The sequence below is a fragment of the Chryseobacterium aahli genome (assembly GCF_022699665.1).
Taxonomy (GTDB): Bacteria; Bacteroidota; Bacteroidia; order Flavobacteriales; family Weeksellaceae; genus Chryseobacterium; species Chryseobacterium aahli.
On the sequence record NZ_JALDNB010000015.1, the window covers coordinates 1 to 56962 of the forward strand.

A 56962-nucleotide genomic window follows, 5' to 3' on the forward strand; every position below is an offset into this window, starting at 1 on the left:
ACCTGTTCCCATTCCGAACACAGAAGTTAAGCCCACCAGCGCCGATGGTACTGCGAAAGCGGGAGAGTAGGTCGCCGCCAGTTTTTTTAAAATCCTCAATCATTTACTTGATTGAGGATTTTTTTTGTCCTAAACTTTTTAAACTCTTGAAAAGAACAAATCAAAATCAAGGTTAAAGGTTTGATTTTAGAGATTAAAGAAGGCTTACCTTCAATATTAAAGATTTGAGATGTGCGTTGAGAGATCCGGGGTTCGTGCTTCTAGTTCATGAAGGTTTAAAATTAATTCAAAATAATCAAAAGAAGAGAATGTAAACAGTTGCTCCGTAGGGGCAATATCTGTGTAGAAAAAGCTAATAAGATAAGAAATGCGCTCTGTAGGAATGCTATCTATTACCCATTTGTAAATGTTGCAATTTTATAGTCGCTTGTCCGGAACTTCAACTTTTCGTGAGCTTTTGTTCATATTCTCCTATTGACAGGTCCGCCGCTCTGAGACTTTTGGAAACAACTACACGTCTTGGAAAGTTATATATTGTAATTGTTTTAAGATGATTCATAAGCTTCATTTTAATATGAATACAAGATAATTTTTATTCATATTAAAATACCCACACAAATGTAATTTTGAATATTTATCATTCATCAAAAGCAAGCTTTGAAAATAAAAAAAATCATTGTTTTTTTGACAGATAATCAAAGAATGTAGTCACCCCTAGCCCAGATCGCAACGGCATCCTTTTTTGTTATCCGGTAAAAGCACGGGCACAAAAAAGATATAGTGCAGAGCTGGATGAAGCTCCTGGAAAATTTAATTTGACAGATCGTTAATAATTTAACATAAATGTTGATTTGTTCTTTTCGTGAATATTATGAAACCGTTGATACACGCTTACTTTTAGAATCTAACAATTCAAAGTGAACCTTGATATTGGCAATATTTTTCCAAGTTGCATATTTGAATAGTATAAATCCGATTAACATTCCTATGGTGTTCAAAAATACATCATCAATATCTGCAACGCCTCTTCCGGATATATATTGAATGGATTCAATAATACTTATTGCTATAAGAAAAAATAATGTGATGGGAACAAAACGATTGAATTTTTTAATACATAATCCTAACCATCCAAATGGACTGAAGAGAAATATATTACCAAATATATTGACAATAAAAGCTTGATTATCAATATTGTTGTCATTGAAAAAATGCTGAATGGTAATAAATGGCTGATGCTGGATATACGAAATTTCTGAAGGTTCTCTACCAGAAGCATAAAACATCATATATAATAAAACGACGGTGTATAAGGCAATAAATACTGCAAAATATCTTTTCATAGGTTTCCTTTTGGGATTAGTAATTAAAAAGAGGTTGAAGTGCTTATTAGTTTTTGTATTCTTTAATAACAAAAATCTTACCCTTATGTTATGTCGTTAAGACAGTTTATAATTCTTTAGGACTATTTAACATAATAAAAAAGCCCCACTTCTAAAGTGAGGCAAAATATCGTACAATTGAGTATTGATCAGACTTGTATAACTCCTAAATTGAATTTTTCAGTAATAGGAGAATGATCAGCGGCTTCAATTCCCATAGAAATCCATTTTCTGGTATCGATAGGGTTGATGATTGCATCTGTCCATAATCGTGAAGCAGCATAGGTAGATTCTGTCTGTTTCTGATATTTTTTAGAAATGGAATCAAGAATTTCTTTGTGAGCTTCTTCAGTGATTTCTTTTCCTTGTTTTTTCAAAGTTGATTCCTGAATCTGAGCTAAAACTTTGGCAGCCTGAGAACCACCCATTACAGCTAAATCTGCCCAAGGCCAAGCTACAATTAATCTTGGGTCGTAAGCTTTTCCGCACATTGCGTAATTACCGGCGCCGTAAGAGTTTCCTGTGATGATGGTAAATTTAGGAACTACAGAATTGGCCACGGCATTCACCATTTTTGCACCGTCTTTAATGATTCCGCCATGTTCTGATTTTGAACCAACCATGAAACCTGTTACATCTTGTAAGAAGATTAATGGAATTTTTCTTTGGTTACAGTTAGCGATAAAACGTGTTGCTTTATCGGCAGAGTCTGAATAAATTACTCCTCCAAACTGCATTTCTCCTTTACCATTTTTAACAAGCTTTCTTTGATTAGCGACGATTCCTACCGACCATCCGTCAACTCTTGCTGTAGCACAAATGATAGTTTGTCCGTAATCTGCCTTATATTCTTCAAACTCAGAATTGTCTACAAGACATTTGATAATTTCTAAAGTATCATATTGGTCGGCACGGGAAACCGGCATGATTCCGAAAATGTTATCTATATTTTCTTTTGGTGGAAAACTTTCAATTCTGTCAAAGCCAGCTTTTTCGTAGCTTCCAATAGATTTCATGATATTCTTTATTCTGTTCAAAGCATCCTGATCATCTTTAGCTTTATAATCTGTTACTCCCGAGATTGAACAGTGAGTTGTTGCACCACCCAAAGTCTCATTGTCAATACTTTCACCGATAGCTGCTTTCACCAAATAACTTCCGGCAAGGAAAATAGAACCTGTCTTATCAACAATCATGGCTTCATCGCTCATAATAGGCAGGTAAGCTCCTCCCGCAACACAACTTCCCATCACAGCAGAAATCTGAATGATTCCCATGGCGCTCATTTTCGCATTATTTCTAAAAATCCTGCCGAAATGTTCTTTATCTGGGAAGATTTCATCCTGCATTGGAAGATAAACACCTGCAGAGTCAACAAGATAAATAATTGGAAGTTTATTTTCCATTGCGATTTCCTGTGCTCTTAGGTTTTTCTTTCCGGTGATTGGAAACCACGCACCTGCTTTTACAGAAGCGTCATTGGCAACAACCAGACATTGTTTTCCTGAAACATAGCCCATTACTACCACAACTCCGCCACTTGGACAGCCGCCGTGCTCTTCATACATTTCGTAACCTGCAAAAGCGCCAATTTCAATGGAATCTGAATCTTTGTCGAGAAGATAATCTATTCTTTCTCTCGCCGTCATTTTCCCTTCATCACGAAGCTTTTGAAGTCTTTTTTCTCCACCGCCTTTTTTTATTTCAGAAAGTAAACGATTTATTTCAGATAATTTTAATTTGTTTTGATCTTCTCGTTTGTTGAATTCAATATCCATGAAATTTCTATTTTAATGTGCCTAAGATACTACTTTTATAAAAAATAATATATTACAAATTTTTATGATTCAACGCATTGAAAATCATAAAATTATGAAATATTTAACACAGTTAAGTTTTTTTATGTTTGTTTTTTTTATAATTTTACATAAGAGGAAAGGAGCTGATTACTCCGTTATAAATCCTCTGTTCCTAGTTTATTTTTTTAATAGTTTATTATTTGAAGGCCCTGAAAGTTGAACAGACTTTCAGGGTTTTTTATGTATTATGAAGAAAATTTCACTTTTTTTAATTTCACTCAATATTTTTTTATTCTTATAGGATAATATTTCTGTGTTTTACTAAAACCTATTCGTAAATTTGCTTGTTAAAAGTTTGATATCAATAGACATGCAAAAATTAGCTCTTTTCAGATTGCACTTGATTGTTTTTTTGTGGGGATTTACTGCAATTTTGGGAAAACTGATTACTGCCAATGCACACATTTTGGTTTTCTACAGAATGCTGTTTGCTGCGATATTTCTGTTTGTTTTCATCAGAGTTTTTAAAAAAGAAAGTATTAAAGTTTCCAAAAAACTTTTTTTACAGCTTTCTGCTATAGGATTTTTCATGGCGCTGCATTGGTTATGTTTTTTTTATTCTATTAAAGTTTCGAATGTTTCAATTGCTTTGAGCTGCCTTTCTTTGTCTACATTGTTTGCAGCCATTTTAGAACCTCTCGTTTTTAAAAGGAAAGTAGATGTTTCAGAAGTGGTCATGGGAGTTGTGATTGTTGCGTGTATTCTTCTTATTTTTAAAACAGAGTTTCAGTATAAAGAAGGTATTTTCTTTGGTATTCTTTGTGCAGTTTTTGGGACTATCTTTTCTGTTTTCAATGGAAAACTATTTGGTAAAACCAGTCCGGGCAATATTATTTTTTATGAAATCTTCAGCGGTTGGCTTATTTTGACTGTATTTTATTTATTATCTGGTGAAATATTTTCAATGAATGAAATAAATTACCGAGATTTGGCGTTAATATGCTTGTTGGCAAGTGTTTTCACGGCTTTTCCTATGCTTGAATCGGTAAAGCTAATGAAATATATTTCGCCTTTCACATTAATTTTAACAGTAAATTTAGAACCAGTCTACGGAATTATACTAGCTTTTTTTATCTTTGGGGAATCAGAACACATGAGCCCAGTATTTTATGTGGCTTCACTCGTTATGATTTTGGCGATTGTAGCGAATGCTCTGATCAAAACCAGGAAACAAAAAACAATTAACTAAGCATCAAATTGCATGATGAAAAAATATCTTTTATTACTATTTCCCCTTGTATTTGGGTTTTCTCAATCTCAGATCATCAGAAAATATTCCAATGAATTTTTAAATATTGGTGCCGGAGCGAGAGGTCTTGCAATGGGTGGTGCTGTGATTTCCAATCAGGATGACGTCTATTCACCAATGTGGAACCCGGCAGGTTTGAATGGGATTACAAAAGACTGGCAGGGAGCAGCAATGCACGCAGAATATTTTGAATCTATTGCGAAATATGATTATCTGGCTTACGCAAAAGTTTTAGAAGAAGGTGTTTTCGGAGTTTCAATTGTAAGATTGGGAGTTGATAACATTTTAAATACTACTCAGTTGATCGATACTGAAGGGAATATTGATTACGATAAAATTACCAAATTTTCACAATCAGATTATGCTGGAATTATTTCTTATGCATTTAATCCTGGTGGAAATCCAAAATTGGATGTCGGTGTCAATGCCAAAATTGTTTACCGAAATGTAGGTAAATTTGCAAGCGGCTATGGTTTCGGTTTTGATGTCGGAGCAATTTATAAAGCTGATAATGGCTGGAAATTCGGGGGAGTTCTTCGTGATGCAACCACAACTGTAAACTTTTGGTCTGTGAATCAAAAGGAATTATCAACAATTGTAAATGGTGAAGAATTTAACCCTGCACCTACTGATAAAATGGAATTAACGATGCCTAAGCTGAATGCCGGTGCAAGTAAATTATTCAATATCAACAGCAGCTTATATGTTTTACCGGAAGCAGGAATCAATGTAGATTTTGCTAAAACGGCGGCACTTCTTTCAACAGATTTTGCAAGTATCACACCGTATGCAGGTGCAGAAATTGGTTATCAGAAAATGATTTTTGTGAGATTGGGGGTCAATAGATTTCAATCTATTACAGATATTGAAGATTTAAGCAGAAAGGTTTCTTTCCAGCCAAGTGCAGGTTTAGGAATCAGATATAGAGGCTTAACTCTTGATTATGCAATTAGCAATTCAGGAATCGGAGGGTCTAATTTCTTCTCAAACTTTTTCTCTCTGAAATTGGATATGGGTGAATTTAGAAATGATTAAAAAATTCAGAATTATTTTAAATTAATTACAATGAAGAAACTTTCAACAATTATAGCAGCTCTTTGCATTACGTTTTCGTATGCCCAAAAGGTTTCCGATTATAAATATATTGCCCTTCCAGAGAAATTTAGCGGATTTAAGAACGATCAATACAAATTGGATGTGTTGCTTTCTAAAACACTTAAACAAAAACAATATGTAGTTGTTTCAGGAAACAGAAGTCAATGGACAGCGGAAGCAAATTCAAATCCATGCAGCGTTTTGAATGCAGATGTAATCAATGATAGTGGTTTTTTACGAAATAAAGTTGTTTTAGAATTCAAAGATTGTAACGGTAAAGTGGTTGCAAGTCAAAAAGCCAGCACGTCGATTAAAGAGTTTGAAGAAGGTTTTCAAGATGCTTTAAAGCAAGCTTTGGTGAGCGTTCCTGTCTCAAGCCCGAAGGAAATTTCTAATCAGGTAGAAGCAGTTGTACAGGAAGTACAAACTTCTGAACCTGTAAGAGAAGTTCCTCGTCAAAATGTGGACAATTCCTCAACTCAATCAGGAAAATATACGAACGGTAAAGTAAGTTTACAGAAAGTTCAGATTGACGACAGTCAGTTTATTTTAGTTGAAAATAACAGCTCAGTTCCTTTTGCGACATTCAAATCGACGAGTAAGAAAGATACTTTTAAAGTAAAATTAAATTCAGGAGAACCAACCATCGGTTATTACGAAAACGGAAATATCGTGATTGAAATGCCGAAGGGCAACGATGATTATTCGAAGGAAGTTTTCACTTTAAAATAAATTAAAAAAGCCTTATCTGTCATCCAGATAAGGCTTCCTTAAAATAAACCATAAAAAACTAAAACTATGGTAATAGAACAGTGTCTATTACATGTATAACTCCATTAGATTGATTCACATCAGCAATGGTTACTTTTGCTTTGTTACCTTTTGCGTCGGTTACATATAAGTCATTTCCTTTTGTCCAGAACGTTAGTTCTTCTCCTGCAACTGTCTTCATCATTGCTTTTCCATTTCCTGCTTTTACTGCTGCCCATACTTGCTTAGAGCTGTATTTTCCGGGAAGAACGTGGTAGGTCAAAATTTTGGTTAGCATTTCTTTGTTCTCTGGCTTTACTAAATTTTCAACAGTTCCTGCTGGTAATTTTGCGAAAGCTGCATCTGTAGGTGCAAATACTGTGAAAGGTCCTGCGCTTTGTAAAGTTTCTACCAAGCCAGCTGCTTTTACTGCTGCAACTAATGTTTTGTGATCTTTAGAATTTACTGCATTTTCTACAATATTTTTAGAAGGATACATTGGCGCTCCGCCAACCATTACCGTCTTTTCTTTCATTTTCTGTGCGGCTACATTTCCACTTAATGCGAATGATAATGCAACCATTCCTAACGCTACGAATTTTGATCTTGTATTCATTTTTTTGATTTTTTAAATTATTATTATTATTTGAGTTGTGAGTTTCTTTCTCTGTTATTGGTATCTACGACAGTATGCTGATTTTAGTTTTAAATATTTTAAAAATTTATTTTATTTTACTGTAAATCAGTTGATTAAATTTATTTCTTTGTTTTTTGATTAGGAACAAACTCCAGAGAAACCGAATTCATACAGAATCTTTTTCCTGTTGGTTTTGGCCCGTCATCAAAAATATGTCCCAGATGAGAATCGCATCTTCCGCATAATACTTCGGTACGCTCCATATTATGAGAATTGTCTTTTTTATATTTTACTCCATCTTTTCTCAGGGGTTCATAAAAAGAAGGCCATCCGCAAGTCGTTGCAAATTTTGAAGTTGAAAGAAATAAAGCATTTCCGCAAACTGAGCAGTAGTACGTTCCTTTTACATCAAATTCATAATATTTTCCGGTAAATGCCATTTCTGTTGCACCTTCTCTTGCGACTTGGTACAGTTCGGGTTTCAAAATTTTCTTCCATTCTGTGTTGCTTACTTTTAGAGGAGTTGTATTTGTTTTTGAGTAATAAGGATTTTTTGTTTTAAAATTTTCTGATTGAGCTGAATAAATTCCAAACATCAACATAATCAGTAATGTGGAAAATATTTTAGTAATTGCATTTTTCATTTTAATTGTAATAATTGTTTATGATTATATATACGAGATAAATTTTTTAAAAGATTTTCAGGCCTACACGATTTATTTTATTATATTTGGTAGGTAAAATATTTCATATTAAAACAACCTATTCGGAAGACGAACTTATAGCTTTGCTCAGAGAAAAGAGCGAATCTGGTTTCCACCACTTATATGACCACTATTCTGGGGCATTATATGGTGTGATTCTCCGAATTGTGCAGTCTAAAGAATATACTGAAGAAATTATTCAGGATGTTTTTATGAAAATCTGGAATTCGATTCATCAATATGATGCTGCCAAAGGACGTTTCTATACCTGGATGATTAATATTGCAAGAAACACAGCAATCGATTATTTAAAATCTAAAAGCTTTCAGAACGAATTAAAAAACCAATCACTTCCTGATTTCGTATATAATAATGCGGAACTTTCAACCACCAATAATTCAGATTTTATTGGGTTTAGTAATGTGCTTGGAACTTTAGATTCTGATAAACAGGAGCTTATAGATTTAGCATACTATCAAGGTTACACGCAGAGTGAGATATCAGAAAAACTGAATATGCCTTTAGGTACTGTAAAAACGAAGATGCGTAATGCATTGATGAAATTAAAAGATTTATTAAAAGATTATCAATAACATTGAATAGTAAAGAATACATATCATCCGGAATTCTAGAATCATACATTCTAGGTCATGCTTCTCCCGAGGAAGCAGGTATTTTGGAATGTGTAATGAAGAACAATAATGAAGTAAGAGAGGCTTTTGAAGAAGCACAAAAAACTTTTGAGATGCTTGCCACTGCGCAGGCAGTGACCCCACCAAGTGATTTGAAATCTAAAATTTGGGCTAAAATTCAACAAGAACAAAACGTTGAATTAGAAAAACCTGTCATTCCTATCCAAAACAACGTTCAAAAAGTTGAGGAGGAAAAAGAAGTTCAGGAAATTAAAAATACAAAAAGCAGTAGTTGGAAAAATTTTGCAATTGCAGCAGCAGTTCTATTTTTAATCAGCACTGGTATTAATTTATACTGGATGAATAGTCAGTCGAAAATCAACGACCAACTTGTAAAAGTAGAAAGTGAACGCAAAACTAATCAATTGGCGATGCAGAATATGCAGCAAAAATTAGATGTTTTTGCAAATCCGAATATGAAAAAAGTAGTATTGGCTGGTGTAGAAAAACACCCTGAGGCTAAAGCAACAGTACTATGGGATAGTAATTCCAAAGATATTTATCTATCTGCAAATTCTCTGCCAAAAGCTCCGGAAGGTATGCAGTATCAATTGTGGGCAATTGCAGACGGTAAGCCGGTAAATGCCGGAATGTATTCTGAAGATAAAGACAGCAGAATAGCAATTTCTAATATCACCAATGCGCAAGCCTTTGCAATCACTCTTGAGAAAAAAGGTGGAAGTGAAGTTCCTACCATGGAAAATATGTATGTGATGGGTGGAGTTTAAGAAAAATTGATTAAAATATTATAAAAAATCAGCTCAAATTTTTGAGCTGATTTTGTTTTTTATGGATTATTGAAAAAATCATGTACTATTTTCCCTTTACTTTTTCCTAAAATTTCCTCCAGAATCTCAAGATTTGCTTCTTTTATTCGTTTAACAGATTTCAATTTAGATAAAAGCATTTCAATAGTCTTCTCGCCAACACCTGGAATTTCTTCCAATTCCGATTTTATGGTTGAATTGGTTCTTCTTGTTCTATGGTGTTTTACTCCGAAACGGTGGGCTTCATCACGTACTCTTTGTAAAACTTTCAACGTTTCAGATTTCTTATCGAGATACAAAGGAATAGGATCTTCGGGGAAGAAAATTTCTTCTAATCTTTTTGCAATGCCGACTATGGTTATTTTTCCGTAGAGTCCAAGTAATTTTAAACTTTTTATGGCAGAAGAAAGCTGTCCTTTTCCACCATCGATCAAAATCAATTGTGGTAAAGATTCACCTTCGTCAAGCATTCTTTTGTAACGACGGAAAATCACTTCTTCCATGGTTTTAAAATCATCTGGGCCCGTAACGGTTTTAGGATGAAAGATTCTGTAATCTGCTTTGCTAGGTTTTCCGTCTTTAAATACTACACATGCCGAAACCGGGTTGGTTCCTTGGATATTTGAGTTATCAAAACCTTCAATATGGCGTGGCTCTACGGGCATTCTCAAGAGTTTCTGCATTTCTGCCATGATTCTATTTGAATGTCTTTCGGGATCTACAATTTGTACCTGTTTTAGCTTTTCGATTCTGTATTCCTTTGCATTTTTTTCCGAAAGTTCCACGATACGTTTTTTATCGCCCATTTTAGGGACAATTAGTTTCACGTTAGGAATTTCCACCGTCAAATGAAATGGTATAAGTACTTCTTTTGAATCAGATTCAAATTTTTGACGAATCTCAATCAAAGCTTCTTCTAAAATGTCTTCGTCACTTTCTTCAATAATTTTTTTGATTTCTGTGGTGAAACTCTGAATAATATTTCCGTTTCTGATTTTAAAATAGTTCACATAAGCCGCAGTCTCATCACTCGTCATTCCAAAGACATCCACATCATCGATGTTTGGATTCACCACGGTGTGTTTCACCTGATAATCTTCCAGCATATCTATGCGTTCTTTGATGGTTTGCGCGTTTTCAAACTGAAGATTCTCAGCATATTTCATCATTTGATTGATCAAATATTTTTTTGCAGTCTGGAAATCTCCTTTAATAATACCTCGTATCGCATCGATTTTTTCATCATAATCTTCTTTGCTTTCCAAACCTTCACATGGTCCTTCACAGTTTTTAATATGAAATTCAAGACAGACTTTATATTTACCGTCATCGATTTTGGTTGGAGCTAAATTGAGATTACAGGTTCTAAGCTTATAAATATGTTTAATTGTATCTAAAAGAATCTTCGCCGGGCGCACTTTTGCATAAGGTCCATAGTATTCTGAACCGTCTTTAATCTTCGTTCTCGTAAGAAAAATTCGTGGGAAATCTTCATTTTTAATGCAAATCCAGGGGTAAGTTTTATCATCTTTCAACATCACATTGTAAAAAGGCTGATGCTCTTTTATTAGATTATTTTCCAATAAAAGTGCATCATACTCACTGTTTACGATAGTAGTTTCAAGCCGGTGGATTTTACCAACCATGATTTTTATTCTGGAACCTAAAAGATTTTTATTAAAATAGGATAGAACTCTTTTCTTCAAATGTTTAGCCTTTCCTACGTACAGTAAATTTTCGTTCTTATCGTAATAACGATAAACGCCGGGTTCTGATGGTAAAGTTTTAAGCTGTAATTCTAAAGAAGGATTCATAAAGCAAAATTACGGAATCCTTATGTTATTTAAAAGCATAAAAAAAGCTGCAGAAAATTCTACAGCTTCAGATTTATATTAAATAATTTTATCCGTTTGTCATCTCTGTGTATTCATTTACCAGAAAGCTGAAAAATCCCCATTCTACAGATTTTTTAGGATATTTTTTCATGAATTCTGCATTGTCACCAAATAAGAAATCATAGTTGTCTTCAAAATCATCTTTATGAAGCCAAAGAACTTTCTCGCCTTTTTTTACATAAAACGATTTTGCAAGTCCGCCACCTAATTGCATCCCAAATCCTACAGTCATGCCCGAAGTTTCCTTTGCTCTCGGATCGTGGTAAACGGCAATAATTTCGCTGAATTCAGGATTTATCAGTTGCATTAAAAACTCTTTATCGTCTTTTTTGTTTTTTAAAGAAACGGTTTGATTAGCGAATTGAATTTGTCCGTCCGCCGTATTTTTACTCAGTTTTTTAGTGTTTAAGCTTCTTACATTAGTCATGTGTTTTCCAACTTTTAAGATTTTCGCCAATTTTGTTGGGTAAATGTACATTTCACTCACATTTTCTGCATTGAAAACCATCTGTTTTTTCGTAGCGCTGTCTTTTATAGAGATTTCATAAATCTGCCCTTTTTTGGTTTCAATATTGTCGCAATAACCTTTATTGACAGTTCCATCTTTTGAAATAATGGTTGAGATTTTCTTTGTTGATGGGCCGGGAAACCCTTCGTTAAAAAGATATTGTTCCATCTTTTTAATTTGATCTTTCGTGTATTTTACTTTTTCCTGCGCAAATGAGAATGCACTCGTCAATGAAAGCATCAATAATAAAGCTTTAATTTTCATACATTTAGTTTTAATGTTAGGGCGTAAAAGTAGTGAAATAAATGACTTCTTTATCATGTATTTTTAACTTGAAATATCCCTTTTTCAGTTCTCTTCAAAATGTGTATTTTTAAGCAAATTTTTTGAAATGATATACGGAGTAGATGTTTTGAGTTTCCATGATGTTTTGGAAATCTGTAAAACCCCAAATAAAGCTAAATTAAATAAAACTGCGAAAGAGCAGATCCTAAAATCTCAGGATAATGTAAAGAAAATTGTAGAGTCAGATCGTTGTGTTTATGGTATTAATACAGGGTTTGGACCGCTTTGTGATGTTAAAATTTCTGCTGACGAAACGGCGCAGCTGCAATATAATTTAATTATTTCTCATGCTGTTGGCGTAGGGAAACCCATTGATAAAGAATTTTCGAAAATCATGATGATTGCAAAAATTCATGCATTGTCAAAAGGTTTTTCGGGAGTTTCTTTAGAAGTGATTGAGAGATTTATTCTGATGCTTGAAAAAGACATCATTCCAGTGGTGCCGGAACAGGGATCTGTAGGCGCTTCAGGAGATTTAGCACCTTTATCACACTTGGTTTTACCGCTTTTAGGTTTGGGTCAGGTTTGGGTAGGAAATGAAATTTTTGAAACTGCGGAAATTCTTGAAAAAAATGGTCTTGAGCCTTTAGTTTTAGGTCCAAAAGAAGGTTTAGGATTGATTAATGGAACTCAGTTTATCCTGGCTCATGCTATCAAAGGTTTAGAAAAATTCGAATATCTTTTAGACTTGGCAGATATGACCGCAGCAATGAGTCTTGAAGCATATAGAGGTTCGGCAAGTCCTTTCAAAAAAGAACTTCACGACATCAGACCTTTTGAAGGAAGCAAGAAAGTGGCTGCGAGAATGCTTAAATTTTTAAAGAATTCTGACAACTTAAAAGCTCATGAATATTGCGACAGAGTACAAGATCCTTACTCAATGAGATGTGTTCCACAGGTTCATGGTGCCAGCAGAAATGCTTTTGAACATCTTAAAATGTTGTCGGAAATAGAATTAAATTCTGTAACCGATAATCCAATCGTTTTAAGTGCAGAAGAATCAATCTCAGGTGGCAATTTCCACGGACAATTGTTGGCGATGCCTTTAGATTATGCAACTTTGGCTGCTGCTGAATTAGGAAATATTTCAGACAGAAGAAGTTATTTGTTATTAGAAGGGAAATATGGTCTACCAAGATTATTAACGGAAAGTTCAGGTTTAAATTCAGGATTTATGATTCCGCAATATACTTCTGCGGCATTAGTAACGGAGAATAAAACACTTTGTTTCCCAGCTTCTGCAGATTCAATCCCTACAAGTTTGGGTCAGGAAGATCATGTTTCTATGGGAAGTATTTCGGGAAGAAAATTCAATCAGGTTTTAGGAAATTTAGTAAACATTTTAGCGGTTGAATTGATGTTTGCAGCGCAAGGTTTAGAATTCAGAAGACCTGCGAAATGTTCAAAAATCATTGAAGAAAACTTCGCAATTCTTCGTACGAAAGTTGACAAACTGGAAGAAGATAGATTGATTGGAAAAGATATGTTGGCTATTGCCGAATTGATTAATGAGAGAAAATTTGTAGTGAATTTTTAATTCTTTAATTATTATAATAAATCAAAAGCTTCCACATTGGAAGCTTTTTTGTTTTGAAGTAATGAGTAAACCTTGTTTTTCAAAAATAAGTGATACGCCTTAGTTTACCTTTAAAGAATTAATATTTAAAATAATCTTAGTTTGCCTTTGCGTTAATGTTAAGTTTGAAAATTCTATGCGCTCAATATTAAATTTCAGCCATCAAGTATCTGTAATTCAATAGAAAATACTAATTTGGTAAAACCAAAAAAAAAATTACTATGAAAAAATGTGTATTCTTCTTACTCACTGCATTCGCTTTGAGTTCATGCAGCAATGACGATCTTCAGACATCGGCTGTTGAAAGCGAAATCATCCAAACCGATCCGCTCACTGCAAGGCAAATCAATGATAAAATCAACGAAACGACCAAAACCAAAGGCAGATTTTCCTGGAACGAATCTTCATCGCATTTTCTATGGAGCGGAATTGTTCAGGGAAATAAAATTGCATCCATCGGTTTTGGAGATTCTAAAGATGATTTTGACCGAAGTAAATCTTCCAATTCTGAAGCTTTACAGAACGAAATTCTTGAGATAATTTCACAGTACGAAGGCAAAAAAGACCGAGTTCTAATGGCTTCCGATGAATATTTGAATCAAATTGATGTTTACATCGAGAAGCAGGAAACAGTGATTGCGCTGCGTAAATTAAAATCAATCCGTTATTTTGAACCTGCAGATTACCGATATTTTGAAAATGAAAACAAAGTAAGCGGTGTTGCCAAATCAAGTGGAAGCTCATCTGGTTGCGGATTAGAATCAACAGCTTTAAGTTCTGCAGACTATACTACGGTTACACCCAATGCAAAAGCGCCATGGTCATTCGCAAAACACAATATTACCAGCGCGTGGAATTACAGCACAGGAGCAGGAATTACGATTGGATTAATCGATTCAGGAGTTTCTTTTAACCAAGGTTTGCTGAGTGGCAGTTTTAATAACGGTTCATCTTCCGGGCGAACCATCAGTAAAAACGGAGTCTATGTAGATTCTGTCTGGCCTTGGAGTTCTGGCTATGACGGAGCAGATGACAAATGTGGTCACGGAACAAGCATGGCTTCTGCGATGGCAGCTCCAAGAAATAATCTCGGACAGCCGGTTGGTGTGGCGTACAATGCGAATTTGATTTCATACCGTGCCGCTTCCAATGTCGTTTTGGATGGCTATCACGAACAAGAAGGTGTGAAAACGGCTTTTACCGCTTTAGGAAATAATACTTCTGTGAAAATCATTTCTATGTCAATGGGACATGTTTTTTCTGTCGGAAAGATCGAAGACGGTGTGAAATATGCTTACTCAAAAGGAAAATTGATCTTTTGCGCAGGCGGAACATCTACAAGTTTTACGACTTTCGTTGGTGTTATTTTTCCTGCATGGATGCCGGAAACACAGGCAATAACGGGTGTGAAAGAAAATACATCTAACCAAAAATGTGACGTTTGCCACTCAGGAAGTGAAATTGATTTTACTTACCAAATGGAAAGAGCTTCAGGAAATAATATTCCGGTGTTGAGTTATTACAATGCTCAAACCGATTATGTGGGAGGTTCTTCGGTTGCCACAGCTTCCACAGCAGGAATAGCGGCTTTGGTCTGGTCAAAAAATCCTTCGTGGACTAGAGATCAGGTTTTAAATAAAATGAGACAGTCTTCCACCTATTATCCTACCAAAAATGCAGATTTTGGCTATGGAAATATCAATGTGTTACAAGCTGTACAGTAAATAATTACATTAAATTTTGATGCTTCCGTGAGACAATTAAAATGATACTTAACTGTTTTTCGGAAGTATTTTGGTTTTTAGTAAATTATTTAATGTCCTAAATTTTATAATTTTTAATACTTCATAAATTAAAAAATGCTTTGTATTCTTTGCTGAGTGAAACGCCTTTGCGTTTAAAATTAGGCATTATAGTAAACTACGGGTAATCAAAAATTTCTTAATTTGCTTCAAAAATAAAAAATGACATTCAAGAGAGTTGATTCTACAGATAAAGATTTTCAAAATCTGGTACAGTTTTTAGATGCAGATTTGGCAGTACGTGATGGTGACGAACATGCCTTTTACCATCAGTTCAATAAAATTGATATGCTGAAACATTGTATCGTTGCTTATTTGGAAGATGGAGCTGTCGCTTGTGGAGCCATTAAACCTTTTAATGAAGAAAGTGTGGAAGTGAAAAGAATGTACACCAATCCTCAAAAGAGAAAAATGGGTTTGGCGTCTGAAACTTTACATCAACTGGAGATTTGGGCAAAAGAACTTGGGTACAAAAAATGTGTTTTAGAAACGGGAATCAAACAACCAGAAGCAATTTCCTTGTATGAAAAATGCGGATATCATAGAATTCCAAATTACGGACAGTATATTGGCGTAGAAAACAGTGTTTGTTTTGAGAAAGAATTAAATTAATCTCCTAATTTATAATCCAACGGCAATAATTTTTCAATCTTATCTTTTGCAAATTCTCCCTGATTCGTCAACATTCCGGGATTTGAAGTATTTCCATCAGGATAAATTTCAAAAGTATCGTCTTCAGGATGTAGAAAAGAGGTCTGAATAATTGGAATCGTTGCTTTCACAAACTGCCCTTTTTTCAGTTCGTAAAAGTATCTTTTAAAATTAATCTGCATCATATAATCATAATCCAAAAACAATTTGCCGTCTGTCTTTTTAGTATAATCAGATTCAGGAATCTGAGTTTTTGTGATGGCAATTTTGTAAGGAAGTTCATTTCTTTTTCTGTTACCAATATCCAGAATATCTTCCGGAACATTCAGTGTACCTTTTGATTTTAATGTTTTTGCAAAATCTTTCAATCTCTGCAACTCCTCTTCCGTTGGATATTTTGAGTTCGGAAACTTAGTAATCTGATTGACAATGAAACCTTCATCTGCAACTTTGTTCTCATACACACTTCTGAAAAAATGAGTCTGACTTCCGTCATAAGCATTCATCCTATTGAGTTTTACTTTATCATTGATTTTTGTTTCTTTGAAAAAACTGGTTCCCATAAATCGAGTCGTGTTTTCATCAAAATTGGCAGAAAATTCTACCAAATTATAGTCAATCGTGTAGCCTAAATTTTTGTTTTCGATAATTAAAGTCTGCGGAGCTTTTACTTTTAGAATTTTATTTTCTTTATCGTATGAAAACTTCAGCGATCGTTGGTTCTTAATTCTTACATTCTGTTTGTCATAACCAATGAAAGAATCAAGAAAGAACTGAATATAATTTTTGTAAGCTGTTTCTGTATAAGGGACAATCCGTACTTCCTCAATTTCTTTAGCTTTAATTAAAACCACTTTTAAGGTCTTGTTTAAAACTTCCGAAGTATTGATGGTAAATGTTTCGTAATCGTCCTTCTGAAAAACTAAACTGTTGTTATTCGAAGAAGGCAATTGAAGCGTAAAACTTCCGTCTGCTTCAGAAATTGTTCCCGTCTTTGTTCCGTCCAAATAAATATTGACGTTTGAAATAGGTTTCTCAATATCATTCACCACTTTTCCTTTAATCGTTTGAGCAATTGAAAGATAAAACGGCAGAATAATTAATAAAAGGAATACTGTTTTTTTCATGGTAAACAATATTACTAAATTTATAGTGATAAAAAAAGAGGGTGAAATAAATTCTACTTGTTCTAAAATTTTAATAATTGAAAACTTTGTGAGCTTATTATAAGTAGAATGCCTCTGTGTAACTTAAAAGCAGTTAGCTGTTAAAAAATCTTTGCGCGCTTTGCGTTAAAATAAATCTGACCTATCCAATCCTTACACTCGTCATGCTCAAAGACCCTGCAATCAGATCATCATTAAATAAAACCAAATCCTCAGACTGATTTTTTAAACCTAAAGAATAAATTAGCGGTAAATAATGATCAGGTGTCGGAATCGCATATTGCAACGAAAGTCCCTGCTTTTGATAATCAATCAGATTCTGAAACTCTCCGTCCAGAAGCCAATTGTTGGTTTTTTCTCTAGCTTCAATAGCCCAATCCCAGCCGGCGCCAACGGTGTTGATGTTTTTCCAGTCGACCATTCTGAGGTTATGAACAATATTTCCGCTTCCTATAATCAAAATTCCTTTTTCTCTCAGTTTTTCCAATCTTTTAGCCAAGTCAAAATGATACTGCGGCGGTTTCGTATAATCAATACTCATCTGTATAACAGGAATATCCGCATTCGGATACATGTGTTTAATCACAGACCATGCTCCATGATCTAAACCCCAGTTATGATCTTCTTCCACGAAAACGGGAGAAAGAAGCGCTGCCGTTTCCTTTGCCAATTCGGGATTCCCCGGTGCTGGATATTGTACATCAAACAAAGCCTGCGGAAAACCGCCAAAATCATGAATCGTTTTGGGCATATCCATTGCAGTGACTTTAGTTCCCTGTGTAAACCAGTGTGCAGAAATACACAGAATTGCATTGGGTTTCGGAATTTCTTTCGCCACATTTCTAAATCCCTGAACAAACTGATTTTCTTCAATAGCATTCATAGGCGATCCGTGACCAAGAAATAGAACGGGCATTTTCTGAGTATTTTTAAATTGATCGCTGATATTTTGTAAGTCGTTAAGTTGCATGACCTGTATTTTTTAAAATAAAAAGATTCGGTGATTATAGCAAACCACCGAATCTCAAAAACTATATTTAATTTACTATGCTTGCTTTACAAACTGCAGTTCACCTGCCACTTTCACATCTTCACCTACCATTACGCCACCTGCTTCAAGAGCTGCATTCCAGTTCAATCCGAATTCTTTTCTGTTGATTTTCCCTTCAAAAGAAAAACCAGCTTTTGTATTTCCCCAAGGGTCTACATTGATTCCTCCGAACTCAACATCCAAAGTAATAGGCTTTGTAATACCGTTCACGGTAAGATTTCCTGTTACAGAATTGTTTAAAGCATCAGATTCGAAAGTAATTGTAGGATTAGCTTCTACGTTGAAGAATTCTGCAGATTTCAGGTGATTATCTCTGTCTGTATTGTGTGTAGAGATAGAATCTGTCTGAATCGTAGCGGTAGTTTTTGCGTTCGCAAAAGTATCGTCTTCCGCATCGATTTCTGCAGTAAAGTTGGTGAAGTTACCTTTGATGTTTGAAATCATCATGTGTTTTACTTTAAAAGTAATTTCACTGTGCGCTGGGTCTAAATTCCATTTTGTAGCCATTGTATTTATTTTTTTTGTTATTTATAATGCAAATCTACACCAAGAACAATCTCCGATTCATTGATTTAGGATAAGAAATGAGATTTACTATAAATTTAACAAGAATTTTAGATTAGTTCATTACTTATTGCTAATTTCTCATTACTATTATTTGGGGGAGCTTCATCCCGCTATCCACTCATACTCCTTGCGCCAATGCTTTTCCCAACGCCTGCTGTGGGGTAACCGTTGCTATCGGGGCTAGGGCAGTGGTTTGTGAATTGAGATTGAGTGTGAAAAATTAACGATTGGATATTCATTTTAGAATGCGCATTTGAAAACCGCACCGGCAAAAATTCTTTCAGAATTTTTGCCTCCCCTCCAGTGGATGGAAATTTTCTTAGTACAAATATTTGACTTTATGAAAATGTTTTTAGATTTTAGAGTTCTTATTTAGTATTTTTTCTATTGCATCATCAATGTTTCCAAGTGGATTGATAGGCGAATTAATCCATTCAGGGTTATTAAAACCGTTAGCAGCCATCCAATTTCTCATTAATTTCAATTTGTCAATCTGGGAGGTATTACTTTTATTGATAAAGAGACTAAAATAGGCAATATCGAGTCTCACATCTACATTCTCAATAATGCAGAACATATCTAGTAGAAAATTCCCTCCGTAGGAAATCATATTTCTATTTAAACTTCGGGTAAAAGTACTGTCAAATCCATAGCCAATTGACTCTAACACAATGTTTCTTTGATCTTCCGTCCAATGTAAAATATCAGTTTTTAATTCTTCCCAATCATTTTCGGTGAAATTATTTAAAATATTCTGTATCTGTTCACTTCCACCACCCAAAGACCAATAATCACTGTCAGTATATTCTTCTTTTAAAATTAGATTGTGAATGGATAAAATTTTAAAATTCTTACTTTTGGTTGTAGAATGTATTTTATAATTTTTCTGCCATTTCTTTACTTCGGGATGCCTAAAACCTTCAGGAAGCTGACCATAGATTTTCATTGCGATTATTCTTTTATCATTATCATATGGTGTTATGAATTTTCCGTCAAGTCCGTAGGCAAGGCAGTCTGTAAGAATATTCTGTTCGGTTACACCCCAATGAATAACATCATGGTAAATTTTTGAAAATTCAGAATAATTCATTTTAATAAGATGATTGTGTAAGGTAAATCCTCCTTCATTTTCCCAAAAATGAAGATCTCTGTTTCTATTATTGACAATATATTCGTAGATAGTTTTATTCATCAAGTTTATCTTAAGTTTTTATTTGAATTCACAAACTAATTTACCTAAGAATTTTCTGAAAACATTCTTAAAAATAAGTAATGTTTTATTTTAACATTTTTTAACGGTTGGGTTTTATTTCTTACTTTTGACAGATTCAATTTTATACAATGCAATTACATAAATTTTCTTTATTGATGGTTGTTTTGGGCGGAACTGCTTTTGCACAGACCCAAAAGTTTACCATGGCAGAAGCCGTCAACGGAATGCGAAGCAATCTGGCGGTAAAAAACATCTCCCAGTTTTCATGGTCTGCTGATAACAAATCATACATTCAGGCAGTGAAAGGCGGATATCTGTTGACAGATCTGAAAACCAGCAAACAAGATACTTTGATTTCTTTATATCAATTAAATAAAAGTTTCGCAGACAAAAAGCTGAAAGGTCTTCCACCGGTAAAGTTCACGAGTAATTCAAACGCTTATTTCTCAGCCAACAATCAGATGTATTGGGTGGAGAAATCAGGAAACGACTGGAAAGTAAAGCGTTCTGCAGCATTGGGAGATAATCCTTCTACTATGAAAACGCTTGCTGATAATCAGACTTTAGTCTATACAAAAGGCAATAATTTATTCATTAACAAAAACGGAAAAGAAGTTGCGGTAACGAATGATACCAACGAAAATATCCTAAACGGAGCTTCTAATGTCCACAGAAACGAATTCGGAATCGACAGCGGAATTTTCCCTTCTCCAAATTCTGAAAATGTTGCGTTTTACAGAATGGATCAGACGATGGTTGCAGATTATCCAATTATCGACTGGTCTGTAACTCCGGCGGTAAATACGAACATCAAATATCCAATGGCAGGAAAAACTTCTCACGAAGTAACGCTTGGAGTGTATAATATTAAAAATGAATCAACGACTTTCCTGAAAATTGAAGGTGAAAAAGATCAATATCTAACCGCAATTACCTGGAGTCCGGATTCTAAATTTATATTTGTGGGAGTTCTCAACAGAGGTCAAAATCATTTAAAAATGAATCAGTACGACGCTGTGACTGGAAATTTGGTGAAAACTTTATTCGAAGAAACCGACAGCAAATATGTAGAGCCACAGCATCCTTTAATATTCTTCCCAAATTCTAATACCGATTTTATCTGGCAAAGTCAGAGAACGGGTTACAATCACTTATTCCATTACAGTTTAGAAAAAGGTTTGATTGCTCAAATGACAAAGGGAGATTGGCTGGTTACCGATATTTTAGGCTTTAATGAAAAGAAAAAAGAAATCTATTATGTTTCTACTCAGGAAAGTCCTACCGAAAGACATTTATACAGAATCAACTGGGCGACTTTCAAGACGCAGAAATTAGATAATGCAGAAGGAATGCACACGGCAGTTTTGAGCAGCGACGGAAATCATTTGTTTGACTCTTACAGCAATACAAATACACCGAGAGTTGCGAATATCATCAATACGACGACATTAAAATCAACGAATCTTCTGACCTCAGAAAATCCGTTGAAAAACTACCAGCGTCCTGAAATTAAAAATATCAATCTAAAAGCTGATGACGGAACTTTACTGTACGGAAAAATCATTCTTCCGACCAATTTTGATCCTAATAAAAAATACCCTGTTATCGTTTATCTGTACAATGGTCCACATTTGCAGTTGATTACCAACAGTTTTCCGGCTTCAGGAAATCTTTGGTACGAATACATGGCACAAAACGGCTACATTATTTTCACTATGGATGGTAGGGGTTCTTCAAACCGTGGGATGAAATTTGAGCAGGCAGTTTTCAGAAATCTTGGAACAACTGAGATGAACGATCAGTTGCAGGGTGTAAAATATCTAAAATCACTTCCTTACGTAGATTCTGAGAGATTAGGGATTCACGGATGGAGCTTTGGTGGTTTCATGACGACAAGTTTTATGCTTCGTCAGCCTGATGTTTTCAAGGTCGGTGTTGCGGGTGGTCCGGTAATCGACTGGAGCATGTACGAAATTATGTATGGCGAAAGATATATGGATTCTCCACAGGAAAACCCTCAAGGATATGCTGCTTCTAATCTTTTGGATAAGGTTCAGAATTTAAAAGGGAAACTACTGATGATTCACGGTGCGCAGGACGATGTAGTAGTTTGGCAACATTCGATGAAGTTCATCAAGTCTGCGGTTGATAACGGAGTACAGTTAGATTATTTCGTATATCCAGGACATCCGCACAACGTGATCGGAAAAGACAGAGTACATCTGATGCAGAAAGTGACTGATTATTTTGATCAGAATCTGAAGAAATAAACTTCTCGATATAGCATAATATGAACTTTATAAAAACAGATAGAGTACACTTTCATACTTTTGATTCGTTAAGATTTCTATCTTTTTTATTAGTTTTCTTACATCATTCCCTCATGCCAGAAGAAAATTTTCTACATTATTTTTCAAGGGCAGGAGGGATTGGTGTTTCCTTTTTCTTTGTTTTGAGTGGCTTTTTAATCACATATATTCTGATTCTTGAAAAGCTTAACAACAATAACAGGGTTCCTCTGAAAAAATTTTTTAAAAGAAGGATTTTAAGAATCTGGCCACTTTATTATGCCATGGTTCTTTTTGCTTTTTGCACACCTTTTATCATTAAATTTTTACATCTCCCATCGTCCAACGAAGGTTACGAACCCAACTGGTTCTTCACCCTTACTTTTTTAGAGAATTATGTGATGATGTATAAAAATAACTTCCCGAATGTCTCGCCACTGCGGGTAATGTGGTCATTGTGCATTGAGGAGCATTTTTACATTATTTGGGGTTTGGTATTCTATTTTATTTCGCTTAAAAATATTCCGAAACTTATCATAATAAGTGTTGCAACAAGCTTTGTTTTTAAAATAATATACAGTATTTATGATATTTCTACTACAGATATTCTTACTAACATAGATATGTTTGCATTCGGGGCGATACCGGCATATTTGTTTGTTTTCCACAAAGATTTCATTAGCAAAGTAGAACAGATACCTGCTATTTATAAATACTGTTTTTCAATGTTTGTACTTTTAATAATTGCTTTAATATCAAACCATTTGATATCTTTGGAAGCAAAATTAAATTCTGTCATTTTCGGAATACTTTTCTCGGTTCTCATCCTATTTACCCTTGGCGAAAAAAATGCATTCAAAATATCAGACCAAAGTATTTTGGCTTGGCTTGGGAAATATACTTACGGATTATATCTCATTCACACTATTTGTATCAATTTCTTTAATAAAATAGGAAGCAATTATACTCTAAATTGGTACACAATTATAATTCTGTCGTTTATTACAACTGTGTTTCTTTCCTTTCTTTCATACCATCTTTTTGAGAAACAATTTTTAAAGCTTAAAAAATAATTTAGGCTCAATTTCATCCATCTCTTTCTTACCAAACATCAACGTTTTTAATCATTCATTACCCTAATTTTGTCTTATAAATATCAACAATATGGAATTAGGAATAGGAATGTTTGGCGACTTAGCATTTGACCAGACCACCGGAAAATATAGAGATGCGGGAATCAAAATAAGAGAAATTCTTGAGCAGGTAAAATTAATGGATGAGGTAGGAATCGATGTCTTCGCAATGGGAGAGCATCATCGAGCAGATTACGCAGTTTCTTCACCCGAAATCGTTTTGGCTGCTGCAGCAAGTATTACAAAAAATATAAAATTGGCGAGTGGTGTAACAGTTCTAAGTTCGTCCGAACCAGTAAAAGTATATGAAGATTTTTCAACCTTAGATTTAATCTCAGACGGAAGAGCTGAAATATATGTAGGCCGTGGAAGTTTCATCGAATCTTTCCCATTATATGGGTATTCTTTAAATGATTACGAAGAGTTGTTTGACGAAAAATTAGAATTATTATTAAAAATAAATTCGGAAGAAAACGTTTCGTGGTCGGGAAAATTGCGTGCGCCAATGCAGAATCAAACCGTTTATCCAAGAGCGAAAAATAACGGAAAACTTCCGATCTGGAGAGCCGTTGGCGGAACTCCACAATCTGTTTTAAGTGCGGCACAATTGGGAATGCCTTTAGTTGTGGCAATCATTGGCGGAATGCCGATTCAGTTTAAAAATCTAATCGAATTTTATAAGCAGGAATACCGTAAAGCAGGTCATGATGAATCTGAAATGCAGATTGCCATTCATTCTCATACTTTTGTAAGTGAAGATGAAAATGTGATTGAAGGATATTTCGACACTTACAAATCTCAGATGGACAGAATAGGAAAATCCCGAGGCTGGGCACCGTACACAAAAATGCAGTACGATGGTGGAAAAGCCAGAGAAGGTGCTTTATTTATTGGGAATGCAGATCATGTTGCTGATAAAATAAACTACATGAAAGAAATTTTCGGGATTACAAGATTTATCGGTCACATGGATGTAGGAGATCCTGCTCACGATATCATGATGAAATCTATTGAATTGTTTGGCGAAAAAGTTGCCCCAAAAGTAAGATAATATATAAGATACTAAAGCTAACCCTTTCAGCATTTCAAACGCCGAAAGGGTTTTTTGTTACACAATCTCAATCAAGCTTCCCCTTTCCTCATCTTTCGTAATATGTAGTGAAACCGGAATTTTCTCTTTCAGCTCTTCCACATGAGAAATAATTCCCACAATTCGGTTCTCTTTCTGCAGATTCATCAGTGTTTCAAAGACAATATTCACAGATTCTACATCCTGAGTTCCGAAACCTTCGTCGATGAAAAAGAAATTTTTCTCCGATTGTGCATTTGTCTGTACACTTTCTGCCAAAGCCAACGCAAGACTTAGTGAAACCTGAAAAGCCTGTCCGCCTGAAAGTGTTTTTACACTTCGGCTTCGGCCTTCATTCAGGTAATCTACGATTTCAAAATCATTGCTTTCGTTCAACTGTAAACTTAGTTGATTTCTTGTCATTCGATGGAAACGCACGTTGGCATGGTCGCATAACTGACGAAGATAAATAGAAGAAACATACTGCACAAAACCTGCTCCCTTAAAGAGATTGGTCATTATTTTCAGATTTTCTGAGCGTTTTTGTAGCTGTGCTAAATCTTTTAAAAGACTTTCTTTTTTCTTGAATTCTTTTTCTAGTCTTTCAATTTCTGTTGTAATTTTTACTACACAATCATTTGCATTTTTTAAATCATTTTCAAAAGTTTTAAACTGATTTTCAGTTTCTGTAAACTGTTCTTCATCAAATGAAAAATCTTTGAGTTTGGTTTCCAGATTAAGGATATCATTTTTTACAATTTCAAATTGAATTCTGAATTGTTGAATAACATTTCTCGTGTCTGAAACATTAATTTCCTGCAGTAGAATATTTTTAACAGTATTTTCGTTATTGAAATTGTTATCAACTAAGGATTTCGTTAAAATATTTTCATTGTGTGAAATTTCTTTTTCCAATTCAGAAATTCGTTTTTCCAATTGATCGACAATTGTTTTTTGCTCGGCTAACTTTGGCGAAATTTCTTTCTCTTCTTTGATTAGTTGCTGATAATTATTTTCTGTTTCGAGATTAGATTGTGAAAGTTTAATGTGAATTTCTTCAACATCAATGATTGGTTTTTCTCTATAATCAATCCATTGCAAAGCTTTTAAATTAGCTTCGTTTGTTTTGATCTGCTCTGCTTTTTTCGCCTCATCAAGCCTAAATTTTTCTAAAGCCTTATTATAATTGTCAAGATTTTCTCTTTCCTTATCAAGGTTTTTTTGCTCCAACCCGATTTTTTGATTGAGTTCATCGATTTGTTTTTCAATTGAGAAAGATTGCTGACGTTTTTCTTCAAAATCATTTTGATTTTCAGCATTAAATTCCGTCCAGCTAAAGCTTTTTAAATGTTCTTCAATGTTGATTTGAATTTGCTTTACAATCTCTTCTTCCGATTTCAATTGTTCCTCAAAAATCTTTTTTCGGTTAAGTATTTTTTCAATTTCTAAAGATTGTTTTTGAATTTGATCTTTTTGAGTTTCAATCTGTTCAATTTTTTTCTGAATCTCGTTTAGTTCTAAATTTACATCGTCAAATTCTACAATATTTGGATGTTCCAAAGCACCACAAAGCGGACAAGATTCTCCGTCGTGAAGTTCACTGGCAAAATGTGCTAATTTCTGCTGAACTTCAAGATGATTTCGCTTTTCAGAAAGTGCTTTTTTCTGAGTTTCTAAAACTTCAGCCTGAGTTTTAAAATCATTTTTAAAGGTTTCAGAATTGATTTCAAAAGGTTTTAATTCCTCTGAAATTCTTCCGGTTTCAACTTTTTTTGTATCGATTTTTTCAACCTGACTTTTTAAAAATTCTTCTAATTTTTTCTTTTCCGAAAACCAGTTTCCCACATTTAAAAGTAAATTAGAATCTAACTTTTTAGGCTTTAATAAATCAATTTGTTTAGAAAGTTCCTGGGCTTTTTGCTGAATTAATTTTTGATTTTCTTCGACTTCTTTTACTTTTTCTGAGCCTTTTTTTGTTCTTTCCTTTAGAGTTTCAATTTCGTCCGAAAATGTCAGCATTTGCAGAATCAGACTTAAATCATTCTCCTGAATTTTTGATTGATGTAAAGCTTCATATTTTGGTTGAATTGCCAAAAGCTTATTTTTAATGTTTTCAAACTTTACTTCAGTTTCCTGTAAATTTTTATACTGATGTTCTTTATTTTTAAACTGCTCTGAAATTTCTTTCTGAAGCTTATTTTTTTCAGTAATAATCGGTGTGAAGATTCTGAAAACTCTATCAAAAAGTTCAGTTTTAGTTTCTAATTCATCAATATTTGTTTTTTGAATACTAAGTTTTTCAAAATCTGTTTTTTTCTGTTTCAGCGATTCAAAATCTGTTTTTAAATTTTTAAGCTGCTGATATTTTTCTTCAATATTTTTAAATTGAATTTTTACCTCTTCAAATTTTTGCTGTTCAGTTTTTAAGTTTTCTTTTTGAACTAAAATTTGCTCTTCATTCACTTCCTCAAAACCTTTCAGTTGACCTTCCAGCTGATCGAGTTCTGATTTATTTTTTGCATGTAAAGCTGAAACATTATTTTGTAAATCAAAACGCTGCAGACTGAAGATTTCCTTCATCATATTCGTGCGGTCTGCCGCGCCAAGCTCTAAAAACTCTTTAAACTGACCTTGCGGAATGATGATAGTTCGCTTAAAATTCGCATAACTCAATCCAATTATTTTTTCCGCATTGGAATGTTCCAAAGGAATCCAGCTTTCATTTTTCCATTCGTAAAAGGTTACCGTGGGCGTTTTTACATCTTCGAAATTTTTAGAATTACGTCGGAATTCTCTCGTCGCCCGGAATTTTTTATTCTCATAATTAATAAAATCAAACTCAATATACGATTTGTTTGATTTCAAATTCATCATATTGTAAGCACGTTTGTCTCTTGCGTTGAGACGTTCTGTTTCGCCGTATAATGCAAAAGAAATGGCTTCCAGAATAGAAGATTTCCCGGAACCTACCGAACCGAAAATTCCAAATAAACCAGCTTCTGTAAGATTTTTAAAATTAATTTTCTGGCGTTCCTGATAAGAATAAAGACCTTCTAAAGTCAATTGAATTGGAATCATTTTTACGGATTTAGAATTTCGTTAAACAAATTGATGAGTTCTTCATTGACTTCCTGTCCGTTATTTTTAGATTTAAAATAATCCTTAAACAATGCCTGAATATCCTGATTTAAATTAATGTCACGAAGCTGATTTTCGTTAAAATCCTGATTTTTAACTTTCGGAATCAAATGCACAATGCCGGAATGAGATTGATAAATGAGTTTTCTTTCATCGGCTTTTAAAAACGTTTCGCTTTCCAGAGTGAGTTCAACTAAGGTATTTGGATTTTCATTCAGCCATTCAATCGTATTTTCAATGGAATCAAATGTTTTTCTGACGAGTTGTTTACCGTTTTGTAAAGCGATTTTCTCAAAGGTAACCGGCTTATTAGGTTCAGCTTCAATAATGGAAACGTATTTCGTTTGTCCGGCTTCGCTAAAGCCGTAGCAGAGTGGAGAGGACGAATACACCACAGGTTTTTCTTCTGTCCCTATATTTTGAAAACCATGCAAATGTCCCAAAGCCGTATATTGAATCTGATGTGGAATAATATCTGAAAAAACAAGGTCTGCATTTCCTATTTTTATGGGTTTTTCGCCTTCGGGTTCTTCCAAAATCGGAGCGCCTTTTTTGTTCATATACAAATGAGTCATCAAAAGATTGACTCCCTTTTCGTCACAGAATTTATCGGCAGTTTGCTTCCAGTTTTCTCTCAGAACATTGTTGAGTTCTTCCTCCTTATTTTCTCCGAAATATTCTTTTAAACGAACTTCATTTGCATAAGGTGTATGCAAAATTCTGACAGGGAAATTTTGGTTTTTAAATTCCAATTCGATAAAACCTGCTGCTGTATTTGATATTTTAAAATGCTCCAATTCAAAAGGATTGATGGCAGCTTTTGGATATCCAATTAAAATAATTCCGCATTCACGGGCTAAAGGATCAGGAGCGTCGATCAGACTCGGAGAATCGTGATTTCCGGAAATAGAGATGACAGGACGTTTTCCGTTTAATGATAAACGTTTTAACGTTTTATAAAAAAGTTCTGTGGCTTCTACACTCGGATTGAAATTATCGAATAAATCTCCGGCAACCAAAACCAGATCAACATTTTGTTCATCAGCAATCTGAACAATTTCGTTCATCACCAAGACCTGTTCTTCCAACCTTGAAAAACGGTCGAGACGCTTACCCAAGTGCCAATCGGCGGTGTGAAGTATTTTCATCGTTAATCTTCGTTTTGTTGATCTTCGGCTGATTTTTCTTTTCTATTTTCGCGCATTTCCTTCAAACGGTTTTTTCTTTTCAGTTCAGCTTCCTGAATTTTTCGCTTTTTGTTAGCGATTATCTTATTGTATGTTTTTTTATTTGCATCTGTATTTCTACTCATCTCAACTTTATTTAGGTAAATTTTACTTTAAAATTGGTATTGCTAAATTAATCTATTCTGTAGAGAAAACTTTGTTTCAGATGGTATTTCAATATTTAATTCTACAGTTTTTTTATTCAAAAAGAATTTTTATTTAACTATTTCGAGAATAGAATAAAATCTCCGGTAGTTCAAAACAACCTGTTTGGAACTGCTGTAGGTCTACGTTTGTTTAAAACAACCTAGTTTGTAAGTTCCGGAGGCGTATTTTGTTTAAAACAGCCCTGTTTGTAACAAAATGCAGTTGCAGTTGGTTTGTTTCAAGTTGTTTGTAATCAAATGCGGAATACTTTTGTTTAAAACACTGCTGTTTGTGACCAAATGCAATTGCAATTGGTTTGTTTTAATATTGTTTGTAATCAAATGCAAAATACTTTTGTTTAAAACAACCCTGTTTGTAACAAAATGCAGTTGCAGTTGGTTTGTTTCAACCTTGTTTGTAACTAAATGCGATTTACATTAAGTTAAAACAGTCCTGTTTATAACGAAATACAATTTTATTTCTATTTTTACAGCATGGAACAGCAATCAAAAAATCCTTTACACGGAAAACGCCTCGATGCCATTCTCGAAGAATTGGTAGAATATTATCAAGGCTTTGAGGAGTTGGGAAAGCAGATCAACATCAAATGTTTTACAGATAACCCGAGTATCAATTCGTCACTGAAGTTTTTGAGAAAGACAGATTGGGCCAGAACGAAAGTTGAAAGCCTGTATCTGTATGTTTTGAGACAGAAAAAAAAGGAAGAATCAAAAAACAAAAAGTAGTATGTCGAAGATGATTCTTTACGGATATTTAATGAATCAATTCTTTCAAAAACAGTATATTTGTGCCGTTTAATCGTGAAAAAAATCACGCAAAAAAAGAAATATGACTATTGATAACAATCATGTGGTAGCTGTAAAGTATATTCTTCACACTATCGAAGAGGACGGAAGCAAAATCCTTGTAGAAGAAACAACTGCAGAAAATCCGCTTACATTTTTATATGGTTTGGGAATGATGATTCCTAAATTTGAACAAAATATCCACGGTTTGAAAGCTGGTGATACTGCTGCTTTTGTGATTCAGCCGGAAGAAGCTTACGGTGAAAAACAAGAAGATGCTATTGCACAATTGCCAATCGATATGTTCGGTGAAGGTGGACTTCCGCCAGTGGGAGCGATTTTACCTCTAACTGATAACGAAGGAAATAATTTCCAGGCTTTTGTGGTAGAAGTAACTCCTGAGGTTGTGATTGCAGACCTTAACCATCCAATGGCTGGGAAAGTTTTAGATTTCCAGGTTGAAATTTTAAATACTCGTCCTGCAACTGAAGAAGAATTGTCTCATGGTCACGCTCACGGCATTGACGGAAACGAAGCTCACTAAGAAACATTTAAAATAAAATATGAATGTCCGATTTTTGATCGGACATTTTTTTTGTTAAATAATTAGTCTAAAAATTCTCCTGAAACATAGTACCAGCGGTTTTGAATCATTTTGAATTTTGATAATTCGTGATGAACCTGTTTTTGTCCGTCTTCATCGGTGTAAAAAGCTTTAAACTCAACTTTGGTAAGAGATGGTTTGTCTACAATTTCCAGTTTTGTCCATTCATTGATTTCTCCCCATTCCTGCAAATCTTTTGTATTGTGGAATTGTCTTTTTCCGGGCGAAGTTGTTTCCATTAAATATTTTCCATTAGGAATGGCAAACGCAGAAAATCTTGAACGCATCAACGCTTCGGCAGTTGGAGCAAATTTTTCTCCGGTGTGATAAGGTTTACAGCATTCTTCGTAGGTTTTTCCGGAACAGCAGGGACAGTTCATTTTTTTTGAAATTTTAAAACACAAATGTACACGAATATTTTTGCACGAATTTCACAAATCTATGACTCTTGAAGATTTTGCTGATGATCTAGATTAAATTATAACAAAAATTATAATGCAAGCATCTGTGTAAATCTGTGGGGTACAAAATATTCCTCCCACAGATCCCACAGATTCTTGTGGTAAAAAAAAATCTGCTCAATCAGCAAAATCTGCGAGAGATAAATTCGTACAATTTGTCTAATAAAAAAAGCATCCAAATCAATGAATGCTTTTAAAATTTATTTAATAAAACCTCTGCTTCTCAACAACGGTTTGATATCCGGATCGTGTCCTGTAAAATCTCTGAATGCCTGATTCAAATCAACAGAATTTCCGACAGAAAGAATATGTTTTCTGAAACGGTCACCATTTTCTCTTGTCAAGCCACCGTTCTTTGAAATCCATTCCCATGCGTCATTGTCTAAAGTTTCTGACCACAAATAAGCGTAATATCCTGCAGAATATCCACCACCCCAAATGTGTGCGAAGTAAGGAGTGTGATATCTTGGAGGAACGGTTGCCAAAGTAAATCCGTGGTTATTTAAAGATTGTTTTTCGAAATCTAAAACAGAAAGTAATTGTCCTTCGCTTGTTACAGAATGCCAATCCATATCCAAAGCAGCAGCAGAAACCAATTCAGTCGTCATATACCCTTGATTGAAAGTTGCTGCTTTTTTAATTTTATCAACCAAAGCTTGAGGAATCGGTTGTTTTGTTTCGTAATGGAGAGCATAGTTTTTCAAAACAATAGGATCTAAAGCCCAATGCTCATTAATCTGAGAAGGGAATTCCACAAAATCTCTCGGCACATTGGTTCCTGAAAGTGATGGGTACTTCTGATTGGCAAACATTCCGTGGATAGAGTGGCCAAACTCATGGAAAATCGTGGAAACATCATCATAACTTATTAATGAAGGTTTTCCCGGTGCAGGTTTTTGGTAATTATAGCAGTTTACAATCACAGGTTTCGTTCCTAATAAATACGATTGCTCAACGTAGTTGCTCATCCATGCTCCGCCACTTTTAGAATCTCTTGTGTAGAAATCTAAGTAATAAATAGCGATAGATTTTCCGTCATGATCGAAAACTTCGTACGTTACAACATCTGGATGATACACTGGAAGATCGGTTCTCTTTTTGAAAGTTAATCCGTAGAATTTTTCAGCAGCGAAGAAAACTCCTTTTTCCAAAACGGTCGTGATTTCAAAATAAGGTTTGATTTGGTTTTCATCTAAATCGAATTTTGCTTTTCTCACTTGTTCAGCATAAAAATTCCAGTCCCAAGGTTCTACTTTGAAACCTCCTTTTTGCTGATCAATCAAATCCTGAATATCTTTTGCTTCACGTTTCGCTGTTTCTACAGCAGGAGTTGCGACTTGATTCATCAGTTTTACAGCAGCTTCAGGATTTTTTGCCATCTGATCCTGTAATTTCCATTCTGCGAAACTTTTTTTGCCTAAAATCTGAGCTTTTTTAAGTCTAAGCTTGGCTAATTTTTCAATCGTTTCTCTTGTGTCATTTCCGTCGCTTTTTTCAGCTCTTTGCCACGATGCTTTAAACAGTTTTTCTCTCGTTGCTCTGTTTTTAAGATTTTGCAAAAGAGGCTGCTGTGTAGTATTTTGTAAAGCTAAAAGATATTTTCCGGGTTGCCCTGCAGTTTTTGCATCGCTCGCAGCAGCTTCAATTTCATCGGTTGAAAGTCCGTCTAATTCTTTTGCTTCAGAAAAGAAAACACCCCCTTGCTTTCTTGCTTCCAATAATTTGTTGGAATATTGAGTGGAGAGGGAAGCCAATTCCTGATTGACCTGCTTTAATTTTTCTTTGTCAGCCGAAGACAGATTTGCTCCTGCAATTTCAAAGTTTTGTTTGTAAAACTGTAATAATCTTTTGCTTTCAGAGTCTAAACCGTTTTCGGTGATTGATTTAATTCTTTTATAAAGATTTTCATTCAGGTACATTTTGTCAGAATGTGCTGCAAAAATAGGAGCATATTCTTCGTCTAATGCCTGTAATGTAGGATTTGTATTCGCACTTGTTAGGTTTGAAAAAACAATTAAAGCTCTCTTCAGAATTTCGCCGCTTTTCTCCAATGCAACGATTGTATTGTCAAAAGTTGCAGTTTCAGAATTGTTGGCGATTTTTAAAATCTCTGCATCGTGTTGTTTTAAACCAAATTCAAAAGCGGGTTTAAAGTGCTCGTTTTTAATTTTATCAAATTCCGGGGTTTCGTATTGAAGCTTGCTTTTCTTCATAAACGGATTGGAAGAAAGCGAAGAATCAGGGACAGGAATTTCCTGTTTTATGTCGTTTGTTTTCATTGTGGTAGTACAAGAATAATTGAAAGCCAAAGCAGAAACTAACAATACTGATGAAATGTTTTTCATAGATAGATTATATATGCTATCGCCTATCTTCATAGGTGATTTTATTATTAAAGTCTAAAGATATTAAAACTATTTGATAAATTTTTTGTGCTTTTATTTTGGTTATTGCTGTTTAATAATATTTTTTAGTTTTATTAAATATCTATGTTTAAGATGAATGTCAAAACCTATTGTAAATAAGCATTTAATGTATTTGTAATGAATTATTTTTAAAGATGTAATATTTTTTATATTTTAGTTGTTATTAATAATATACAAACGAAATTAATTAAAACCAAACCATGAAATATTCTACAATTTTACTTTTTTCAGGACTTATTGTTCTTTCAGCTTGTAATGAAAAATCTGAAAAATCAAAGTGGCTTCCTGATGTTACCAATAAAGATCACGGACCTTTAAAACAAAAAGAATTTAGCGGAAATTTTGACGAAATTGAAGTTTCTCAGGCGATTGAAGCCGAAATTATTAAATCTGATGTTGAAAAAGTAGTGATTTCTGCACCTGCAAATATCATCGATGAGGTGTTGGTTGATAACAGCGGTGGCGAACTTCATATTCATTATAAAACGGGTTTCCGAGTGATGAATACAAATAATGTGAAAGCGAAAATTTACGCCAAAGATTTCTCTAAACTGGAAGCCAATTCTGCTGCGATTATTGTCGTAAGAGATCAGTTTACACAAGATAAAACGGATGTTGAAATTTCGAGTGCGGGTCATATTTCAGGAAAACTGGAAGCGAATGATATGGATATTGATGCAGGAAGCAGCGGAACTTTTAAAGGAAATATCTGGGCGGTCAATCTGAATGTTGAAGCTTCTTCGGCTGGGGAAGTAACCATCTCAGGTAAAAGTAAAAATGCCAACCTAACTTCATCGTCAGGAAGCAGTATTTCGGCAAAAGAGGTGATGGTAGAAAACCTAAAAGCTGATGCGTCAAGCGGTGCCAGTGTTGAAGTAAGTGCCAGTTCGACAGTTGAAGGATCGGCGTCTTCTGGAGGAAGTGTCAATGTTTATAAAAAAGGAAATGTAACGACCGTGAAAAAAGAAGAAAGCAGCGGTGGAAGCGTTTCTATTCAATAATTAATCTTTTTCCTCATCGTCTTCCTCGGCGGTTGATGAAGAACCTTCCCAATTTTTACCATCAAAATTGAGATTATCATAAGCTAAAAGCTCCTCCTCTCTCTGGAGGAGTTCTTTTGTTGTAAACAAACGGATTTCATCATCGTCATCAGACTTTGCCAGTTTTCTGATAGAAGCTTTATCAATAGCCATAAAACGCTGGCCAAGACGACGTGCGGCATACTTTCGCATTCCGGTTTCATGAAGAACGTCAACCGCCATATCTACGGCTGTGCCTAAAGTTTCGCGGTAAATATTGTCGATTCCGTTATTTAAATAAGTGTAGGCGTCAATTCTGTTTTTTGCCCGCACAAATATTTTCACATCAGGATAATGTTCACTCACCAATTCTGCTATAAATTTGTTGTCACCTGAATTATCAAGACAAAGAATTAAAATTTCGGCATCTTCAATTCCGGCAGCTCTTAATACGGGAATTCTCGTGGCGTCGCCGTAATATACTTTAAAACCATATCCTCGCAATAACTTCACACGGTCAGAATCTCTGTCGAGAACGGTTGCGGAAATTTTATTAGCTTTCAATAAGCGTCCAACAGTGCTTCCAAAATGCCCAAAACCAACGATGATAATTTTCTTTTGTGCAATATTGTTTTCAAGAATATTAAAATCACTTTTTTCGTCAGGAATTTCTTTAATGAATCTTGGTGTTATTATTTTATCATTAATAATTAATAGAAATGGAGTGATACACATGGTAATCGCTGTAACTGCCATCATCTGTGCATTTAATTCTTCCCCAAAAAGATACAAATCTGAACCATAATTAATCAATACAAAAGCAAATTCCCCAACCTGAGAGAGTGCAAAGGCATAGAATAAACTTTGAGGATTATCCATTTTGAAAAATTTACCAATAGAAAAAAGAACTGTAAATTTCACGGCTAGAACAGCGAAAACTGTCGAAAAGATAAACAGAGGATCAGCTGTAATAACATTAAAATTCATTGTTGAACCAACGCTCACAAAGAAAACAGCCAAAAGCAATCCTTTAAACGGATCAATCTGCGCTTCCAATTCATGCCGAAATTCACTGTTGGCCAACATTACACCTGCCAAGAAAGCTCCTAATGCCGGAGATAATCCAATAGAAACCATTAATTCTGAAACTCCGATGACTAAGAAAAGGGAGGAGGCAGTCAATAATTCTGTCATTCCCGCTTTTGAAACATATCTTAAAAAGGGAACGAAAACATATCTTCCCAATAGAATTAATATGACAACGCCCATGATGACCGTTCCGGCCTGCAGCCATTCCGGAAGTTTTTGGATTAAAACCTGAACTTCATTTTCGTTTTGAGTTGCTTTAGAATGTGCCAGCAATGGCAAGATTGCCAAAATAGGAATCACTGCAATATCCTGAAACAAAAGGGTAGAGAATGATGCTTCACCAGCGACGGTTTTAAAATTGTTTTTTTCCTGTAAAGTCTGAAGAACAATGGCCGTCGAGGAAAGTGCAAAACACATTGCGATGGCGAATGCTTTATCGGTTTTCCAGCCGAATGTGATGAAAATTAAAAATAATAACGAAATCGTCAAAACTGTTTGGGTAAGACCTAAACCCAAGATTTTCTTCCTCATTTCCCAGAATTTTCTGGGCTCCAATTCTAATCCGACTAAAAATAAAAGCATAATCACCCCAAATTCACTGGCATGCATGATGTCGTTAACGTCTTTTCCTGTCAGTTTGAGAACATAAGGACCAATAATAATTCCACCTAAAATATAGCCGATGACTGAACTTAAGCCCAATTTTCTCGCTAGCGGAACCATAATAATGGCAACGCCCAAGAAAAGCAGGGTATTCATGGCTAAAGTAGATTCCATCTTATTGATTTAATAGTTCTGCGAATTTTTGTTTTTGTAAAATGATTTCTTTTTTTGAAAGTTTATTTGCTTCGTAGACGATAATGATGTCTTTGATGTTGGCTTTGAAAACTTTTAGCGAAACAATCAGCCCGCTGATCAGTTCTTCAACAGTGTACCCATATGTTCCTTCTTTGCTGAAAGATCTTTCTTTTCCGCCGGTGGTTACAACGATGTAGACTTCTTTGCCTTCCAAAGGATTGTCTTCTTCTTCGTTGAGCCAATTTCTGTCGAAAACTTCGTCAATCCAAAGTCTCAGCAAAGGTGGCATTCCGAACCAGATAATTGGAAACTGAAAGATAAATCGGTCGTAATTTTTCAACCTTTTCCGCTCGCGAAAAGCGGCAATATGAAAATCAGGATATTCTTCGTAAAGGTCGCGTAAGGTAAAATGCTGGTGACGAACGTAGAAGTTAATCAACTCTACGTTTGAGTTTGAGTGTTCCAGATAAGGATGCGCAAAAACTACCAGCGTTTTCTTCATAGAACCTGTTTTCAGTAAATATAATGAAAATTGAGTAAAATATGAACGGTTTTGATAGGTTTAATGAAATTTTAATCGAGGGAAAATGAAATTAATAATTTTTAAATTAAAATTCATTTTCCGTGAGTAAGCTTAATTACTTTTCCATCTTTGGAATTGATAATTATAAGAAAAGTTCCTCCAATAGTTGGTTTTGGAAAAGTCCCGTTAATAATATAATATCCATCAATGAAGTTTACATCATAAGGTCTTTGTTTGATAATATTGTCTTTACCATATATCGGAAACAAAATACTTTCGGCAATTTCTACCGCTGTTTTTGAATTGGGGATTACTTTTGTTGGAGAAAATTCATTATTGATTTTTGCGTTTTCTAATTCCTCTTTAGCATATTCAGAATCTTTACTTTCGGTGAAAATTTGAGTTTGACTTAATTCATTTTTTGAATTTGATGTTTTTTCAGAACATGAAAACAGGAATGGGGTAATTGCGAATAGAAACAGTGTTTTCTTCATTTATTTTAGTCAAATTTGAGATGAAAAATATGCGATTTTATTTAAGAATTACATCTTTGTATTGCTACCATCCTCCAGACGCACCCCCGCCTCCAAAACTGCCGCCACCTCCGAAGCCGCCAAAACCGCCGCCACCTCCGGAACTTCCTCCGCCGAAGCCTCCACCACCAAAACTGCCGGGAAAAGGGAAAGGGAAGAATCCGCCAGGGTAATTTCTTCGTCCTCTTCGGCTAATCATGACATCGCCGTCATCGTCGCCACCGCCTTTATTTCTGAAAAGGAAGATCAGAATAATGAAGATCACAAATCCGATAAGGAGGAGTTTTGAAACATTTATGTTGCCTGATTTTTTATGATTGGTTAACGGTTTGAACTTTCCCTGAACCGCATCCATAATGGCCGTCGTTCCGCCATTGATTCCTTCATACCATTTTCCCTGTTTAAAATTTGGGGTTACGATGTAATCTAAAATCTGTCCGGCAACTGATGCTGTTAGATATTGTTCAACTGCCCGTCCTTGCTGGATTGACATAGTTCTGTCTTGAGTGGCAATCAGGAAAACAATTCCGTTATCAACATCTTTTTGTCCGATTCCCCATTTTTCACCAAACATCGTTGCGAGATAATTGATGTCTTCGCCTTTGGTTGACGGAATGATGATTACTTCAATTTCCGTTGAGGTAGAATCTGCAAATTTAATGAGCTTATTGTTGAGTTCAGTTTTTTCCTGCTGCGTCAGCAAATTGCCTTCATCATACACCGGATATAAAACCGCAGGTTTTTCAGGAATAGTGTATTGTGCCGATACGATAGTGTACAAGCAAAGGAATATAAATGAAAATAATATTTTAAGAGAACGTAATCTCATTGGGAAGTTCGTTGTGGTTTTCTCCCGTTACCGGAAAATGTTTTTTGAGTTCGAGACCGGTTTCGAGAATGGCACTTTTTAAAGCTTTGTGATAATTGCCTTTTGCAAATTCTGAAGTGATAAAGTCGTGCAGATGATCCCAATACGATTGATGTACTTTTGCATGAATGCCAGTGTCACCAATAATAGTAAGGTATTTCTTTTCAAAATTAATATGAAACAGAACCGCATTTTTTTCTTTGGTTTTATCTTTACATAATTCGTTGAAAACTTCATAAGCAATCTCTGCATTGTTATTTTCGGTGGTAGAATCAATATGTACGCAAATTTCTCCGGTAGAATGATTTTCTGCCGACTGAATAGCTTCCACGAGGGAAGCTATCTGTTGATCTGTTAGATATTGGCTCATTATTCTGTGAAAACGTCTGGTGCTTTTTCAGCTCCTGCAGCCGCTTTAAACTGTGGTCTTTCTTTGAAATTAGTGAAGTTTGCCAAGATGTTATTCGGGAATGTTTTTATTGAAACATTGTATTTTTCCGCCGCTTTGTTGTAATTAACAGTTTCAAAACGAATGCTGTTCTCAATTGCAATATACTCGTTCTGGAAATTGATAAACTGCTGATCTGCCTTTAAATTTGGATAAGACTCAACAACTGCCATCAATCTGCTCAATGAACCGGATAATTCTCCCTGTGCTGCCTGGAATTTAGCCATATCAGCTTCAGTCATATTTGTAGGATCGATGTTGATCGATGTAGCTTTAGAACGAGCTTCCACAACTTTCGTCAGTGTTTCCTGCTCAAATTTTGAATAAGATTTTACTGTTCTTTCTAAATTCGGAATTAAATTGGCTCTTTTTTGATAGACTGTTTCAACGTTAGACCATTTTGTGTTGACGTTCTGTTCCTGCGTCACGAATTTATTGTATCCGCTTTTTCCCCAGAAAAATAATACAGCAACGATAATAAGTAGAGCAATACCGATGGTTCCGGCGCTCAGGCAACCTTTGTTTTTCATGTTTAAGTGTTTATTTGTTTCTAATAATTATTTGAATTAAATAATCTTCAAATTAAAAGGTTTTCAATGATGAAGATTTAATAATTTAAAATTTTGTTGTGCTACCCAAATATACAAATTATGTGCTAATTTTGCAGAAAATAAATTGAATGACAACAATAGTGGTGGCAATGGGCGAGAAAAACGAAATTGGTGCTGATAACCAATTGCTTTGGCATCTCCCGAAAGATCTAAAACATTTTAAAGACCTCACATCGGGACACCCGATCATCATGGGAAGAAAAACTTATGAAAGCATAGGTAAAGCACTTCCAAACCGTACCAATATTGTCATTTCCAGAAAGAAAAACTGGTTCGAAGAAGGGATTTTGATTGTAGGAAGCATTAAAGAAGCTGTGAAATTTGCAAAGAAAATCGATGAAAATATCTTCATCATCGGTGGCGGAAATATTTACGAACAAACAATGGAAATTGCTGATAAGATTGAAGTTACTTTGGTAAAAGCGGAGTTGAAAGCCGATACGTTTTTCCCAAAAATCGACCCAAAAATCTGGAAGTTATCGGAAGAAGTTTTTCATGAGAAAGATGATAAAAACCAATATGATTTCAGCTTTCAGACGTATGAGAAAATCGAACATTAAATGTTGATGGTCGATTCTTTTACAAATGACGATATACAATGAACAATCAACCAAATTTATTATCTTTGCACTTCTAAATTTTAATAATGAATAAATACATAAAATTCGTAATTGCTGCTATTTTTATTGGAATAGGAATATATCTAATTTTTAATAGAAATTGGGGTTGGGGAGCTGTACTGATTATTCTTTCTGCTGTTCCAATTTTTCTTTTCTTTAAAAACGAAAATATCCTTTTGGCATTCTGGCAATTGAGAAAACAGGATATGGTAAAAGCGTCAAAGTTTTTAAATAATATTAAAGATTATAAAAGAGAGCTTCACAAAATCCAATACGGTTATTACCACTACTTACAAGGTTTGGTTTTGGCTCAGGATCATCCTACGAAAGTTGAGCCTTTGATGAAAAAAGCGTTGGAATATGGACTCAATATGAAGCACGACAGAGCAATGGCTACTTTAAATCTAGCTGCAGGCGCAATTTCTAAAGGAAGAAGACAAGAAGGACAAAGACTTCTGGATGAAGCTAAAGCACTTGACACAGCGGGAATGATGACCGATCAAATCAAAATGATGAAAGATCAGTTGAAAATGCCTACAATGCAGAAGCATATTCACAATCCTCACATGAGAAACAGAGGGAAGTTTTAATAAAACTATTCTTTTAAATAAAATAAAAATGCACCAAATTGTTTGGTGCATTTTTTATTTGTGGGATGCTGGCAGCGGCGGAGGAGGAGGTCCAGAATCTTCAAAGAATTTATCATTTGGATAAAGTTTCTTTCGTACTAAAAAGAGTTTATCAAGCTTTTCGAATTTATCCTTTAAACCTTCATTATTAAAATATTTAGTTTGATTTTTATTTGGATAATGAACAGTGACTATTGGGGAGCTGTAATCTCGTTTTGGTTTGTTTTCTTTTTCCAAGTATTTGAAATAATTTTCAAAGGAAAGAGTGTCATTTGAATCTATAAAGTAAGGGATTTTTGATAAAGTTTGTTGTTGTTTTGAAAATGAGCTAATTTCCGAATGTGTTTCTAAAAATATAGTATCATTTTGCTTAACAAAATTATAATTCTCGAACGCAGCAAACATACAGGCTGAATGATTGATGTTAACTTCTAAAGTGTCACCGTTGTCCATTGCTTGCGAAAATTGATAAAGATCTTTTTCCAAATCAAATTTACTTTCGCGTTTGCAAGAGAATAATAGCAATATCGTTAATGAAAAAATCTGATTTTTCATGAGCTACATTTCAGAATTACTCTCATACCCATAAAATTTCGGAATTTGCCAATGATACTTCACGGCTAATGTTCTCACACTTACAATCATTAAGATGGTGGAAATCTGAATAAAAGTATAAGATAGTGTAGTGAAATGGGTTAGTAATAAAAAAGTTGCACCACCTATGATACAGGCACTTGCATAAATTTCTTTTCTGAAAATCAATGGGATTCTATTCAATAAAATATCCCGAATAATTCCACCAAAACATCCGGTGATGGTTCCTAAGCCAATGCAAATTAAAGGATGGATGTCTGCGTTTAGACCTTTCTGTACGCCGATAATCGTAAATAATCCCAATCCGAAGCTGTCGAAAATAAATAAAGTGACTTTGAAATTTTTCTCAATCGATTTAAAGACCATTGAAAAAATACTCGTTGCCAAAATAAGACCGCACATCAAAAGATCATGCATCCAAAAAACCGGAATATCCAAGAGTAAATCTCTTACCGTTCCACCACCAACCGAAGTAACGAAGGCAATAATCAAAACTCCGAACGGATCAAGTCGCTTCTGCATCGCAGCAAAGCTCCCAGACATCGCAAAGGATATGGTTCCGAGAATTTCTATGATGAGATTGAACTGTTGATGCATATATTTATTAATGATAAAAACTCAGATTTGAATCAATTATCAACGATCATTTATCAATTATTTTTCAACGCGCACTGCGTCAGGAACCAATAATTCATATTCGCCGCCATGATTGATAATTTCTCTCACGATGCTGCTGCTGATGAATGATTTTCCTGATGAGGTCAGTAAGAAAACGGTTTCGAGTTTTTTGTGGGCTAAAGTGCGATTGGTGTGAGCGATTGCTTTTTCAAATTCAAAATCTGCAGGATTTCTTAAACCTCGAAGGATAAACTGAGCATTTTTTTCAAAACAGTAATCGACCGTTAAACCTTCAAAATGATCTACTTCAACGTTGGGAAAGTCAGCGACCGAATTTTGGATGAATTCCATTCTTTTCTCAAGAGGAAACATATATTTCTTCTGAGAATTTTGTCCGATGGCAATAATCACCTTGTCGAAAAGTGCCGCAGCTCTCTCAATAATATCGTAATGTCCTAATGTAATAGGATCAAAAGACCCCGGAAAAACAGCAATTTTCATGCGCAAATAAAGTTATAAGTTATGGGTTATCAATTATGAGTTGTTATGTACTCTAATATCTAACTTCTAATATTTAGTTTCTTTTTTGTAAAGCTTTTTCAACCTCATTTCCGCAAAGATCTTTAATAGAAATTCCATAGATTTTTGCTTGTTGAGGAAGAATACTTGCTGGTGAAAATCCTGGATTGGTATTCATTTCCAGCATATATGGAATGCCATCCATTAAAATAAACTCACTTCTTGAAAAACCGCTCATTCCTAAAGAATCGTAGGCTCTTTTTGCAATTTCTTCCACTCTTTTTGTGGTTTCAGCGTCAATTCTTGCAGGAGTAATTTCTTCTGAAGCACCTTCATATTTAGCTTCATAATCGAAGAATTCATTTTGAGGAACAATCTCTGTAATTCCCAAAACAATAGTTTCACCTTTGAAATCAATCACACCTACAGAAACTTCCATTCCGTCGAGGAAGCTTTCAATTAAAATTTCATTGTCTTCTTTAAAGGCAATTTCAGTTGCTGCAATCAATTCAGACTGATCTTTTACTTTAGAAATCCCCAATGACGAGCCTGATTGATTTGGTTTCACAAAAACAGGAAGTCCAAGGTTTTCAATGATCTCATCAACGTTAATATCTTCTCCTTTTCTTAAATAGACACTTTTCGCAGACGGAATTCCATATTTAGATAAAACAGCTAAAGTATCTTTTTTATTAAACGTCAAAGCACTTTGGTAAAAATCGCAGCCGGTATAGGTTTGTCCGATTGCGTCCCAGTATGCCTGCAAAATTCCGTTTTCACCAGGAGTTCCGTGGATAATGTTGAAGCAGACGTCAAATTTTAAAATTTCATTATTATTTAAATTAACCGAAAAATCTCCTTTATTAATAGGAAGCTTGTTCTCATTTTCATCTAAAAAATACCATTCATCCTTAAGAATGACAATTTTATATACATTATAAAGATCTCTGTCTAAAGAATCATAGATCAATTGTCCACTTTTCAGGGAAACTTTATATTCGTCAGAATAGCCTCCCATTACTACGGCAACGTGTTTTTTGCTCATATCCGTTTGTATCATTTAAGGCAAATTTAATGAAATTATATCACGCACGAATTGAATTTTAGAAAATTTGAAACAAATGCTAATTCTGTTAAATAAAAAGTGCAATCAAAAATTATTAGTTATATTTGCCGTTATAATTCAAGTATTTTTAAGTATGCTTAAATCACTTTTCAATTGGAAAGTTTTAGTTAATTTGCTCGTAGCAATCGCAATTTTTGTGGGATTGGTATGGCTTACGTTTCGTTGGTTAGAGTATCATACCAACCATGGTCAGGAAATTCCTGTTCCTAACGTTATTAATAAATCTGTACATGACGCCGTCAAAATATTAGAAGACAATGGGCTCGACTACGAAGTAGACAGCGCTGCGTATAATCCGAAATTCAGACCTCTTCAGGTTTTGAAAGTTTATCCAGCACCCGGATCTCGTGTGAAAGACGGAAGAGCAATTCAGCTGATGGTGAATCCTAAAAGCTGGGCTCCTGTTATCGTTCCTGATGTTATCAATAAATATTCAGGATTGGCATTCCAAAGACTTGATAGGGTAGGATTGAAGGTTGGTGATACTATCTTTGAACCGAGTATTCAAAAAGATGCGGTTCTTAGAATTTTATTTAAAGGTAATTCTTTAAAACCGGGATCACTTTTACCTAGATTTTCTACTGTTGATGTTGTAATTGGGTCTGGGCCTATGAGAAACATTAATATACCTAATGTTGTGGGTCTTACTGTAAAAGAAGCAAGAGCATATATTGCCAGAAATCTTTTTGAAGTGGGAATTGTAGAGCATGAAGATGGTGGAAAGGATGAATCTGACATCGTATATTATCAAGATCCTGCGGCAGGGGATGCACGAGATCAGGGGATGCAGATAGACCTCTGGGCAAGTAAGAAAACTCCTGCGGAATTACGTGACAGAATAGAACAGCTGAATTCTACCTACAGAATGAAAATTGATACCACACTTCCTCCGATAAGATATGAAGAAGTCCCTAATTTTCAGGATGAGCCAGTAAACACGGTGCCGCCACCTGTAGTTACACCAAAGCCGGCTAGTCCGAAGCCGTCAGTATCTGCAACGTCTAAGCCTGTAAGTACAACAAAAACTACTGAAGTGAAGCCTAAGGCAACTACAACCAGTACAGACAATAAGTCTAAACCGACGACGACACCTGTGGCTGATAAGCCTAAAGCTAAGAAGGTAACGATCCAATAAAAAATATATTTATTAAAAATTCAGGCTTCAACTTTAAAATGTTGAAGCCTTTTATGTAAAAAGAATAGAATGACAGAAGATAACGAAGATTTTTTAGACGAAGAATTATTAGATCCAAACAATGTAGATATTGATGAGGAAAACAAAGGTTTGTATGAGCATGTGAATATTATCGTTGATGGCAAGCAGGAACCTTTAAGAATAGATAAATTTCTCTTAAATTTCCGTCAGAATTCTTCAAGAAATAAAATTTCACAAACCTGCAGAGCCGGGAATGTTGTAGTGAACGGAAATCCCGTAAAGCAAAACTATCGTGTAAAGCCGGGAGATCAGATTTCTTTACTGCTTGCGCATCCACCGAGATTGAACGTAATCATTCCGCAGGATATTCCTATTCATATTGTTTATGAAGATGACGATTTAGTCGTTGTAGATAAAGAACCAGGAATGGTAGTTCATCCAGGATTTGGAAATTGGGACGGAACTCTTGTGAATGCATTGGCTTTTCATTTTGACAAGAAAGGTGAAAAATCTGATTTGGATAGAGTAGGATTGGTTCACAGAATTGATAAAGATACTTCAGGACTTTTAGTCATTGCCAAAAACGAATACGCACTAAGCTTTCTTGCCAAACAGTTTTTTGAAAGAAAAACCAAAAGGTTGTATTGGGCTTTTGTTTGGGGCAACGTAAAAGAAGACGAAGGCACCATAACGGGTCACATAGGCAGGCATCCTAAGAATAGAATGCAGATGTACACTTATGCAGACGGAAGCATGGGGAAGCATGCCGTAACGCATTATAAAGTTCTTGAAAGATTTAAATACATGACTTGGGTAGAATGTAAATTGGAAACTGGAAGAACACACCAAATCCGTGCGCATTTCAAACATATTGGTCATACACTCTTTAATGATGCAAGATATGAAGGAAATGTCGCCCTTCGAGGAGTTAATATGCCTAAGTATAAGCACTTTGTGAAAAATGTCTTTGATGTTTTACCGAGACATGCACTTCATGCCCATACTTTAGGATTTATACATCCCACTTCCAAAAAGGAATTGTATTTTGAGAGCCCAATGCCCCAAGATATGACGGATGCCGTAAAAAAATGGAGAAATTATTTAGAAAACTAAAAATATATTGAGAATTTTTTTATATTTGTTGAATTGAAATCAAGATTTGTTATGAGAAAACTATATGCTATCGTATGTTTAGCTCTTTTGTCTAATGCGTACAAAGCACAAGAATCATTACCATACTATCAGCAATATCTTTTAGATGGTGAGTTCCTGTTCAACCCTGCACAATATGGTAAAACGGACTATGTACAGCTTAATCTAAACTATCAACAACAATTTTCAAAATTTAGCGAGTCGCCAAACGTTCAGTCGGTGGGGATCAACGCTAATATTTTTGATAGAGTGGGAGCGGGTATTTCCGTTTTTAGAGATAGCAACGGTCCTATTTCTGCGGGAGGTATTACAGCAGGAGCTTCTTACTTCATCCCTTTAAGCAGTGATGGTGAAAGAAAAGATCAGTTTTCTTTTGGTACAAGTGTAAACTTTTACAATATGAATTTTGATTATTCTAAAATTAACACAGAAGACGGTTACGATCCATTATTGCAAGGAAACGAAAGTAATATCTTTATGGCATATGCAAACTTCGGTTTAGCGGCTACTTATAAAGGATTATTTGGAGGTATTTCCGTAAACGATATTGCATTAAGCAATGACGAATCTATCGTAAACAACTACGAGCCATCGCCGATCAAATTCTTCTTAAACTTAGGATACGACTGGAAGATCGCAGACAATATTGCAATTACTCCTTCAGCTTTAATCAATTTAAATACGAATTCTACAAGAATGATGGATTTAAACTTGATGGCTACATTCTCAAATGACATCAACGCATTCTCTTTCGGGGTAAGCTACAGAGGTGTGCAAAATAGATTTGATAACCAACAGTTGAGTATTTCACCAGTTGTAAAAGTAAGATTCAACAAATTCATGATTGGAGCTACTTATAACCTTGGAATGTCTGACATCCAGGAGTACGGTGGAAACAGCTTTATGCTTGGTGTAGGTTATAACTTTGATAACTTCATTAATCATAGAGGATTTAGATATTAATCTGATTTAATTTAAATAAATTTGAGCTCTGAATTTTTTCAGAGCTTTTTTTATGATCTACATTCACATTCCTTTCTGCAAACAGAAGTGCAGCTATTGCAATTTTCATTTTTCTACGTCTTTGAATTTTAAAGATGAAATGATTGCTGCAATGAAAAAAGAAATTTTTCTCCGCAAAGATGAGCTTCAAAGTAAAAATCTGCAGTCACTTTACTTTGGTGGCGGAACGCCTTCCATACTTTCTGGAGACGAAATCAAGTCTTTGATTGATGAGGTTTTAAAATATTTTAGTTTTAATGCTGACATTGAAATTACTTTAGAGGCAAATCCGGATGATTTAGACAAAAACTTTTTAAAACAAATTGCAAATTCTCCAATAAATCGACTGTCAATCGGAACACAAAGTTTTTTTGATGAAGATTTAAGGTTAATGAATCGTGCACATAATGCTTCCGATGCCGAAGGTTCTATCAAAAGAGCGCAGGATTTTGGCTTTGAAAACTTAAGTATTGACTTAATTTACGGCTCACCGACTTCTAATTTAGAAATCTGGAAGCAAAATTTAAACAAAACCATTGCGCTTGAAGTTCCCCATATTTCGTCGTACGCACTGACGGTCGAGCCCAAAACCGCTTTAGAAAAATGGATTGCGAACGGAAAAGTTTCAAATCCAAAGGAAGAAGAACAAAACAGAGAGTTTTATTATATGATTGATTTTCTGAAAGATCACGAATTTAAACATTATGAAATCTCCAATTTTGCGAAAAAAGGTTTTCATTCCAAACATAATTCTGCCTATTGGAAGTATAATGAATACTTGGGAATTGGGCCTTCTGCACATTCTTACAACGGATTTGATGCAAGAAGCTGGAATATTGCCAATAATCAACAGTACATTAAAAAATTAGATTCTAATCTTTTGGCTAAAGAGACTGAAATTCTTTCACCGAAAGATCAGTTTAACGAAATGATCATGATCGGATTGAGAACAACCTGGGGCGTTGATCTCGAAAGTTTAAAAAATAAGTTTAAAGAAGATATTTTAGATCAATTTCATAAAGAACTCCAACAGAAAATCGCTGACGGAATTCTAATCAAAGAAAATAATCACCTCAAAATTCCTGAAAAACATTGGTTTATGGCAGACGGGATTGCTTCAGATCTGTTTCAGGTTTAAAAAAATAGAATCTAAAATCTACAATTTAAAATCTTTAAGTATTTTTGCACTAAATTTCACTTCGTTTGAAAACTAAAAAACAAGATTATTCGCATCTTTCGCCTCAACAGCCTATCGGAATTTTTGATAGTGGTGTGGGTGGTTTAACGGTTGCTAAAGAAATCAAAAGACTTCTTCCCAATGAGAATCTTATTTACTTTGGGGATACCAAACATCTTCCTTACGGTGAAAAATCCAAAGAAGCAATTATAGGATATGCTACGAAAATCACCAATTTCTTATTAGAACAAAACTGTAAAGCCATTGTTATTGCCTGCAATACCGCTACAGCAAATGCTTTGAATGAAGTCATGCAAGCCGTTGCCGGAAAAGTTCCTGTGATTGACGTGATCAATCCTGTTGCGGAAAAAGTAGCGTACGAAATTCATAATAATGTGGGGGTAATTGCAACTAAAGCTACTGTAAATTCAGGCCTGTATAAGAAAAGCATCCGCAAGCACAATAAGTTCATAAAAGTGGATGAATTGGCGACGCCGTTGCTGGTTCCTGCAATCGAAGAGGGTTTTAAAAATCATCCGATTACGCATTCTATCATTTACAATTATTTGAGCAATGCGAAGCTTAAAAATATTGAAACGTTAATCTTAGGCTGTACGCATTATCCGTTATTGATTGATGAGATCAAACAATATTATGGAAACCGCGTTCGTGTTATAGATTCTCCGAATATTGTTGCTAACCACCTGAATATTATTTTAGATAAATATCATCTTCTCAATACCAATAATCCAAAGGCAACGTACCAGTTTTACCTTTCGGATATTACCAAAAACTTTGAGAAAATTTCAAAAAAATTCTTCGGAAAGACAATCGATTTAGAATTGAAAGTTTTATAAATAAAGAAAGACTCATTTTTGAGTCTTTCTTGTTTCTTAAAGTTCTACAATTATTTTTTCGGAAACCAATCTTCTCTTGGGAGTGATTGCTGGTTGATTACTGTCGGTTTCAGATTTTTTGCCAATCGCAACTGCAAATATTGATTCATATACATCATTTTGTATTATTTCATCATACTTTTCAGGCATTATTCCTTCCATCGGAGTACAATCAATTTCCATATCGGCACAAGCGGAAAGTAAAACGCCGAGAGAAAGATACACTTGATTTCTCATCCAGAATTTTATTTCTAAATCACCTTTTGGTTTGACCATTGAATTGTAATATGCAATGGCACCTTCAGGAAGATTTTCGTGCATCTGCTTTTCAAAATCTTCTACATTTTTTAATACCTGAAACACAATCAAATCACTGCATTCTATCACTTTTTCTTTATTGTGATAAGAAAATTCAGAAAATTTTTCTTTCGTTTGCTGATCGTTGATAAAAACAAAGTTCCAAGGCTGACTGTTGATGGAAGATGGACTTAAATTTAATATTGCTTTCAGTTCATCAATTTTTTCCTGACTGATTTTTGCTTCAGGATTATACTTTTTTACGGTATATCTTTTTTTCATTTTCTCTAAAAAATTCATACTATCAATTTTATAGTTACAAAACTAATTAAAGTTTAATATATTTGCAATAACGGTTAAAAATGATAGTATAAAATGTTTACAATAGATGATAAAATTTATCCTTGCAGCACCAGTGTAACCATGAAGTTTATCGGTGGTAAGTGGAAAGCGGTTATCCTGTTTCATCTGATTGATGAAGCTAAGAGGTATAATGAATTAAGGAAATTAATTCCTACCATTACAGAACGTACGCTAAGTCTTCAACTAAAGCAGATGGAAGAAGATCAAATTATTGATAGAAAAGTATTTACCGAAAAACCACCTTTAATGGTAGAATACAGCATGACCGAATTTGGCAAAACGCTGATTCCATTGGTGCAGGAAATTGCAAAATGGGGACGGGAAGCGAGCTCAAATTCAAAAAAAATAATCAGGAATTAAATTTCCTGATTATCTGTTTCTTCTAAATCTGTTGTTTCTTCCTCAATAGGCTCAAAAAAGCTGAACGTTATATTTCCGTATTTTCTGCTGTCAACCAAATTGGGATGATCGAGCTTCATTCTGCTTTGATGCTCTACGATGAAAACTCCGTTGGGTTTCAGATATTTATTTTTTAGAACCAAAGAAATCAGTTCCATATACTTTTTCTCTTCGGTCTCGAATGGCGCGTCAGAGAAAACGATTTCGTAAGATTTTTTATTTCTGAATTTCTTCAGCCAATCAAAAACGTCGCCACGTTGCACACTTACATTTAGGCTAAATCCCAATTCTGCAGCTGTAGAATTTAAAAATGAAGTGTGTTTAGGGTTTAATTCAACTGAAGTCACATCTTTGCAACCTCTTGAAGCAAATTCAAAAGTTATCGAGCCGATTCCTGCAAAAAGATCCAACACAGAACTCGCTTGCATATCGTATTTGTTTTCGATGATGCTGAACAAAGCCTCTTTCGCAAAATCGGTGGTCGGTCTTACGTCAAAGTTTTTGGGAGCTGCTATTTTTTTGGCTTTCCACTTGCCGGCAATTATTCTGTACATTTTTTTTAGGTTTTAGGGTGTAGATTATAGGTAAGCAGAGAAGGAATAAATCCCAAAATCTGTATCCTGCAACCTAGTTTAGAATGAAATTCTTGTTTGGAATGTTATCAAAAACTATCTTTATATTCTTTACGAATTTCTGAAGTTCTGAAATGAATGTTTCGTTTTCTGTAGTTTCACCATATACAAAAAAGTTGGTGTCGTTGATTCCGAAACCGATCTTACTTAATGTAAACATCACGAAATAAAGAAAATCTACCTCAGAGTTGACGTCAAGATTATTGTATAAAATTACTTTTTTGTTGGCAATCGCAAAAAATTCACACTGGTTATGGTAAAGATTGATGTGAATTTCTTTATTGTTTTTATTATGAATTGAGTTTAAAAACTTCTCTCCCGAAAAATTAAACTTCACAGGAATCGAAAGATCTTTAATTTTTGTGTAAAAATCTTTAGGAAAAGTATAATAAAACTGTACGTGAAATTTCTTATTTACAGAAAGCATTAATTCTTCGTTTTCCTTATCAACAGGAGCATTGAAAGCAATTAAATCATATCCGGCGTCATGTTCAGAAAAACCTTCCGGCATCAAAGTAAAATGATTGAGCGCTGAGATCACAGACACTTCATCGTATCTTTGTTTCAGCAAAGCTTCCTCGAGTTTGTCAGCAATAAAATTTGCGGGAGATTCTTCATTCACGAGATAAGACTTCTCTTCCAAAACATTTTTGTTCTTGGAAATCTGATAGATCAGCCCGTCTTTGGTAAAAAGTAAAGTAAGTACGTTCATATAACAATTGCTGCAAATTTAGTGAAATTCTACCATTACCGCACCCGATTGATGGTGAAGAATTTCTTTGTTGTAAAAATCCAGACCGGTTTGACTTTCAAGCACGTCCAAAACTAATTTCTGAAGCACGCCGTCTCCGATTCCGTGAACAATTTCCAATCTTTTCAAATGATTTTTTCTGCAGAAATTAATCGTCTGAACGAGTTTTTCCTTCTGCATAAACAATCTCTCGAAACTGTCGTAGTCATTCGGATTTTTAACCAAATTATGAAAATGTAAGTCAAGAACCAAAGGATTTTTATCGTGTTTTTTAGAAGTTACTTTTCTTGGTTCTGCTTTTTGTACCACTTTTATGTTTTCATAAATAGAAGCATTTTTTGGAACCAGTTTTTCCTTAGGATATTGATAGGTAAAACCATATTCATCCTTGAAAACTACGATATTTCCATTCACAGAAGTGATTACTCCGCTCAAATCTTCATCTACCACCGAAACTTTATCGCCTATTTTCATATATTTTTTTCATTGTGAGGAACAACCTGCCCCTGACCCTTCGGGAATGCAATCTTTTGATTTCCCAAATTCATCAATTATTCATTACAATTACTTCATCACTCATTTTTAGGAGCTATTCCCGCTATCCACTCATACTCCTCGCAAGCCAGCTAGTCCTGAGCCTGTCGAAGGGCTTGCTGTGGGGTAACCGTTTCTATCGGGGCTAAAACCACCCCGTCAAAAATTCTTTCAGAATTTTCGCCACCCCTCCAAAGGAGGGGAATTCCCATATTACATCTATTTGTCATTGCGAGGAAAAATGCAGTTTTTTTCTCAACTGAAATCTTTTTTTGAACCATCAAGAACCATTTAAAAAGTTAAGTTTAATTAAGGAAAATCTAAATAGATTCAAAAAAAACATCCTGCTTAAAGCAAAGCTCAACTTAACTATTCTCAATTCCTTAATAAACCTTAATGATTCAAATTTCGGCGATAACTTTCAAACTCTCTCCCAATCACAAGATATTAGCACAAATTTTCACCATTCTTATCAGTGTTATTAGTGAAAATAATTAGTGTTATTTGTATTTTAAAATCAAACCTTTGCACCCAATTCAATCACCTCCAAATCTTTTATTTCCGCACCATCAATTACAAATCGCATCATCGTTCTCATTTTATGCCAACCTTGTTTTCCGCAAGCTCCCGGATTCAAATGTAACAGATTGTTTTTCTGATCATACATCGCCTTCAAAATATGAGAATGCCCTGAAATAAATAACTTTGGTGCTTTTCCTGAAATTTCTTTGTTAGCTAACGGAGTATATTTTCCGGGATAACCGCCGATGTGAATCATCAGAATTTCCACTTTTTCGCATAGAAAACGGTTCACTTCCGGAAATTCAGAACGGATTTTTGCTCCATCAATATTTCCCCAAACACCTTTTAAAGGTTTTATTTTTTCCAATTGCTCAATAATTTCAAAACTTCCAAAGTCACCACAATGCCAAATTTCATCAGCCTGTTTTGCATAATCTAAAATTCTGTCATCAATGTATGAGTGGGAATCGGAGAGGAGGAGGATTTTAGTCATTGCTGATGAGAATTTCTTTAAAAAGCAAATTTACTCAATAATCCCGAATTGATTAACTTTGGAAAAATTAAAAAAATGAAGCAAAAGCTATCTCTATTCTTTGTTCTTGTCTCTTTTATCTCGTTTGCGCAGGTTGAAGAAAAAAAATTGGATGAACTTATTCAAAATACTTTAAAAACTTTCGATGTTCCGGGAATGTCGGTTGGTGTAATCAAAGACGGTAAAATAATTTATTCAAAAGGTTTTGGAGTACGGTCTTTGATGTCTAAGCAGCCAATGGATGACACTACTTTGGTAGGAATTGCTTCCAATTCAAAAGCATTTACATGTACCGCTTTAGCGATTTTGGCAGATGAAGGAAAACTGAACTGGGATGATAAAGTTACAAAATACATTCCTGAATTTCAGATGAACGATGCTTACGTTTCTCAAAATGTAACCATAAAAGATTTAGTTACACACAGAGCTGGTTTAGGTCTTGGACAAGGCGATTTGATGTTTTTTCCTGAAGGTGGAAGCTTAACAGTGAACGACATTGTTCATAACGTAAGATATTTAAAACCTGAAAATCCTTTCAGAACAACTTTAGATTATAATAATGTGATGTTTATCGTTGCAGGAGAAGTGATTCAAAGAGTTTCCGGTTTGACTTGGGCAGAATTTATCGAACAGAGAATTATGAAACCTGTGGGAATGAATTCAAGTTTCGGAAGTTACAACAGAGCGAAATCTGTTGCCAATAAAATAGATGCACACGCTCCAGCTGACGGAAAAGTAATCGCCGTTCCTCACGATTGGAATGAAACAGCAAACGCTGCTGGAGGTATCATGAGCAACATCAAAGACATGACGACCTGGGCCGAATTTCTTTTAAATGGATTTACAACGAAAGAGGGCAAAAAACTAATTTCAGACAAACAGATTCAGCAGCTTTGGAATGTGCAGATTGCGAGTCCGGTTGCGATGAAAAATCCTTATGATACTGGGTTTTACGGTTACGGATTGGGTTGGTTTTTAAGTGATGTTAAAGGTCATAAGCAGGTTCAGCATACAGGTGGATTGATAGGAACAGTGACTCAGTTTACTCTAATTCCGGATATGAAATTAGGAATTGTTGTTTTGACCAATCAACAGTCTGGAGCAGCTTTTAACACGATTACAAATACTTTGAAAGATTCATATTTAGGTGTAGCCGACAGAAATTGGCTGAAAACCTACGGTGAAAGAATGTCAAAAGCTAACGTAGAATACGAAAAGCAAAAGAAAGAAGCTTTCGCAAAGTCAGAAGCCTTTAAAAAAAATAAAAACCTTCAGCCAAAAGCTGAACAGTTTGTAGGGAAATACAATGACGTCTGGTTTGGCGATGTAGAAATTGCTCAGCAAGGAAGTACGTACAGAATTTCTTGTAAAAACTCGCCAAGACTGAAAGGTGAACTACTTCCGTATTCAAACAATTCATTTATTATCAAATGGGATGACAGAAGCTATGATGCTGATGCGTATATTATTTTCAGCTACGATGAAAACGGGAAGGCAGAATCTGCAAAGATGAAAGCGATTTCAGATATCACAGATTTTAGTTTTGATTTTGATGATTTAGATCTGAAAAGAAAATAATTAATTTTGAAATAAAACTAAGGAAAACGGGCTTTTAGTCCGTTTTTTTATTGAATTAAATTTAAATCTTTTTCTGTTCTTGAAAGTTCCGCGTTAAAAGAATTTGCTTCAAAGAATTTCTTTAACTCAAGCAGGCGTTTTTTATCATCATATTTTAAACTTGAATTGAGTTTGTACTGACAAAGCGAACAAGCTCTTGCGAAATGAGCATCTGTTTCACTAAGGCTGTTCGTGCCGTTCATCACGCAGTTTGCGTTCAGACAATGGCTGATTCCAAACATGTGACCGATCTCGTGTGAGCTTATTTTCATTAATCTTTCCAAACTTTGGCTGAAATTAGATTCAGATAAATTTCCATCAGCAAATCTGTATATCGAGGTTACGCCTACACCGCTTTGATATGAAGCCAGTCCGAAAACATAATTCCATTCAGGTTTTGGAAACAAATCTCTTTCTGTAATTCCCATGAAGACAACTGCATCTTTTGGTTTTCTTTTAATTAAAACACTGTCCAGAACATAACCTGCGAGAATTTGCTCTTGTCCATTTTTAGAAATTCTTCGGACGTTTTTCGGGAAGATTTCGTTAGAAATAGTTGGAAGAATTTTTGTTTCCAGCTGAAAATAGATTTTTAAATATTCCTTTGTAAGCTCAATTTGCTTTTCCTGTAAATCATTAAATTCTCCGATAGGCTGCAAATAAATTATATTTTTTTCTGCTTCAGGTTTTATCTTTTTTAATTTTTGAAAATCGTCAAACGTCTGAAATTTTTCTTTGTGATTATATCTCCATTCACTAGAGCGTGGGTGTGATAGTTTTACATCATTTACAGCAATACTTTGAAAATAAGTATTCTCTTTATTTTGACATGAAAAAATAAAAATCAGAATAGAAAAATATAAAAATTTAAATTTCAAAATTAAGATAGCTACAGCTTATTCGGTTCATAAAAGAACAATAGTTTCTTATCAGCACCATCAAAATGCGACCACGAATCGCAGTTAATCTCAAAACCCGCAACACCACATGTTGGAAAATGAAAAATATCTTCCGAAATAGAATTGGCGAAATTTGAAATTCCGTTGTTGTGTGAGAAAAATGCGACCGAATCGACATCATCATTCAAATCATAAATCACCGATTGAAAATTATTTTCAGAAGGATTGTACAATTTTTCGTTCGTAATATAATTGAGCCTGTAGGTTTGATTAAAAATTTTGCAGGTATTCAGTGCTCTCACCGCAGGGCTTGAGACCAAATAATCGATAGCAACATTGCTGTTCTTTAAAAATTTAGACATCTTCAAGGCATCTTGTAACCCTTTGTCTGCCAATGGTCTGTCGAAGTCTTCGGTTTCTTCCGGCCAGTCGCTTTTGGCGTGTCTTACCAAGATGAGTTTCTTCATAGTTCTGAGTTTGGAATATTAAAATTATAAAAAAAAATGTGGAATGTAACATCATTTTATAAAAAAAACTGCGTTATGAATAAAATCATTAAAATTTCTTAAATTTGCAGACTTATGGGACAAATCCTTGCGATAGACTACGGAAAGGCTCGTTGTGGCATTGCGGTGACCGATGATATGAGGATTATTGCCAGTGCACTGCAGACTGTAGAAACAAAGTTTTTGATGGAATTTTTGAAAAAATATTTCAATGAAAACAAAGTAGAAGACATTGTAGTAGGTCTTCCCATAGATTTGCGGGGAAATCTTTCTGAGGTGGAAACGGATATTCTGAAATTTATAGAACTTTTCAGTAAAGAGTTTCCCGATATTCAGGTTCATCGTTTGGATGAAAGATTTACGTCAAAAATGGCTTCGTTTTTTATCTCCCAAAGCGGAAAAAGTAAAAAACAGAGACAGGAGAAAGGATTAATAGATAGAGTAAGCGCAACCATCATATTGCAAAATTTTTTAGAACAAAGAACAAGATGATTTTACCAATTAGAGCCTTTGGAGATCCTGTTTTGAGAAAAGTAGGAAAAGAAATAGATCAAGATTATCCTGGTTTGCAGGAACTCATCGACAATATGTTTGATACGATGAATAGTGCCAATGGCATTGGTCTTGCAGCACCACAGATTGGTTTAGACATCCGTCTGTTTATCGTAGATGTTTCGCCTTTGGCAGGAGATGAAGATTATGAAGATATTGCTGAAGAGTTGAAAGATTTCAAGAAAGTATTCATCAACGCTCAGATTCTTGAAGAATCGGGGGAAGAGTGGAAATTTAATGAAGGCTGTCTTTCGATTCCTGATGTGCGAGAAGATGTCAAAAGAAAAAGTACAATCGTTATAGAATATTATGACGAAAATTTTGTTAAGCATAAAGAAACTTTTTCCGATATTAGAGCCCGCGTAATTCAGCATGAGTACGACCATATTGAAGGGACGTTATTTACCGATCATTTAAGCTCTTTAAAGAAAAAACTGGTAAAAGGTAAATTGGTTAAAATTTCTCAGGGTGATGTATCGATCAGCTACAAAATGAGGTTTCCAAAATAGTAAAATAGAAAATAAGTAAATAAATAATAAACTGCAGTTTGTCTTGAGCAGATTGCTAAAAATTTAAAAAAAATAAGATTATGCTGTTAGAAAAAATAATTTCGATTTCTGGTAAACCAGGTCTTTACAAATTAGTTTCGCAATTGAAAAACGGATTTATTATTGAAGACGTTACAACAAAAAAGAAAGTAAGCATCGGTAACTCAAGCCAGGTGAGCTTGTTAGATAATATCGCAATGTTCACATTCGATAAAGAAGTTCCTT

At 34.7% G+C, this 56962-nt stretch carries 58 protein-coding genes and 1 rRNA gene (1 of these 59 cut by a window edge); 27 read left to right on the top strand and 32 right to left on the bottom strand.

The features are described from left to right. A 5S ribosomal RNA gene (rrf, locus tag MQX03_RS18685) occupies positions 1–83 on the top strand; the annotation flags it as partial. A 786-nt stretch (positions 84–869) separates the two neighbouring features. On the opposite strand, the gene MQX03_RS18690 is transcribed toward rrf, so the two are convergent. Together MQX03_RS18690 and MQX03_RS18695 are read right to left on the bottom strand one after the other, a co-directional pair. Further along, on the bottom strand, positions 870–1343 hold the full coding sequence (locus MQX03_RS18690; RefSeq protein ID WP_242804901.1) for a VanZ family protein: 474 nt from the start codon (positions 1341–1343) through the stop codon (positions 870–872). A 188-nt stretch (positions 1344–1531) separates the two neighbouring features. Then, on the bottom strand, positions 1532–3160 hold the full coding sequence (locus MQX03_RS18695) for an acyl-CoA carboxylase subunit beta (protein WP_242804903.1): 1629 nt from the start codon (positions 3158–3160) through the stop codon (positions 1532–1534). A 391-nt stretch (positions 3161–3551) separates the two neighbouring features. On the opposite strand from MQX03_RS18695, the gene MQX03_RS18700 reads away from it, so the two are divergent. Genes MQX03_RS18700 through MQX03_RS18710 form a run of 3 tightly spaced genes read left to right on the top strand, consistent with a single transcriptional unit; the run spans position 3552 to position 6317 of the window. After that, positions 3552–4430: a DMT family transporter gene (locus tag MQX03_RS18700; protein ID WP_242804906.1), complete on the top strand. Its 879-nt coding sequence runs from the start codon at positions 3552–3554 to the stop codon at positions 4428–4430. A gap of 12 nt (positions 4431–4442) precedes the next feature. Continuing rightward, complete coding sequence (locus MQX03_RS18705; RefSeq protein WP_394801760.1) at positions 4443–5525, top strand: putative type IX sorting system protein PorV2; 1083 nt, start codon at positions 4443–4445, stop codon at positions 5523–5525. A gap of 30 nt (positions 5526–5555) precedes the next feature. After that, a complete protein-coding gene (locus MQX03_RS18710) occupies positions 5556–6317 on the top strand; it encodes a hypothetical protein (protein ID WP_242804910.1) in 762 nt (253 codons plus the stop codon). Between the two features lie 64 nt (positions 6318–6381). Here the strand turns inward: MQX03_RS18710 and MQX03_RS18715 are convergent, their stop codons facing one another. Continuing rightward, positions 6382–6951: a fasciclin domain-containing protein gene (locus MQX03_RS18715; protein ID WP_242804913.1), complete on the bottom strand. Its 570-nt coding sequence runs from the start codon at positions 6949–6951 to the stop codon at positions 6382–6384. A gap of 140 nt (positions 6952–7091) precedes the next feature. Further along, positions 7092–7574: a peptide-methionine (R)-S-oxide reductase MsrB gene (gene msrB, locus MQX03_RS18720; protein WP_242805170.1), complete on the bottom strand. Its 483-nt coding sequence runs from the start codon at positions 7572–7574 to the stop codon at positions 7092–7094. A 128-nt stretch (positions 7575–7702) separates the two neighbouring features. Here msrB and MQX03_RS18725 point away from each other — a divergent pair, with 128 nt between their 5' ends. After that, a complete protein-coding gene (locus MQX03_RS18725; protein WP_242804915.1) occupies positions 7703–8269 on the top strand; it encodes an RNA polymerase sigma factor in 567 nt (188 codons plus the stop codon). Between the two features lie 2 nt (positions 8270–8271). After that, on the top strand, positions 8272–9096 hold the full coding sequence (locus MQX03_RS18730; RefSeq protein ID WP_242804917.1) for an anti-sigma factor: 825 nt from the start codon (positions 8272–8274) through the stop codon (positions 9094–9096). Between the two features lie 59 nt (positions 9097–9155). Here MQX03_RS18730 and uvrC read toward each other — a convergent pair whose 3' ends face one another. Then, positions 9156–10949 carry an excinuclease ABC subunit UvrC gene (uvrC, locus tag MQX03_RS18735; RefSeq protein WP_242804919.1) on the bottom strand — a complete coding sequence of 598 codons (1794 nt, stop codon included), beginning with the start codon at positions 10947–10949 and terminating at the stop codon, positions 9156–9158. 88 nt (positions 10950–11037) lie between these two features. After that, entirely contained in the window at positions 11038–11802 is a 765-nt protein-coding gene (locus MQX03_RS18740) for a hypothetical protein (RefSeq protein ID WP_242804921.1), read from the bottom strand. Between the two features lie 127 nt (positions 11803–11929). Here MQX03_RS18740 and hutH point away from each other — a divergent pair, with 127 nt between their 5' ends. The 3 genes from hutH to MQX03_RS18755 all read left to right on the top strand — a co-directional run bounded on the left by hutH (position 11930) and on the right by MQX03_RS18755 (position 15873). After that, a complete protein-coding gene (gene hutH / locus MQX03_RS18745; protein ID WP_242804923.1) occupies positions 11930–13420 on the top strand; it encodes a histidine ammonia-lyase in 1491 nt (496 codons plus the stop codon). Positions 13421–13680: 260 nt separating this feature from the next. After that, positions 13681–15183 carry a S8 family peptidase gene (locus tag MQX03_RS18750; RefSeq protein ID WP_242804925.1) on the top strand — a complete coding sequence of 501 codons (1503 nt, stop codon included), beginning with the start codon at positions 13681–13683 and terminating at the stop codon, positions 15181–15183. A 240-nt stretch (positions 15184–15423) separates the two neighbouring features. Continuing rightward, a complete protein-coding gene (locus MQX03_RS18755; protein WP_242804927.1) occupies positions 15424–15873 on the top strand; it encodes a GNAT family N-acetyltransferase in 450 nt (149 codons plus the stop codon). On the opposite strand, the gene MQX03_RS18760 is transcribed toward MQX03_RS18755, so the two are convergent. From MQX03_RS18760 to MQX03_RS18775, 4 genes are all read right to left on the bottom strand, one after another. After that, positions 15870–17039, bottom strand: a complete 1170-nt coding sequence (locus tag MQX03_RS18760; protein ID WP_242804929.1) for a carboxypeptidase-like regulatory domain-containing protein — start codon at positions 17037–17039, stop codon at positions 15870–15872. The genes MQX03_RS18755 and MQX03_RS18760 overlap by 4 nt on opposite strands. A 181-nt stretch (positions 17040–17220) precedes the next feature. Then, the gene (gene ygiD, locus MQX03_RS18765; RefSeq protein WP_242804931.1) at positions 17221–18048 is read right to left on the bottom strand and encodes a 4,5-DOPA-extradiol-dioxygenase; all 828 of its coding nucleotides are present in this window, start codon (positions 18046–18048) and stop codon (positions 17221–17223) included. A gap of 75 nt (positions 18049–18123) precedes the next feature. Further along, positions 18124–18636, bottom strand: coding sequence for a YceI family protein (locus MQX03_RS18770; protein WP_047447374.1), 513 nt, complete (start codon positions 18634–18636; stop codon positions 18124–18126). Positions 18637–19048: 412 nt separating this feature from the next. Further along, positions 19049–19888: a hypothetical protein gene (locus MQX03_RS18775; protein ID WP_242804933.1), complete on the bottom strand. Its 840-nt coding sequence runs from the start codon at positions 19886–19888 to the stop codon at positions 19049–19051. 149 nt (positions 19889–20037) lie between these two features. On the opposite strand from MQX03_RS18775, the gene MQX03_RS18780 reads away from it, so the two are divergent. From MQX03_RS18780 to MQX03_RS18790, 3 genes are all read left to right on the top strand, one after another. Beyond that, positions 20038–22179 (top strand): S9 family peptidase, encoded by a 2142-nt coding sequence (locus MQX03_RS18780; RefSeq protein ID WP_242804935.1) that lies wholly within the window; start codon positions 20038–20040, stop codon positions 22177–22179. 20 nt (positions 22180–22199) lie between these two features. Next, on the top strand, positions 22200–23270 hold the full coding sequence (locus MQX03_RS18785) for an acyltransferase family protein (protein ID WP_262916953.1): 1071 nt from the start codon (positions 22200–22202) through the stop codon (positions 23268–23270). Between the two features lie 91 nt (positions 23271–23361). Then, on the top strand, positions 23362–24381 hold the full coding sequence (locus MQX03_RS18790; protein WP_242804939.1) for an LLM class flavin-dependent oxidoreductase: 1020 nt from the start codon (positions 23362–23364) through the stop codon (positions 24379–24381). 57 nt (positions 24382–24438) lie between these two features. Here MQX03_RS18790 and MQX03_RS18795 read toward each other — a convergent pair whose 3' ends face one another. From MQX03_RS18795 to MQX03_RS18805, 3 genes are read right to left on the bottom strand one after another with little or no spacing between them, the layout of a single operon-like run. After that, a complete protein-coding gene (locus MQX03_RS18795; RefSeq protein ID WP_242804941.1) occupies positions 24439–27477 on the bottom strand; it encodes an AAA family ATPase in 3039 nt (1012 codons plus the stop codon). 2 nt (positions 27478–27479) lie between these two features. Further along, the gene (gene sbcD, locus MQX03_RS18800; RefSeq protein WP_242804943.1) at positions 27480–28685 is read right to left on the bottom strand and encodes a metallophosphoesterase family protein; all 1206 of its coding nucleotides are present in this window, start codon (positions 28683–28685) and stop codon (positions 27480–27482) included. Positions 28686–28687: 2 nt separating this feature from the next. Next, on the bottom strand, positions 28688–28849 hold the full coding sequence (locus MQX03_RS18805) for a hypothetical protein (protein ID WP_242804946.1): 162 nt from the start codon (positions 28847–28849) through the stop codon (positions 28688–28690). 555 nt (positions 28850–29404) lie between these two features. Between MQX03_RS18805 and MQX03_RS18810 the strand changes: the two genes are divergently transcribed. Together MQX03_RS18810 and MQX03_RS18815 are read left to right on the top strand one after the other, a co-directional pair. Continuing rightward, the gene (locus MQX03_RS18810; RefSeq protein ID WP_242804948.1) at positions 29405–29656 is read left to right on the top strand and encodes a VF530 family protein; all 252 of its coding nucleotides are present in this window, start codon (positions 29405–29407) and stop codon (positions 29654–29656) included. 103 nt (positions 29657–29759) lie between these two features. Next, complete coding sequence (locus tag MQX03_RS18815; RefSeq protein ID WP_129536061.1) at positions 29760–30260, top strand: FKBP-type peptidyl-prolyl cis-trans isomerase; 501 nt, start codon at positions 29760–29762, stop codon at positions 30258–30260. Between the two features lie 62 nt (positions 30261–30322). Here MQX03_RS18815 and MQX03_RS18820 read toward each other — a convergent pair whose 3' ends face one another. After that, positions 30323–30700 carry a YchJ family protein gene (locus MQX03_RS18820; RefSeq protein WP_242804950.1) on the bottom strand — a complete coding sequence of 126 codons (378 nt, stop codon included), beginning with the start codon at positions 30698–30700 and terminating at the stop codon, positions 30323–30325. A gap of 281 nt (positions 30701–30981) precedes the next feature. Next, positions 30982–33126, bottom strand: a complete 2145-nt coding sequence (locus tag MQX03_RS18825) for a M3 family metallopeptidase (RefSeq protein WP_242804952.1) — start codon at positions 33124–33126, stop codon at positions 30982–30984. 281 nt (positions 33127–33407) lie between these two features. Here MQX03_RS18825 and MQX03_RS18830 point away from each other — a divergent pair, with 281 nt between their 5' ends. Next, complete coding sequence (locus tag MQX03_RS18830; RefSeq protein ID WP_242804955.1) at positions 33408–34208, top strand: head GIN domain-containing protein; 801 nt, start codon at positions 33408–33410, stop codon at positions 34206–34208. Here the strand turns inward: MQX03_RS18830 and MQX03_RS18835 are convergent, their stop codons facing one another. The 6 genes from MQX03_RS18835 to MQX03_RS18860 form a co-directional block, all read right to left on the bottom strand. Continuing rightward, positions 34209–36092, bottom strand: a complete 1884-nt coding sequence (locus tag MQX03_RS18835; RefSeq protein ID WP_242804957.1) for a monovalent cation:proton antiporter-2 (CPA2) family protein — start codon at positions 36090–36092, stop codon at positions 34209–34211. A 1-nt stretch (position 36093) separates the two neighbouring features. After that, positions 36094–36615, bottom strand: a complete 522-nt coding sequence (locus tag MQX03_RS18840) for an NAD(P)H-dependent oxidoreductase (protein WP_242804959.1) — start codon at positions 36613–36615, stop codon at positions 36094–36096. 113 nt (positions 36616–36728) lie between these two features. After that, positions 36729–37130, bottom strand: coding sequence for an NTF2 fold immunity protein (locus MQX03_RS18845; RefSeq protein WP_242804961.1), 402 nt, complete (start codon positions 37128–37130; stop codon positions 36729–36731). Positions 37131–37194: 64 nt separating this feature from the next. Beyond that, on the bottom strand, positions 37195–37998 hold the full coding sequence (locus MQX03_RS18850) for a TPM domain-containing protein (RefSeq protein WP_242804963.1): 804 nt from the start codon (positions 37996–37998) through the stop codon (positions 37195–37197). Next, on the bottom strand, positions 37979–38407 hold the full coding sequence (locus tag MQX03_RS18855; RefSeq protein WP_242804965.1) for a TPM domain-containing protein: 429 nt from the start codon (positions 38405–38407) through the stop codon (positions 37979–37981). Before MQX03_RS18855 ends, MQX03_RS18850 begins: the two co-directional genes overlap by 20 nt. Then, positions 38407–39015 (bottom strand): LemA family protein, encoded by a 609-nt coding sequence (locus MQX03_RS18860; RefSeq protein WP_242804967.1) that lies wholly within the window; start codon positions 39013–39015, stop codon positions 38407–38409. Before MQX03_RS18860 ends, MQX03_RS18855 begins: the two co-directional genes overlap by 1 nt. Positions 39016–39164: 149 nt before the next feature. Here MQX03_RS18860 and MQX03_RS18865 point away from each other — a divergent pair, with 149 nt between their 5' ends. Together MQX03_RS18865 and MQX03_RS18870 are read left to right on the top strand one after the other, a co-directional pair. Then, entirely contained in the window at positions 39165–39656 is a 492-nt protein-coding gene (locus MQX03_RS18865) for a dihydrofolate reductase (protein ID WP_242804969.1), read from the top strand. Positions 39657–39742: 86 nt separating this feature from the next. Next, the gene (locus MQX03_RS18870; RefSeq protein ID WP_242804971.1) at positions 39743–40306 is read left to right on the top strand and encodes a DUF2892 domain-containing protein; all 564 of its coding nucleotides are present in this window, start codon (positions 39743–39745) and stop codon (positions 40304–40306) included. Positions 40307–40360: 54 nt separating this feature from the next. Here the strand turns inward: MQX03_RS18870 and MQX03_RS18875 are convergent, their stop codons facing one another. From MQX03_RS18875 to MQX03_RS18890, 4 genes are all read right to left on the bottom strand, one after another. Further along, positions 40361–40900, bottom strand: a complete 540-nt coding sequence (locus tag MQX03_RS18875) for a hypothetical protein (RefSeq protein WP_242804973.1) — start codon at positions 40898–40900, stop codon at positions 40361–40363. A gap of 3 nt (positions 40901–40903) precedes the next feature. Further along, positions 40904–41536 (bottom strand): trimeric intracellular cation channel family protein, encoded by a 633-nt coding sequence (locus tag MQX03_RS18880; RefSeq protein ID WP_242804976.1) that lies wholly within the window; start codon positions 41534–41536, stop codon positions 40904–40906. 57 nt (positions 41537–41593) lie between these two features. After that, positions 41594–42058, bottom strand: coding sequence for a pantetheine-phosphate adenylyltransferase (gene coaD, locus MQX03_RS18885; RefSeq protein WP_129536075.1), 465 nt, complete (start codon positions 42056–42058; stop codon positions 41594–41596). Positions 42059–42131: 73 nt separating this feature from the next. After that, entirely contained in the window at positions 42132–43121 is a 990-nt protein-coding gene (locus MQX03_RS18890; protein WP_242805172.1) for a D-alanine--D-alanine ligase, read from the bottom strand. Between the two features lie 154 nt (positions 43122–43275). Here MQX03_RS18890 and MQX03_RS18895 point away from each other — a divergent pair, with 154 nt between their 5' ends. From MQX03_RS18895 to murI, 5 genes are all read left to right on the top strand, one after another. Then, the gene (locus MQX03_RS18895; protein ID WP_242804979.1) at positions 43276–44337 is read left to right on the top strand and encodes a PASTA domain-containing protein; all 1062 of its coding nucleotides are present in this window, start codon (positions 43276–43278) and stop codon (positions 44335–44337) included. Positions 44338–44406: 69 nt separating this feature from the next. Then, positions 44407–45471 carry an RluA family pseudouridine synthase gene (locus MQX03_RS18900; RefSeq protein WP_242804981.1) on the top strand — a complete coding sequence of 355 codons (1065 nt, stop codon included), beginning with the start codon at positions 44407–44409 and terminating at the stop codon, positions 45469–45471. A 51-nt stretch (positions 45472–45522) separates the two neighbouring features. After that, the gene (locus MQX03_RS18905; protein ID WP_129536078.1) at positions 45523–46473 is read left to right on the top strand and encodes a PorP/SprF family type IX secretion system membrane protein; all 951 of its coding nucleotides are present in this window, start codon (positions 45523–45525) and stop codon (positions 46471–46473) included. 52 nt (positions 46474–46525) lie between these two features. After that, positions 46526–47650 carry a radical SAM family heme chaperone HemW gene (gene hemW, locus MQX03_RS18910; RefSeq protein WP_242804983.1) on the top strand — a complete coding sequence of 375 codons (1125 nt, stop codon included), beginning with the start codon at positions 46526–46528 and terminating at the stop codon, positions 47648–47650. Positions 47651–47715: 65 nt separating this feature from the next. Further along, the gene (murI, locus tag MQX03_RS18915; protein ID WP_242804985.1) at positions 47716–48546 is read left to right on the top strand and encodes a glutamate racemase; all 831 of its coding nucleotides are present in this window, start codon (positions 47716–47718) and stop codon (positions 48544–48546) included. Between the two features lie 36 nt (positions 48547–48582). Here the strand turns inward: murI and MQX03_RS18920 are convergent, their stop codons facing one another. Then, complete coding sequence (locus MQX03_RS18920) at positions 48583–49182, bottom strand: nitroreductase family protein (protein ID WP_242804987.1); 600 nt, start codon at positions 49180–49182, stop codon at positions 48583–48585. Between the two features lie 75 nt (positions 49183–49257). On the opposite strand from MQX03_RS18920, the gene MQX03_RS18925 reads away from it, so the two are divergent. After that, positions 49258–49605, top strand: coding sequence for a winged helix-turn-helix transcriptional regulator (locus MQX03_RS18925; protein WP_242804989.1), 348 nt, complete (start codon positions 49258–49260; stop codon positions 49603–49605). On the opposite strand, the gene MQX03_RS18930 is transcribed toward MQX03_RS18925, so the two are convergent. The 4 genes from MQX03_RS18930 to MQX03_RS18945 all read right to left on the bottom strand — a co-directional run bounded on the left by MQX03_RS18930 (position 49602) and on the right by MQX03_RS18945 (position 52576). Further along, positions 49602–50198, bottom strand: a complete 597-nt coding sequence (locus tag MQX03_RS18930; protein ID WP_242804992.1) for an RsmD family RNA methyltransferase — start codon at positions 50196–50198, stop codon at positions 49602–49604. The genes MQX03_RS18925 and MQX03_RS18930 overlap by 4 nt on opposite strands. A gap of 73 nt (positions 50199–50271) precedes the next feature. Next, the gene (locus tag MQX03_RS18935) at positions 50272–50988 is read right to left on the bottom strand and encodes a DUF3822 family protein (RefSeq protein WP_242804994.1); all 717 of its coding nucleotides are present in this window, start codon (positions 50986–50988) and stop codon (positions 50272–50274) included. An 18-nt stretch (positions 50989–51006) separates the two neighbouring features. Further along, a complete protein-coding gene (locus MQX03_RS18940) occupies positions 51007–51501 on the bottom strand; it encodes a Smr/MutS family protein (protein WP_129536083.1) in 495 nt (164 codons plus the stop codon). A gap of 577 nt (positions 51502–52078) precedes the next feature. After that, a complete protein-coding gene (locus tag MQX03_RS18945) occupies positions 52079–52576 on the bottom strand; it encodes a metallophosphoesterase family protein (protein WP_242804995.1) in 498 nt (165 codons plus the stop codon). A 75-nt stretch (positions 52577–52651) separates the two neighbouring features. Here MQX03_RS18945 and MQX03_RS18950 point away from each other — a divergent pair, with 75 nt between their 5' ends. Continuing rightward, positions 52652–54193 carry a serine hydrolase gene (locus MQX03_RS18950; protein WP_242804997.1) on the top strand — a complete coding sequence of 514 codons (1542 nt, stop codon included), beginning with the start codon at positions 52652–52654 and terminating at the stop codon, positions 54191–54193. 47 nt (positions 54194–54240) lie between these two features. Here MQX03_RS18950 and MQX03_RS18955 read toward each other — a convergent pair whose 3' ends face one another. Together MQX03_RS18955 and MQX03_RS18960 are read right to left on the bottom strand one after the other, a co-directional pair. Continuing rightward, the gene (locus MQX03_RS18955; RefSeq protein ID WP_242804999.1) at positions 54241–55110 is read right to left on the bottom strand and encodes an archaemetzincin; all 870 of its coding nucleotides are present in this window, start codon (positions 55108–55110) and stop codon (positions 54241–54243) included. Between the two features lie 11 nt (positions 55111–55121). After that, positions 55122–55598 (bottom strand): SixA phosphatase family protein, encoded by a 477-nt coding sequence (locus tag MQX03_RS18960; RefSeq protein WP_242805002.1) that lies wholly within the window; start codon positions 55596–55598, stop codon positions 55122–55124. A 114-nt stretch (positions 55599–55712) separates the two neighbouring features. Here MQX03_RS18960 and ruvX point away from each other — a divergent pair, with 114 nt between their 5' ends. The 3 genes from ruvX to MQX03_RS18975 all read left to right on the top strand — a co-directional run. Further along, on the top strand, positions 55713–56129 hold the full coding sequence (ruvX, locus tag MQX03_RS18965) for a Holliday junction resolvase RuvX (protein ID WP_242805004.1): 417 nt from the start codon (positions 55713–55715) through the stop codon (positions 56127–56129). Beyond that, positions 56126–56698 carry a peptide deformylase gene (gene def, locus MQX03_RS18970; protein WP_129536089.1) on the top strand — a complete coding sequence of 191 codons (573 nt, stop codon included), beginning with the start codon at positions 56126–56128 and terminating at the stop codon, positions 56696–56698. Before ruvX ends, def begins: the two co-directional genes overlap by 4 nt. 80 nt (positions 56699–56778) lie before the next feature. Next, on the top strand, positions 56779–56962 hold the beginning of the coding sequence (locus MQX03_RS18975; protein WP_242805006.1) for a DUF5606 family protein. Its footprint extends 380 nt past the window's final position; 184 of the gene's 564 nt are visible here — the first part of the coding sequence; its start codon is at positions 56779–56781; its stop codon lies off the right edge, out of view.

What these genes read in the sequence shown, in the direction of transcription:
- MQX03_RS18695 (WP_242804903.1), bottom strand. Translation starts at nt 3,160, where the DNA reads ATGGATATTGAATTCAACAAACGAGAAGATCAAAACAAATTAAAATTA.
- sbcD (WP_242804943.1), bottom strand. Translation starts at nt 28,685, where the DNA reads ATGAAAATACTTCACACCGCCGATTGGCACTTGGGTAAGCGTCTCGAC.
- MQX03_RS18795 (WP_242804941.1), bottom strand. Translation starts at nt 27,477, where the DNA reads ATGATTCCAATTCAATTGACTTTAGAAGGTCTTTATTCTTATCAGGAA.
- MQX03_RS18755 (WP_242804927.1), top strand. Translation starts at nt 15,424, where the DNA reads ATGACATTCAAGAGAGTTGATTCTACAGATAAAGATTTTCAAAATCTG.
- MQX03_RS18825 (WP_242804952.1), bottom strand. Translation starts at nt 33,126, where the DNA reads ATGAAAAACATTTCATCAGTATTGTTAGTTTCTGCTTTGGCTTTCAAT.
- MQX03_RS18805 (WP_242804946.1), bottom strand. Translation starts at nt 28,849, where the DNA reads ATGAGTAGAAATACAGATGCAAATAAAAAAACATACAATAAGATAATC.
- uvrC (WP_242804919.1), bottom strand. Translation starts at nt 10,949, where the DNA reads ATGAATCCTTCTTTAGAATTACAGCTTAAAACTTTACCATCAGAACCC.
- MQX03_RS18875 (WP_242804973.1), bottom strand. Translation starts at nt 40,900, where the DNA reads ATGAAAAATCAGATTTTTTCATTAACGATATTGCTATTATTCTCTTGC.
- MQX03_RS18810 (WP_242804948.1), top strand. Translation starts at nt 29,405, where the DNA reads ATGGAACAGCAATCAAAAAATCCTTTACACGGAAAACGCCTCGATGCC.
- MQX03_RS18715 (WP_242804913.1), bottom strand. Translation starts at nt 6,951, where the DNA reads ATGAATACAAGATCAAAATTCGTAGCGTTAGGAATGGTTGCATTATCA.
- MQX03_RS18925 (WP_242804989.1), top strand. Translation starts at nt 49,258, where the DNA reads ATGTTTACAATAGATGATAAAATTTATCCTTGCAGCACCAGTGTAACC.
- MQX03_RS18845 (WP_242804961.1), bottom strand. Translation starts at nt 37,130, where the DNA reads ATGAAGAAAACACTGTTTCTATTCGCAATTACCCCATTCCTGTTTTCA.
- MQX03_RS18870 (WP_242804971.1), top strand. Translation starts at nt 39,743, where the DNA reads ATGAATAAATACATAAAATTCGTAATTGCTGCTATTTTTATTGGAATA.
- MQX03_RS18790 (WP_242804939.1), top strand. Translation starts at nt 23,362, where the DNA reads ATGGAATTAGGAATAGGAATGTTTGGCGACTTAGCATTTGACCAGACC.
- MQX03_RS18835 (WP_242804957.1), bottom strand. Translation starts at nt 36,092, where the DNA reads ATGGAATCTACTTTAGCCATGAATACCCTGCTTTTCTTGGGCGTTGCC.
- MQX03_RS18855 (WP_242804965.1), bottom strand. Translation starts at nt 38,407, where the DNA reads ATGAGCCAATATCTAACAGATCAACAGATAGCTTCCCTCGTGGAAGCT.
- MQX03_RS18775 (WP_242804933.1), bottom strand. Translation starts at nt 19,888, where the DNA reads ATGAATAAAACTATCTACGAATATATTGTCAATAATAGAAACAGAGAT.
- MQX03_RS18705 (WP_394801760.1), top strand. Translation starts at nt 4,443, where the DNA reads ATGATGAAAAAATATCTTTTATTACTATTTCCCCTTGTATTTGGGTTT.
- MQX03_RS18960 (WP_242805002.1), bottom strand. Translation starts at nt 55,598, where the DNA reads ATGAAGAAACTCATCTTGGTAAGACACGCCAAAAGCGACTGGCCGGAA.
- MQX03_RS18840 (WP_242804959.1), bottom strand. Translation starts at nt 36,615, where the DNA reads ATGAAGAAAACGCTGGTAGTTTTTGCGCATCCTTATCTGGAACACTCA.
- MQX03_RS18785 (WP_262916953.1), top strand. Translation starts at nt 22,200, where the DNA reads ATGAACTTTATAAAAACAGATAGAGTACACTTTCATACTTTTGATTCG.
- MQX03_RS18860 (WP_242804967.1), bottom strand. Translation starts at nt 39,015, where the DNA reads ATGAAAAACAAAGGTTGCCTGAGCGCCGGAACCATCGGTATTGCTCTA.
- MQX03_RS18770 (WP_047447374.1), bottom strand. Translation starts at nt 18,636, where the DNA reads ATGGCTACAAAATGGAATTTAGACCCAGCGCACAGTGAAATTACTTTT.
- MQX03_RS18700 (WP_242804906.1), top strand. Translation starts at nt 3,552, where the DNA reads ATGCAAAAATTAGCTCTTTTCAGATTGCACTTGATTGTTTTTTTGTGG.
- MQX03_RS18935 (WP_242804994.1), bottom strand. Translation starts at nt 50,988, where the DNA reads ATGAACGTACTTACTTTACTTTTTACCAAAGACGGGCTGATCTATCAG.
- MQX03_RS18690 (WP_242804901.1), bottom strand. Translation starts at nt 1,343, where the DNA reads ATGAAAAGATATTTTGCAGTATTTATTGCCTTATACACCGTCGTTTTA.
- MQX03_RS18830 (WP_242804955.1), top strand. Translation starts at nt 33,408, where the DNA reads ATGAAATATTCTACAATTTTACTTTTTTCAGGACTTATTGTTCTTTCA.
- coaD (WP_129536075.1), bottom strand. Translation starts at nt 42,058, where the DNA reads ATGAAAATTGCTGTTTTTCCGGGGTCTTTTGATCCTATTACATTAGGA.
- MQX03_RS18905 (WP_129536078.1), top strand. Translation starts at nt 45,523, where the DNA reads ATGAGAAAACTATATGCTATCGTATGTTTAGCTCTTTTGTCTAATGCG.
- MQX03_RS18950 (WP_242804997.1), top strand. Translation starts at nt 52,652, where the DNA reads ATGAAGCAAAAGCTATCTCTATTCTTTGTTCTTGTCTCTTTTATCTCG.
- ygiD (WP_242804931.1), bottom strand. Translation starts at nt 18,048, where the DNA reads ATGCAACTTAACGACTTACAAAATATCAGCGATCAATTTAAAAATACT.
- MQX03_RS18710 (WP_242804910.1), top strand. Translation starts at nt 5,556, where the DNA reads ATGAAGAAACTTTCAACAATTATAGCAGCTCTTTGCATTACGTTTTCG.
- MQX03_RS18815 (WP_129536061.1), top strand. Translation starts at nt 29,760, where the DNA reads ATGACTATTGATAACAATCATGTGGTAGCTGTAAAGTATATTCTTCAC.
- MQX03_RS18865 (WP_242804969.1), top strand. Translation starts at nt 39,165, where the DNA reads ATGACAACAATAGTGGTGGCAATGGGCGAGAAAAACGAAATTGGTGCT.
- MQX03_RS18940 (WP_129536083.1), bottom strand. Translation starts at nt 51,501, where the DNA reads ATGAAAATAGGCGATAAAGTTTCGGTGGTAGATGAAGATTTGAGCGGA.
- MQX03_RS18750 (WP_242804925.1), top strand. Translation starts at nt 13,681, where the DNA reads ATGAAAAAATGTGTATTCTTCTTACTCACTGCATTCGCTTTGAGTTCA.
- MQX03_RS18945 (WP_242804995.1), bottom strand. Translation starts at nt 52,576, where the DNA reads ATGACTAAAATCCTCCTCCTCTCCGATTCCCACTCATACATTGATGAC.
- MQX03_RS18760 (WP_242804929.1), bottom strand. Translation starts at nt 17,039, where the DNA reads ATGAAAAAAACAGTATTCCTTTTATTAATTATTCTGCCGTTTTATCTT.
- MQX03_RS18900 (WP_242804981.1), top strand. Translation starts at nt 44,407, where the DNA reads ATGACAGAAGATAACGAAGATTTTTTAGACGAAGAATTATTAGATCCA.
- MQX03_RS18920 (WP_242804987.1), bottom strand. Translation starts at nt 49,182, where the DNA reads ATGAATTTTTTAGAGAAAATGAAAAAAAGATATACCGTAAAAAAGTAT.
- MQX03_RS18895 (WP_242804979.1), top strand. Translation starts at nt 43,276, where the DNA reads ATGCTTAAATCACTTTTCAATTGGAAAGTTTTAGTTAATTTGCTCGTA.
- ruvX (WP_242805004.1), top strand. Translation starts at nt 55,713, where the DNA reads ATGGGACAAATCCTTGCGATAGACTACGGAAAGGCTCGTTGTGGCATT.
- MQX03_RS18880 (WP_242804976.1), bottom strand. Translation starts at nt 41,536, where the DNA reads ATGCATCAACAGTTCAATCTCATCATAGAAATTCTCGGAACCATATCC.
- MQX03_RS18930 (WP_242804992.1), bottom strand. Translation starts at nt 50,198, where the DNA reads ATGTACAGAATAATTGCCGGCAAGTGGAAAGCCAAAAAAATAGCAGCT.
- hemW (WP_242804983.1), top strand. Translation starts at nt 46,526, where the DNA reads ATGATCTACATTCACATTCCTTTCTGCAAACAGAAGTGCAGCTATTGC.
- MQX03_RS18820 (WP_242804950.1), bottom strand. Translation starts at nt 30,700, where the DNA reads ATGAACTGTCCCTGCTGTTCCGGAAAAACCTACGAAGAATGCTGTAAA.
- MQX03_RS18890 (WP_242805172.1), bottom strand. Translation starts at nt 43,121, where the DNA reads ATGAGCAAAAAACACGTTGCCGTAGTAATGGGAGGCTATTCTGACGAA.
- MQX03_RS18740 (WP_242804921.1), bottom strand. Translation starts at nt 11,802, where the DNA reads ATGAAAATTAAAGCTTTATTATTGATGCTTTCATTGACGAGTGCATTC.
- def (WP_129536089.1), top strand. Translation starts at nt 56,126, where the DNA reads ATGATTTTACCAATTAGAGCCTTTGGAGATCCTGTTTTGAGAAAAGTA.
- msrB (WP_242805170.1), bottom strand. Translation starts at nt 7,574, where the DNA reads ATGTTGATGTTTGGAATTTATTCAGCTCAATCAGAAAATTTTAAAACA.
- MQX03_RS18850 (WP_242804963.1), bottom strand. Translation starts at nt 37,998, where the DNA reads ATGAGATTACGTTCTCTTAAAATATTATTTTCATTTATATTCCTTTGC.
- hutH (WP_242804923.1), top strand. Translation starts at nt 11,930, where the DNA reads ATGATATACGGAGTAGATGTTTTGAGTTTCCATGATGTTTTGGAAATC.
- MQX03_RS18780 (WP_242804935.1), top strand. Translation starts at nt 20,038, where the DNA reads ATGCAATTACATAAATTTTCTTTATTGATGGTTGTTTTGGGCGGAACT.